Source organism: Nocardiopsis sp. NPDC101807, from assembly GCF_044766605.1.
GTDB lineage: Bacteria > Actinomycetota > Actinomycetes > Streptosporangiales > Streptosporangiaceae > Nocardiopsis > Nocardiopsis tropica.
In genome coordinates, this window is sequence record NZ_JBIWMK010000004.1 from 152,052 (window position 1) to 199,745 (window position 47,694).

The 47,694-nt window shown below is 73.6% G+C and carries 39 protein-coding genes; 19 read left to right on the top strand and 20 right to left on the bottom strand.

The genetic code is table 11. From position 1 onward, the window contains the following. Positions 1-574 precede the first annotated feature (574 nt). The 3 genes from ACIRPH_RS13630 (at position 575) to ACIRPH_RS13640 (ending at position 4,216) form a co-directional block, all read left to right on the top strand. Complete coding sequence (locus ACIRPH_RS13630; RefSeq protein ID WP_402913640.1) at positions 575-1,735, top strand: S8 family peptidase; 1,161 nt, start codon at positions 575-577, stop codon at positions 1,733-1,735. 239 nt (positions 1,736-1,974) lie between these two features. Continuing rightward, positions 1,975-2,883: a sulfotransferase gene (locus tag ACIRPH_RS13635; protein ID WP_402914770.1), complete on the top strand. Its 909-nt coding sequence runs from the start codon at positions 1,975-1,977 to the stop codon at positions 2,881-2,883. Between the two features lie 202 nt (positions 2,884-3,085). Further along, positions 3,086-4,216, top strand: coding sequence for a glycoside hydrolase family 26 protein (locus ACIRPH_RS13640; RefSeq protein WP_402913643.1), 1,131 nt, complete (start codon positions 3,086-3,088; stop codon positions 4,214-4,216). A 90-nt stretch (positions 4,217-4,306) separates the two neighbouring features. Here ACIRPH_RS13640 and ACIRPH_RS13645 read toward each other — a convergent pair whose 3' ends face one another. The 9 genes from ACIRPH_RS13645 to ACIRPH_RS13685 all read right to left on the bottom strand — a co-directional run bounded on the left by ACIRPH_RS13645 (position 4,307) and on the right by ACIRPH_RS13685 (position 15,268). Then, complete coding sequence (locus ACIRPH_RS13645; protein WP_402913646.1) at positions 4,307-4,891, bottom strand: GNAT family N-acetyltransferase; 585 nt, start codon at positions 4,889-4,891, stop codon at positions 4,307-4,309. Positions 4,892-4,945: 54 nt separating this feature from the next. Further along, on the bottom strand, positions 4,946-6,448 hold the full coding sequence (locus ACIRPH_RS13650; protein ID WP_402913648.1) for a glycosyltransferase: 1,503 nt from the start codon (positions 6,446-6,448) through the stop codon (positions 4,946-4,948). Beyond that, on the bottom strand, positions 6,445-6,903 hold the full coding sequence (locus tag ACIRPH_RS13655; RefSeq protein WP_402913651.1) for a UDP-N-acetylglucosamine--LPS N-acetylglucosamine transferase: 459 nt from the start codon (positions 6,901-6,903) through the stop codon (positions 6,445-6,447). The genes ACIRPH_RS13650 and ACIRPH_RS13655 overlap by 4 nt, the downstream gene beginning before the upstream one ends. A gap of 245 nt (positions 6,904-7,148) precedes the next feature. Beyond that, positions 7,149-8,768, bottom strand: a complete 1,620-nt coding sequence (locus ACIRPH_RS13660; protein ID WP_402913653.1) for a lipopolysaccharide biosynthesis protein — start codon at positions 8,766-8,768, stop codon at positions 7,149-7,151. Beyond that, positions 8,738-9,619, bottom strand: a complete 882-nt coding sequence (locus ACIRPH_RS13665) for a sulfotransferase family protein (protein WP_402913656.1) — start codon at positions 9,617-9,619, stop codon at positions 8,738-8,740. Before ACIRPH_RS13665 ends, ACIRPH_RS13660 begins: the two co-directional genes overlap by 31 nt. A gap of 179 nt (positions 9,620-9,798) precedes the next feature. Next, positions 9,799-11,022, bottom strand: coding sequence for a phosphotransferase (locus ACIRPH_RS13670; RefSeq protein ID WP_402913658.1), 1,224 nt, complete (start codon positions 11,020-11,022; stop codon positions 9,799-9,801). Further along, complete coding sequence (locus ACIRPH_RS13675; RefSeq protein WP_402913661.1) at positions 11,019-12,470, bottom strand: ligase; 1,452 nt, start codon at positions 12,468-12,470, stop codon at positions 11,019-11,021. Before ACIRPH_RS13675 ends, ACIRPH_RS13670 begins: the two co-directional genes overlap by 4 nt. Next, positions 12,470-14,569 carry a lipopolysaccharide biosynthesis protein gene (locus tag ACIRPH_RS13680; protein ID WP_402913663.1) on the bottom strand — a complete coding sequence of 700 codons (2,100 nt, stop codon included), beginning with the start codon at positions 14,567-14,569 and terminating at the stop codon, positions 12,470-12,472. The genes ACIRPH_RS13675 and ACIRPH_RS13680 overlap by 1 nt, the downstream gene beginning before the upstream one ends. A gap of 306 nt (positions 14,570-14,875) precedes the next feature. After that, complete coding sequence (locus ACIRPH_RS13685) at positions 14,876-15,268, bottom strand: DUF4190 domain-containing protein (RefSeq protein ID WP_402913666.1); 393 nt, start codon at positions 15,266-15,268, stop codon at positions 14,876-14,878. A 386-nt stretch (positions 15,269-15,654) separates the two neighbouring features. Between ACIRPH_RS13685 and purN the strand changes: the two genes are divergently transcribed. Genes purN through ACIRPH_RS13700 form a run of 3 tightly spaced genes read left to right on the top strand, consistent with a single transcriptional unit; the run spans position 15,655 to position 18,757 of the window. Further along, positions 15,655-16,302: a phosphoribosylglycinamide formyltransferase gene (purN, locus tag ACIRPH_RS13690; RefSeq protein WP_402913669.1), complete on the top strand. Its 648-nt coding sequence runs from the start codon at positions 15,655-15,657 to the stop codon at positions 16,300-16,302. Continuing rightward, the gene (gene purH / locus ACIRPH_RS13695) at positions 16,299-17,867 is read left to right on the top strand and encodes a bifunctional phosphoribosylaminoimidazolecarboxamide formyltransferase/IMP cyclohydrolase (RefSeq protein ID WP_402913671.1); all 1,569 of its coding nucleotides are present in this window, start codon (positions 16,299-16,301) and stop codon (positions 17,865-17,867) included. Before purN ends, purH begins: the two co-directional genes overlap by 4 nt. 29 nt (positions 17,868-17,896) lie before the next feature. Continuing rightward, on the top strand, positions 17,897-18,757 hold the full coding sequence (locus tag ACIRPH_RS13700) for a bifunctional methylenetetrahydrofolate dehydrogenase/methenyltetrahydrofolate cyclohydrolase (protein ID WP_402913674.1): 861 nt from the start codon (positions 17,897-17,899) through the stop codon (positions 18,755-18,757). Between the two features lie 101 nt (positions 18,758-18,858). Here ACIRPH_RS13700 and ACIRPH_RS13705 read toward each other — a convergent pair whose 3' ends face one another. Next, the gene (locus ACIRPH_RS13705) at positions 18,859-19,596 is read right to left on the bottom strand and encodes an SDR family oxidoreductase (protein ID WP_402913677.1); all 738 of its coding nucleotides are present in this window, start codon (positions 19,594-19,596) and stop codon (positions 18,859-18,861) included. Between the two features lie 105 nt (positions 19,597-19,701). Between ACIRPH_RS13705 and ACIRPH_RS13710 the strand changes: the two genes are divergently transcribed. Beyond that, positions 19,702-20,115, top strand: a complete 414-nt coding sequence (locus ACIRPH_RS13710; protein WP_402913680.1) for a MerR family transcriptional regulator — start codon at positions 19,702-19,704, stop codon at positions 20,113-20,115. A gap of 108 nt (positions 20,116-20,223) precedes the next feature. On the opposite strand, the gene ACIRPH_RS13715 is transcribed toward ACIRPH_RS13710, so the two are convergent. Next, positions 20,224-20,829 (bottom strand): FHA domain-containing protein, encoded by a 606-nt coding sequence (locus ACIRPH_RS13715; protein WP_267948138.1) that lies wholly within the window; start codon positions 20,827-20,829, stop codon positions 20,224-20,226. 576 nt (positions 20,830-21,405) lie between these two features. On the opposite strand from ACIRPH_RS13715, the gene ACIRPH_RS13720 reads away from it, so the two are divergent. Both ACIRPH_RS13720 and ACIRPH_RS13725 read left to right on the top strand, forming a co-directional pair. Beyond that, positions 21,406-21,888 (top strand): DUF3017 domain-containing protein, encoded by a 483-nt coding sequence (locus ACIRPH_RS13720; protein WP_402913683.1) that lies wholly within the window; start codon positions 21,406-21,408, stop codon positions 21,886-21,888. Between the two features lie 181 nt (positions 21,889-22,069). Next, on the top strand, positions 22,070-23,287 hold the full coding sequence (locus tag ACIRPH_RS13725; RefSeq protein WP_267948140.1) for an NADP-dependent isocitrate dehydrogenase: 1,218 nt from the start codon (positions 22,070-22,072) through the stop codon (positions 23,285-23,287). Between the two features lie 589 nt (positions 23,288-23,876). Here ACIRPH_RS13725 and ACIRPH_RS13730 read toward each other — a convergent pair. Together ACIRPH_RS13730 and ACIRPH_RS13735 are read right to left on the bottom strand one after the other, a co-directional pair. Further along, complete coding sequence (locus ACIRPH_RS13730) at positions 23,877-25,148, bottom strand: LCP family protein (protein ID WP_402913685.1); 1,272 nt, start codon at positions 25,146-25,148, stop codon at positions 23,877-23,879. A 136-nt stretch (positions 25,149-25,284) separates the two neighbouring features. Further along, on the bottom strand, positions 25,285-26,406 hold the full coding sequence (locus ACIRPH_RS13735; protein WP_402913688.1) for a galactokinase family protein: 1,122 nt from the start codon (positions 26,404-26,406) through the stop codon (positions 25,285-25,287). 142 nt (positions 26,407-26,548) lie between these two features. Between ACIRPH_RS13735 and ACIRPH_RS13740 the strand changes: the two genes are divergently transcribed. The 5 genes from ACIRPH_RS13740 (at position 26,549) to ACIRPH_RS13760 (ending at position 32,293) form a co-directional block, all read left to right on the top strand. Continuing rightward, on the top strand, positions 26,549-27,661 hold the full coding sequence (locus ACIRPH_RS13740; protein WP_402913691.1) for a YihY/virulence factor BrkB family protein: 1,113 nt from the start codon (positions 26,549-26,551) through the stop codon (positions 27,659-27,661). 159 nt (positions 27,662-27,820) lie between these two features. Then, the gene (locus tag ACIRPH_RS13745; RefSeq protein WP_402913693.1) at positions 27,821-28,978 is read left to right on the top strand and encodes a glutamate--cysteine ligase; all 1,158 of its coding nucleotides are present in this window, start codon (positions 27,821-27,823) and stop codon (positions 28,976-28,978) included. A 40-nt stretch (positions 28,979-29,018) separates the two neighbouring features. Continuing rightward, positions 29,019-30,257, top strand: a complete 1,239-nt coding sequence (locus ACIRPH_RS13750) for a M20 family metallopeptidase (protein ID WP_402913696.1) — start codon at positions 29,019-29,021, stop codon at positions 30,255-30,257. Between the two features lie 306 nt (positions 30,258-30,563). Then, positions 30,564-31,661, top strand: a complete 1,098-nt coding sequence (locus ACIRPH_RS13755; RefSeq protein ID WP_402913699.1) for an adenosine deaminase — start codon at positions 30,564-30,566, stop codon at positions 31,659-31,661. Further along, on the top strand, positions 31,661-32,293 hold the full coding sequence (locus tag ACIRPH_RS13760; protein WP_402913702.1) for a PH domain-containing protein: 633 nt from the start codon (positions 31,661-31,663) through the stop codon (positions 32,291-32,293). The genes ACIRPH_RS13755 and ACIRPH_RS13760 overlap by 1 nt, the downstream gene beginning before the upstream one ends. Positions 32,294-32,814: 521 nt before the next feature. Here the strand turns inward: ACIRPH_RS13760 and ACIRPH_RS13765 are convergent. Both ACIRPH_RS13765 and ACIRPH_RS13770 read right to left on the bottom strand, forming a co-directional pair. Beyond that, on the bottom strand, positions 32,815-33,639 hold the full coding sequence (locus tag ACIRPH_RS13765; protein ID WP_402913704.1) for a purine-nucleoside phosphorylase: 825 nt from the start codon (positions 33,637-33,639) through the stop codon (positions 32,815-32,817). Positions 33,640-33,711: 72 nt separating this feature from the next. Continuing rightward, the gene (locus tag ACIRPH_RS13770; RefSeq protein ID WP_402913707.1) at positions 33,712-34,200 is read right to left on the bottom strand and encodes a gamma-glutamylcyclotransferase family protein; all 489 of its coding nucleotides are present in this window, start codon (positions 34,198-34,200) and stop codon (positions 33,712-33,714) included. 165 nt (positions 34,201-34,365) lie between these two features. On the opposite strand from ACIRPH_RS13770, the gene ACIRPH_RS13775 reads away from it, so the two are divergent. The 3 genes from ACIRPH_RS13775 (at position 34,366) to ACIRPH_RS13785 (ending at position 36,847) form a co-directional block, all read left to right on the top strand. Further along, on the top strand, positions 34,366-35,742 hold the full coding sequence (locus ACIRPH_RS13775; RefSeq protein WP_402913710.1) for an NAD(P)H-quinone dehydrogenase: 1,377 nt from the start codon (positions 34,366-34,368) through the stop codon (positions 35,740-35,742). A gap of 102 nt (positions 35,743-35,844) precedes the next feature. Beyond that, on the top strand, positions 35,845-36,186 hold the full coding sequence (locus tag ACIRPH_RS13780; protein ID WP_402913713.1) for a zf-TFIIB domain-containing protein: 342 nt from the start codon (positions 35,845-35,847) through the stop codon (positions 36,184-36,186). A 16-nt stretch (positions 36,187-36,202) separates the two neighbouring features. Next, the gene (locus ACIRPH_RS13785) at positions 36,203-36,847 is read left to right on the top strand and encodes an AAA family ATPase (RefSeq protein ID WP_402913715.1); all 645 of its coding nucleotides are present in this window, start codon (positions 36,203-36,205) and stop codon (positions 36,845-36,847) included. A gap of 77 nt (positions 36,848-36,924) precedes the next feature. Here the strand turns inward: ACIRPH_RS13785 and ACIRPH_RS13790 are convergent, their stop codons facing one another. Both ACIRPH_RS13790 and ACIRPH_RS13795 read right to left on the bottom strand, forming a co-directional pair. Next, entirely contained in the window at positions 36,925-38,181 is a 1,257-nt protein-coding gene (locus ACIRPH_RS13790; protein ID WP_402914773.1) for a chemotaxis protein CheA, read from the bottom strand. A gap of 189 nt (positions 38,182-38,370) precedes the next feature. After that, positions 38,371-39,819, bottom strand: a complete 1,449-nt coding sequence (locus ACIRPH_RS13795) for a dicarboxylate/amino acid:cation symporter (protein WP_402913717.1) — start codon at positions 39,817-39,819, stop codon at positions 38,371-38,373. Between the two features lie 476 nt (positions 39,820-40,295). On the opposite strand from ACIRPH_RS13795, the gene ACIRPH_RS13800 reads away from it, so the two are divergent. Beyond that, positions 40,296-40,934 carry a Uma2 family endonuclease gene (locus ACIRPH_RS13800; protein WP_402913720.1) on the top strand — a complete coding sequence of 213 codons (639 nt, stop codon included), beginning with the start codon at positions 40,296-40,298 and terminating at the stop codon, positions 40,932-40,934. Between the two features lie 47 nt (positions 40,935-40,981). Here the strand turns inward: ACIRPH_RS13800 and ACIRPH_RS13805 are convergent, their stop codons facing one another. The 3 genes from ACIRPH_RS13805 to ACIRPH_RS13815 all read right to left on the bottom strand — a co-directional run bounded on the left by ACIRPH_RS13805 (position 40,982) and on the right by ACIRPH_RS13815 (position 44,670). Then, positions 40,982-42,748 (bottom strand): acetyl/propionyl/methylcrotonyl-CoA carboxylase subunit alpha, encoded by a 1,767-nt coding sequence (locus ACIRPH_RS13805; protein ID WP_402913723.1) that lies wholly within the window; start codon positions 42,746-42,748, stop codon positions 40,982-40,984. Between the two features lie 87 nt (positions 42,749-42,835). Next, the gene (locus ACIRPH_RS13810; protein ID WP_402913726.1) at positions 42,836-43,063 is read right to left on the bottom strand and encodes an acyl-CoA carboxylase subunit epsilon; all 228 of its coding nucleotides are present in this window, start codon (positions 43,061-43,063) and stop codon (positions 42,836-42,838) included. Continuing rightward, on the bottom strand, positions 43,060-44,670 hold the full coding sequence (locus tag ACIRPH_RS13815; protein WP_402913728.1) for an acyl-CoA carboxylase subunit beta: 1,611 nt from the start codon (positions 44,668-44,670) through the stop codon (positions 43,060-43,062). Before ACIRPH_RS13815 ends, ACIRPH_RS13810 begins: the two co-directional genes overlap by 4 nt. A 338-nt stretch (positions 44,671-45,008) precedes the next feature. On the opposite strand from ACIRPH_RS13815, the gene ACIRPH_RS13820 reads away from it, so the two are divergent. Further along, positions 45,009-47,570 (top strand): phosphoenolpyruvate carboxylase, encoded by a 2,562-nt coding sequence (locus tag ACIRPH_RS13820; RefSeq protein ID WP_402914776.1) that lies wholly within the window; start codon positions 45,009-45,011, stop codon positions 47,568-47,570. Positions 47,571-47,694 lie beyond the last annotated feature (124 nt).

A 47,694-nucleotide genomic window follows, 5' to 3' on the forward strand; every position in this document is an offset into this window, starting at 1 on the left:
CACCCCCCTCCGCCGCCCCCCCCCCCCCCGCCGGCGCGGGGGGGGGGGGGGCCCCCCGGGGGCCCGGGGGGGGGGGGGCCCCCGGGGGGGCCCCCCCCCGCCCGCGTTCCCGGGGCCCCTCCGACGGGTGTGGTCAGGACCGGTCCGGACCGGTGGAGGGGGAGGGTCGGGCGCCTCCTCCCCGGGGGCGGCGTAAGTGCGCCGCGCCGGAGTTTTCCGAGACGAAGGCGGAGTCATTCGGATTCTTACGAAATGGTTTCCGATCGTAAAACCCTGTTTCAGTGCCGGTGGTACCGGGTGTCGCGAGCGGCGGAGTGAAAGGCGTTTCCCCACTACAGGGCTGTGTCCACTCGGATGCGCTGAGCCATGTGGGCAGGTCCGTGCGGTGTCGATCGCCCCGTGCGGCGGGGCCGGCGTGTTCGTTGGACGTAAAAAAACTTCGCTCTAACCCTGGCATAAAGGAGAGAAGGTTACTAAGGTATCGAATCGCAGGAAGGGTGCAATCGAGTGAACACACTCGGTTATGCCTCACTGTGCACCTCCCACTCCCAAACCCCCAACAAGGAGAATAAGAGTGCAGAAGCACACCACTCGGCGCGTGGCGATCAGCGTCGCCGCCGCCGGTGCCCTCTCCCTCCCCCTCGCTCTCTCCGGCGCCGCCGCCGCGAGCGCCGACGAGCTCGCGCCCCTCTACACCAGCGACGCCGCTGCCGGCGGTGACTACTTCGTCGTCCTGGAGGACTCGCTCAGCGCCTCCTCCGTCAGCGCGTCGTCCCTCGGCATCTCCTCCGACCAGGTGAACCACACCTACGAGGAGGTCCTCAACGGGTACTCCGCCAGCCTGAGCGCCGCCGAGGTCCAGGAGCTGCGGGCGCAGGACGGTGTCGCCTACGTCGAGGAGGTCGGCGTCGCGCGCACCACCGTCACCTGGGGCCAGGACCGCATCGACCAGGAGGACCTCCCCCTGGACGGCTCGTACAGCACCACCGGTGACGGCTCCGGGGTCTCCGCCTACATCATCGACACCGGCATCGACGCCTCGCACCCGGACTTCGGCGGCCGCGCCTCGTCCGCGTTCGACGCGTACGGCGGCGACGGCGGCGACGGCAACGGCCACGGCACCCACGTCGCGGGCACCATCGGCTCCGACACCTACGGCGTCGCCCCCGGCGCCGACCTGTTCGGCGTCAAGGTCCTCGACGACAACGGCTCGGGCTCCTACGACGACGTCGTCGCGGGCGTCGACTGGGTCGCCGAGAACGCCGGCCCGAACTCGGTCGCGAACCTGTCCCTGGGCGGCCCGGTCTCCCCGACCCTGGACGAGGCCGTCAACAACCTCGCCGCAGCCGGTGTGTTCGTCGCCGTGGCGGCGGGCAACGAGGGCCAGGACGCCGGCAACGTCTCCCCGGGCGGCGCCGACGGCGTGGCCACGGTGGCGGCGTCCGACGCGACCGACACCTCGGCCTACTTCACCAACTTCGGTGAGGACGTGGACATCTACGCCCCGGGCGTGGACGTCGAGTCGACCGTCCCCGGTGGCGGCACCGACTCCTACAACGGCACCTCGATGGCCAGCCCGCACGTGGCCGGCGCCGCCGCGCTCTACAAGAGCAGCGTCGGCGACGACGACCAGGCGACCATCCAGGACTGGCTCGTCGCCAACGCCAGTGCCGACAAGCTGAGCGGCGTGCCCTCCGGCACCGTCAACCTGCTGCTCAACGTCACCGGCCTGTAGCCGGAGCGGCTGTGGAGACCCCGCGCGTCCACAGCTCACTCCATGACGCCTGAGTGAGAACACGAACGGCCCCGGTCGGGGCGTGACCTCCCCGACCGGGGCCGTTCGCCGTCTCCGGGAAACGCCTTCCCGCCGGGGCCCGCCCCCCGGCGGGTTGTCGCGTTGCGAGACCGCATCCTGACCGGGAGTAATAGTCTGGGGGTGTGGATGACGGTTATCGGTTGGTGTTCGTCGGCGGCATGGGCCGGTCCGGGTCGACCCTCATCGAGCTGCTGCTCGGAGAGCTGCCCGGGTTCTGCTCGGTGGGCGAGATCGTGCACCTGTGGCGTCGGGGGCTGGTGGAGAACGAGAGGTGCGGCTGCGGCCGGCCGTTCTCCGAGTGCGGGTTCTGGGCCGAGGTGGGCGAGGAGGCGTTCGGCGGTTGGGGCCGCCTGGACGCCGGACAGGTGCTGCGGCTCAAGGACGGGGTCGACCGGACCCGGTTCCTGCCGGCCCTGCTGGACGGTGCGCGCGGCGGCCGCCTCGCCGCCCGCTGCGAGCGCTACACGGAGCTCTACCACCGCCTCTACGCGGCCGTGTCCCGGGTCAGCGGCGCACGCGTGATCGTGGACGCCAGCAAGCACGCCTCCCTGGCCGCGTGCCTGCGCCTGCGCTACGGCTCCCGGATGCGGCTGCTGCACGTGGTGCGCGACCCCCGCGCCGTCGCCCATTCCTGGGGCAAGAGGACGGTCCGCCCGGACGCGACCGAGGCCAGCAGCGAACCGGAGATGGCGAGGTACTCCGCCGGACGCGCGGCGGTCCAGTGGATGGCCCAGAACGCCGCGTTCGACGCCCTCGCCCGGCTCGGCACCCCCACCCTGAGGATCCGCTACGAGGACTTCGTCGCCGAACCGGGCGCGGAGTTCGCCCGCATCGCCGCGTTCTCGGGCTACGCGGGCGAGACCGGGGGCGCTGGCGGTCCGCTGGCGGCCGAGGGGAGCGGCGGCCGGCTCTCGGGGGGCCACGCGGTGTCGGGGAACCCCATGCGGTTCACCGCGGGCCGGATCGGCGTGCGCGCCGACCACGGGTGGCGGGAGTCCCTGGCGCCCTGGCGGCGCCACCTGGTGACCGCGGTGACGGCCCCGTCCCGCGGGCGCTACGGATACTGAGGCCCGCATGGCGGAACGGGTTTCCGGCTCCCGGCGCGTCCGCGGCCTCCTCCGTCCGCGTCCCGTGCCCCGCCCCGCGGCGGGGTCCGTTTTCCGAGGACGTGTCGCGTTGGACCCGGTGAGGGTGTTGCGTGCCGAAATTGTAACGTATAGTAGTCAAGAGAATACTCTGAGTTGTGATTTTCTGGCTGGGGGGCTCGAAGTGGACAGGGGACCGGTACGGGCGATGGCGGCCGCGGGGGCACTCGCCCTCGCCATGACACTCATCGGCGCCGCGAGCGCGCCGCCCGGGGAGGCCGCGGGCCCCGACCGCCGGTCCGTCCCGCCCGACACGCCGTCCAAGGACACGGCGACGTTCCTCGGACTGCCCGCGGCGACGGAGTACCGCTGCACGGTGTCGGAGATCCTGGAGCCCTCCTGCGGGGTCTGGTGGGGGGCCAGCCCCCACGAGAACCAGGTGGAGCAGCTGGAGCAGGCCGCCGACCGCGACATGGACATCGTGTACACCTGGCGCGGCATCGACCAGGCGGACGTCCCCGGGCGGCGGGAGCGGAGCATGGCCGCCGAGGGCAAGTTCGTGCACACCAACATCGAGGCCCGCCGCTTCACCCGCCCGGGGCACCCGGCCGTCTCCTACGCGTCGATCGTCGACGGCGAGTTCGACGAGCAGCTGCGGTCCCAGGCGCGCGGCATCGCCGCCCTGGACGTGCCCTACTTCGTCACCTTCGACCACGAGGCCGACGCCAACAGGCGCTACAACAAGCGCGGCACGCCCGAGGAGTTCGTGGCCTCCTGGAGGCACATCGTGGACCTCTACCGGGCCGAGGGCGCGGACAACGCCATCTGGGTGTGGAACGTGACCGGGTGGGAGGCCAACCTCGACCGCCTCCCCGGGCTCTGGCCCGGCAACGACTACGTCGACTGGCTCAGCTGGGAGGCGTACAACATGTCCACCTGCGACGCCCAGCCGAACTGGACAGAGCCCCACTCGTTCGAGGAGGCCCTGCGCCCCGCCTACGACTGGATCCAGAGCGAGGGGCCCGCGCACGGCATCGACCCGGACAAGCCGGTGATGATCGGCGAGATGGGCACCACCGACATCGGGCCGCGCGAGACCCTGGAGTGGTACTCCGAGATCCCCGACGTCCTGCGCCGCTACGAGCGGGTGCGCGCGGTCAAGATGTGGGACGAGGAGCTGACCCCGGGGTGCGACTTCCGCATCGGGGCCAACGAGTACGCCCGGCGGGGGTTCCAGCTGGCCGGACAGGACCCGTACGTGCGCCTGCCCGAGCGGGTGCGGCGCCTCGCGGAGGACGCCGCCCGGCGCGACTGAGGCCGGAGGCCCCGGGCGCCCCGCGGGGCGCCCGGGACACGCGGCGCGGGAGGCGGTGCGGGCGCGGGCGGCCCGACGCGGGGAGGCGCTTCAGCCCCCGACGGGTCGCGCCATGGACCAGGTCCTCGGACCGCCGTCCGGCAGGTCGTACTCCGCGGTCACGGCGAACCCCAGGGACTCGTAGAGGCCGACGTTGCGGTACGCGGAGGTCTCCAGGAAGGCGGGGACCCCGGCCGCGTCGGCCTCGCGCAGCCCGGCGGCGACGACCGAGCGACCCAGACCCCGCCCCTGCGAGTCCGGGTGGACGCCGACCGTGCCCAGGAACCACACGGGTTCCGCGGGGCGGTGGCGGCCCATCGCCTCCTCGGCCGAGGCGTAGGCCGCGGCCCGGTCGCCCGCGAGCTCCACGAACGCGGGCAGCAGGCGCTCCATGACGGCCTCGGCGCCGCCGGAGTCCGGGGTCGTCCAGACCGCGACGGCGTCCAGGCCGTCGCGGACCCAGACCCGGCCGTGCGGGAGGCCGATCTCGGCGAGGAAGAGCCGCTGGAACTCCCTCAGCCGGGCCGCGTGGCCGTCGGCGGAGATGGTGTGGCGTGTGAAGGGGTAGTCCGCGAAGGCCGCGGTGAGCGTGTCCGCCGCCCGCTCCACGTCCCCGACCACAGCTTCCCTGACCATGTGCTCCCCCGTCCCGACCGTGTCCCGGACGGGCCCGGGACACGGCATACGAGGCTACACACCCTTCCCGCGGAGGTGGAGCGCGCGCGTGATCCACCCGGGCGGCACGCCGCACACCACCAGCAGCGCCAGGTAGGCGCGCCCCTCGGCGGCCCGGTGCCGGAGGGTGGCGCCGATCCATCCGAGCGCGGCCCCGCGCCGGCCCGCCGACGCCTCCGCGAACGCGATCTGCCCGGCGACGCGGGCGTAGCCGCGCGGCACCAGCCGGAACTCGGGGTAGCGCTCCAGCAGCCAGCGCAGCGCCTTGGAGATGGTCTGCCAGCGGCCGGCGAAGTGGGAGCGGCGGTGCCACAGGACCCGGACGCCGGGCTCGGGGATGTTGCGGATGGGCGCGCGCCTGGCCAGCCGCAGCAGCAGCTCGTAGTCCTCGCCGTAGCTGCCCGGGATCTCCTCGCTGACCGTCCCGCACCCGTCGAGCATGGCGCCGCGGCGGATCAGGAACGTGGACGGGTGCAGCTCCGTCAGCCGCGACGCGAGCAGGTCGCCGAAGGTGACGCTGGTGCGGTCCAGGCTCCGCTCCGCCTCGACCCGGTCGTAGACGACCCTGATGCCGCAGCACACCATCTCGGTCCCGGGTTCGGCGCGCATGACCTCCACCTGGGCCCGGAGCTTGCCCGGCATCCAGGTGTCGTCGTCGTCGCAGAAGGCGACCAGCTCGGTGTCGGCCGCGAGCACGCCGGTGTTGCGGGCCCCGGCCAGGCCCGGGGTGAGGGTGTTGGTGACCACGCGCACGGGGCGCTCGCCGCCCGCGCGGGCCAGGGCGGGGTCGGGCTGGTCGTTGTCGAAGACCACGATCGTGGTGATGCGGCCCGGGTACTCCTGCTCCTCGACCGCGCGCAGGGTGCGGCGCAGCAGCTCGGGGCGGTCCCGGGTGGGCACCACCACGGTCACCTCGGGCCAGGCGCCGGCGGGCGGCACGGCGGGCGCGGGGGCGCCGGGGCCGGTGCAGGCGTCCGTCAGCAGGTCGATCAGCTCCCCCGCGCGCAGCGCCGCCCGCTCCGGGCCCCCGTCGTCGGAGGGACGCACGCGGAACGCCTCCGGTGAGGCGAGGGCCTCGTCGATGAGCGCGGACAGCTGCTGGGGGCTGGAGCAGGCGCGGACGCGGCCCGCCTGCTCCAGGCGGCGGACGAAGAGGAGCTGGTGGTCGTCCACGTGCTCGTCCAGCTCGGGGTCGCGGGCGACGACGACGGGCAGGTGCCCGGCCCGGCGCGCCTGGACGATGGTCCCCGGACCGCCGTGGGTGATGACCACCTGAGCCTCGCGCATGCGGGCGCCGAGCTCGTCGCCGGGGAGGAACGGCGTGCCCGCGGCGACCTCCGGCGCGGCGCTGTGACCGTGCTGGACCAGGATGCTCAGGTCCCGGTGGCGGCGGGCGTAGTCGTCGGCCCACCGGACCAGGCGGTCGAAGGCGTGGTGGTCGGTGCCGATGCTGACGACCACGTCGGGGTGGTCGCCGGCCTCGGGCCTCTGGGTCGGGCGGGTGGTCTGTTCTGTCACAGGAGCGGTCCTACCGTGATGGCGGTCGGCATGAAGGTCCGCTGCTCCTCCCACTGGGTGAGGAACAGGCGTGTGAAGGGCCGGCACAGGCGCGCGGTGAGGGTCGGCGTGTCGATGCGGTCGTAGACCTCGATGTAGACGGTCGGGATCCGCAGCAGCCAGGCCAGGGCGAAGAACGGCAGGGCCACCCCGGCGCCGGTCGTGACGACGGCGGAGGGGCGCCGCTCGCGCAGGACCCTGAGGGCCAGCCGCGTGTTGCGCAGCAGGTTGCCGACGTCGCGCGTGGTGGGGTGGAAGGCCCAGTGCACCCGCTCGCCGTCGAGGGCGGCTTCGGCGTCAGGGGTCCGGAAGGTCACCCACGTGCGCTCGCGCCCCTGCCACCAGGGGCGCAGCGAGCACAGCTGGGCGAGGTGACCGCCGTTGGAGGCCACCAGGAGAACCGGGGATGCAGACATGTTGTCATCATTCCATAACTGAGAGTAGTCATACGGGTGGTCGGCGCCCCGTGCCGCGCGGGTCGCGGCGGCGTCCGGCGACGCCCGGGCACGGGGGCGCCCCTCCTGCGCGGGATCCGGGAAGGGGCAGGTCCGGTGCGGGGTGCGGGCGCCGCGTCCGCGTCGCCCGCGGCCCGTGGCCGGCGCGGGCGGACGTCCCGGTGGGGGACGCCCGCACCGCCCGCGACCGGGGTCGGCGGCGCGGTTCACCCGCGCGGGCGCAGGCCGAGAAGCCCCCTCAGCGACCACACCGTCGCCGCGTGTCCCAGGGCGCCCGCGACCAGGGCCGCTGCCGCCGCCGCGGCTCCGCCGCCGGCCACCGCTCCCGCCAGCAGGGGCAGGGCGCCGAACCACACGGCGGCGCTGAGCGCCGCGGCCGCCACCGGCCGGCTGAACGGGTGCAGCACCACCTGGGACCGCAGCTGCCACAGCGGGAGCGCCTTGCGGACCAGGACCGCCGCGACCAGGGCCACGGCCGCCCCCGTGGCCCCCGCCCACGGCACGAGTGCCGCGCACACCGCCACGTTCGCGGCCAGCGACAGCACGTTGTTCAGGAGGTTCAGCCCGGTGCGTCCCGTCATCGTCAGGATCAGGTCGCCCATGCCCAGCACGGAGCCCAGCAGCTGCCCCGCGCACACCACGACCAGCGCCGCCGCCCCTTCCGCGTAGCCCGGCCCGAAGAGCCGCATCACCTCCGGGGCGAACACCAGCACCGACAGGTACAGCGGCCCTGTCACGCACAGCAGCCACGAGGTCCCCGCCCGGTACAGGGACCTGATCCCCTCGTGGTCCCCCGTCGCCACCTGCTCGGCGAACCTCGGCTGGGCGGCGAACAGCACCGCCTGCGTGCCGAACTGGCCGACCACCATGACCCGGGTGGCGGCCGTGAACACCGCCGCGCCGGCCAGGCCGCTCAGGAGGGCGACCAGCACCACGCCGCCGCGCTGCACCCCCATCTGGGCGAGCCCGCCCAGCGCGCGGGGGAGCGCGAACGCCCAGAACTCCCGGGCGGCGACCGGCCCTGCCCCGGCGGCGTCAGGGGCCCCGGCATCCCCTGCCGACCCGGAGCTCCCGGAAGCCGGGGTCTCCTGGTCCGCGTCCGTCCCCGGACCGTGCCCCGGGCCCGCCCCGGCCCGCGCTCGCCGCAGGATCCGCCCGAGCCAGAACCACGCCAGCGCCGCGGCGGGCAGGTACGGCCCCGCCCAGGCCAGGGCCAGCAGCCCGGCCGATCCCGTGACCGCGATCCCTGCCACCAGCCCCAGCTGTGCCAGCGGGCGCCCCACACGGTCCACCAGCACGGTGCCGGCCATGTCGTGGTGCGCGCGCGTCGCCGCCAGCGCGGAGTCGGTGAGCACCGCGAACGGCAGGAACACCGCCAGCAGGCGGAGGTAGGCCGCGGCCTCCCCGCTCCCCAGGGCGCCGGCCATCGGCTCGGCGAACACCAGCAGCGCTCCCGCCAGGACGCACGCGGCGCCGACGGCGGGCCCCATGGCCAGCCGCAGCAGGCGGGGCACGCCACCGGGCCGGCCGAACACGCGCATCCTGGCGATGAAGTAGACGAGCCCGTCCGGCGCGCCCAGGTTCGCCACGACCGCCGCGATCAGGAACACCGACGTCGCCGAGAACAGCAGGCCCGCCGTCTCCTGCGAGAACGCCCTGGTGATGGCCACGATCAGGAGGAGGTTCAGCCCGGCCCCGACCACGGCCCCCGCCATGTTGACGACCCCGCCGCGCAGGACGGGGCGCAGGCCCGCGCCCGGCCCGGCCGCCCCGTCCCGCCGGTCCGCGGTGTCGGTCACGCGCGCCACGAGGGCGTGCGTCCCCACCAGGCCGCCAGGCGGGCGTCGCTCTCGGCGAACCGCTCCGTCAGCTCCGCCCGCAGTCCCTCCGGCATCCCCGCGCGCTCGCGCGCGTTGTGCCGGCCCGGGGCCTCCCCCGGGCCGGGGGGCAGCCCCAGGAACCGCTCGATCCCGGCCAGCGCGCGCGCCGTCCCGTCGAAGAGGTCGGCGTGGTCCACCACGTGGATCCGGTCGCGCCCCAGGTGCCGCTCCATCCTGAGCAGCTGGTCCGCGTAGTGCCCGCGCGCCACGTACCCGTGGTGCTGGTGGGCGTGCGAGTGGTACCCCGGATCCCCGGCGAGGCGCTCCTCCTCGCCGGAGAGCCGCTTGGACTCCAGCTCGACGGCGAGGGCGAAGGGCTCGGTCTCGAACCCGCGCGCCGACTCGTGCGCGTGCGCCGAGTACGCCCGCTCCACCGGGTCGCGCAGGATCACGACCACCCGCACGTCGGGCAGGGTGCGGGCGATGCGCTCGGCGGCCAGGGGGTGGAACAGGTAGTACGGGCTGGACTCGCACACCCTCACCCCGGGCCGCCCCCGGCGCGCCCGCAGGGTCGCGCGCAGGGGGAAGTGGGACCGGTACCAGTCCGGCCCGCGGCCGTACCCGGTGTCGAAGTAGTGGACGCCCTTGCGCAGGGTCGGCCCGGTCACGGCCGGGTGCCGGCCCAGGGCCTTGAACAGCGACGTGGTGCCCGCGCGCTGTGCGCCGCAGATCAGGAAGTCGGGAACGGCGCGGGCGGAGCTGGTCATCCCGCCCAGGCCGTCGGCCAGGGGCAGGAGGGCCCGCCGGGCTGGAGCCGCCAGGCGGTGGAGCAGTGCGGGGGAGGTGTTCCGCGGCATCGGGTGGTCCCTCTCTGGTCTGCGGACGTGGTGTCCGCCGGAGCCCGGCGGGCGGTTCCGGCGGCAGGGGCCGCGGGCGTGCGCCGGTGCGGGCGCCGGCGGCCGTCGAGGCCCTGTGTCGGTGGCGTGTCGGCGGCGCGGTCCCCTCACCGCGCCGCCACGGGAACGCCGGTCCCGGGTCAGGCGGGACGGGCGGCCTCGTGGGCCGCTCTCTCCTGGAGCCCCTCCAGCGCGGGGAGCAGCCAGTCGTCCACGGCCGCGAGGCGGCCGCCGCTCTCGGCCTGCCGGTCGTGCAGGTAGCGCGTGGCCAGGTCGATCAGGTACAGCGCCATGACGGTGGACACGGTGTGCGGTTGCAGCCCGGTCCCGGACATGAGCGGGTCGCGCAGCAGCCGGGAGCCGCTGTCCAGCCACCGGTGCACGCCGGGGTGGACCCCGGCCTGCACGCACTCGTTGAGGTCGTAGTGCAGGGCGTCGAAGCCCGCCGGGGCGTCCAGGCAGAGCCGCTCCCAGTCCCACACGAACGCGCGCCGCGCCGTGCTGGCGATGTTCCACCGGGTGAGGTCGCCGTGCCAGGCCCCGAACGGCACGTGGACGTCCGGCAGCCGCCGCAGGGCGGCGCGCAGGGGCGCGGCCTCGGGTCGGGCGCCGAGCGCCACGATCCGCTCCTCCAGCGAGTGCCGGTAGGGGCTGGCGGAGAGCCTCAGCTCCCGCACGTCCGCCACCGCGGTGATCTGCGTGACGCAGCGCAGCAGCTGGCGGCGGGTGGGCCGGTCCGTCTGCTCCCCGACCGGCAGGGCCTCCTGCACCAGCAGCGGGTGGCCGTTCCACTCGCCCTCGTACAGCAGGCGCGGCACGGTCACGTCCCGCAGGGGGGACCCGGCGAGGTGCCGCAGGGCGCGCGTCTCGGCGCGCACCAGGCGCGAGGTCAGGTCGTTGACGGCGACCTTCGCGTAGCCGATGGTCCGGCCGCCCGGCGTGAGCAGGAGCAGGACGGGTTTGCGGTTGGCCCTGGGCGGACCGACGTGGATCGCGATGGACAGGTCGCGGTCGAGGGCGGCGGTGAGCGCGTGCTCGATCCCGGGACCCGCGCCCACGTACAGGCGGTCGCGGAGGAGGAGCGGTGCCATCCCGGTGGCGAACGCCCCCGTCAGCAGCAGCGTGCGCGCCCTCTCCACCAGCGAGTGCCCCTGGGCGAAGGACGTGATGCCGCGGGTGGCGGCCGAGCGGTTGTACGCGGGCAGGATGACCCGGGGGTTGTGGGCGCTGGGCACCGGCAGGTACTGGTTGCCGCGGTCGCGGCGGACCCGGCGCCGCATGCCCCTGTCCCCGGGCCCGAGCAGCCCCCCGCACGGCCACAGCACCGCGGCGAGGTCGGTCAGATAGGTCGTCTCGCTGTTCAACGCAGACCTCCGCGTGTGCGCGCGGCCCCGCGCCGCCGGGGTCCGGTCCCGCCGTCCCGCCACAGCAGGGCGACGGCGACCATGGTGACCGCCAGCGGGGACATCAGCGCGACGTAGAAGAACATGTACCAGAACAGCAGCAGCACGGTCAGCAGTGCGCCCTGTCCCACCGGCGAGGCCGTCGCCCTGTAGCGCCACGCGACCCGCGCGAAGAACCCGGTGAAGAGGGCGGCGCCCACCCAGCCGGTCGTGATGAGGGTCATCCAGAGCTGCCCGGCGTTGCCGATGACGTGCTGGCCGCAGCCGGGGCACTCCGACGTGGGGCCGACCGCGATCGAGTCGGAGCTGCCCTGCGACTCCCTCGTGGTGCCCCACCCCATGACGGGCGACAGGTCGGCCGCCTCCACGGCCGCGGCGTTGGTGGCGGCCCGGCCGTCGTCGCTGTGCGGGGCGTCGGCACGCGCCCTCACCACGTCCGCGAGCGGCGACGCCGCCAGGACCAGCAGGGCGGCGACGGCGGCGGCCGCGCAGGCCCCCACGAGCACCGCCCGGCCCCGGCGCAGCGCGACCGCGGCACCGTAGGCGAGGGAGAGCGCCAGGCCCACCCACAGCGCCCGGTTGAGCGAGTACACGGCGGGGACCACCGCCAGGGCGGCGGCGGCCGACGCGCCCCAGCGGATCCAGCCGGCCCCCTGGACCACCCAGCCCACCACCAGCCACACCAGCAGCAGGGAGAGCATGTACCCCCAGATGTTGGTGTACTCCCATGGGGCCTTGGGACGGGCCGAGTCGTAGCCGAAGATGTCCATGACCTGCGCGGACGCTGGGTGGACGAGGGTCTGCATGTACGCGTCGGAGGCCAGTCCCGGCGGCAGCAGGTACTCCAGCGGCGCGGTGAACTCGAACCGGGGCGCCGCCATTCCCAGGTAGCCGCCGGCGATCGTGGCCAGGCAGAGCACCGACAGCGCCGACACGACGGCCCGCGCGGGCAGCTCCCGTTCGGTCAGGTTGCCGACGTAGAGCAGCAGCACGGTCAGCACGAGGTAGTTGACCAGCCTCAGGAGGGCGCCGCCGTAGCCTCCGCTGCCCGGGACCGCGCCGGGCATGTCCAGCGGGACGAGGAGCAGGCCGAGCAGCGACCACACCAGGAACAGGGCCCAGAGCCAGAACCCCGGCGGGACCCGCAGGCCCGCCGTCCGGTGGCGGCGGACGAGCTCGGCGGCCATCGGCACCGCGAAGAGCCAGTACGCGAACTGCCCCATCCCCAGCGCCCACCAGAGCGGGTACCCGGCCAGCAGCCAGACCACGGGTCGCCCGGCGGCGCCGGGGGCGCCCGTGCCCGGCAGCACGCCGGACACGGACGCCCGTGCGGGACCCGGCGCCGTCCAGGGGCCCAGGGGAACGGTCGCGTACGGCCGGGGGCCGCGGGCGGACGAGCCTCTGGCCATCAGCGCCGGGCTCCGGAGACGGACGTGTCGACGGACGCGGGACCGCCGTCCCCCGTGCCCTCCGCGTTCACCGCGTCCCCTGTGTTCCCCGTGTCCCCCGCGTTCACCGGGCCCTCTGCGTCCCCCGCTTCCCCCGGGTTCCCGGCGGACCCGCCGGGGGCCCCGGCCGCCGGGGAAGCCGGGACGGTCTCCGCCGTCTCGGCGGTGTACGCGGACTCCCAGTCCTCCGCGGTGTAGGAGCTCTCCCAGGTCTGCGTGGTGTACGGGGCCTCCCAGTCCTCCGCGGTGTAGGCGAACCTGACGGCCGCCGCCGTCTCGGCGGTGTCCGCGGGGACCACGACGTCCGGTTCGGCGTCCTCGGCACCCGCGGGGACCTCGCTCTCCGGCCCGGTGTCCCCGGTGTCCGGGTTCCCGGGCCCGGGGTCCGCCTCCTCCGGTTCGGAGGAGGCGGGGGCCGGCCCGTCCTCCGAGGGCGCGGGCCCCTCCGCGGCGACGGGAGCGGGCCCGGCCTGCGGCTGGGCCGGCAGCACGGCCGCGCCCGGGACGGGCACCCCGAACCGCTCCGCGAGGGTGAGCAGGCCGACCAGGTCCGCGCGCCGGGTCCGGCCCAGCTCGACCACCGGCAGGAGCAGGTCGGCCGCCCCGGCCAGGGCGTGCGCGTCGGCGCGCTCGCCCACCGCCGCGACGGACACGACCACGTAGTCGGCGTTCGTGCGCAGCAGCCGCACCAGCTCCGTCATGGCCGTCCCCTGCACCGGCGCGGTCAGTCCCGGGCTCCCGTGGCGCAGGACGCGCAGGCGGGGCACCGCGTCGGGGCGCACCTCCAGCCCCCCGGGGTCCTCCCCCTCCAGCAGGGCCTCGGCCAGGCCGGGCCCCTCCGGCAGGCCGAGCAGTTCGCCGACGGTGTCCGTCCTCGGGTCCGCGCAGACCAGCAGCGTCTCCGAACCGGTGCGTGCCAGGGCCGCGGCCAGGTTGACGGCCGTCGCCGCGCCCGCCCGGCCGGGTGTGCCCGCGGCGACGAGGATGACGCGGCCGGGCCCGTCGACGGCGGTCCCCGCCTGCTCGGGGACCCCGTCCGGCCCGGCCGCGGGGACGGCGAGGCGGGCACGCACCAGGTGCGCGAACTCGTTGACCCGCTGGCCCCCGCCCTCCTCGCCCAGCAGGCCGGGGGAGCGGTCGGACGGGGACCGGGACGAACGGGCGGACAGGTCGAGCAGGACCGGCAGCCGGCCGACGCGGACGGTCTCCTCGGTGTCGCGCAGAAGGGGGTCGAGGCGGTCCCGGGCCACGGCCGCGAGCAGGCCCGCGACGAGCCCGAGGGCCGCGCCGCCGACCAGCCACAGGGCGGGGACGGGGCTGCTCGCGCTCTCCGGCAGCCCGGCCGGGGTGATCACGGCGCCGGGGCTGACCGTCTCCCGGAGGGCGCTGAGCGGGCTGATCCCGTTGCCGAGGTCGGTGATCTCCTGGCGCAGCGCGTCGGCCCGGGCCGTGGCCTGGGGGGAGACGGCACCGTCCCCGGCGGCCTCGGCGAGCGCCTCGTAGCGGTTCTCCTGCTCCGCCCGCAGCGCCTCCAGGCGGCTGTCGATCAGGTCGTCGACCCGGTCCCGGCGCAGGGCGAGGTAGGCGTCGGCATAGGCCTCCGCGCCCGCACGGGCCGCCTCGGGGCTCCCCGCCGAGTAGTGGATCTCCAGGACGTTGCTGTTGGGGGGCACGCTGACCTCGACGCGCTCGCGCAGTTCGGCCGTGGTCGGCGCCGGCCCGGATCCGGTCCCGGCCAGGGTCCGCGCGACGACGGCCGACACCTGGTCCGACACCAGGACCTGCGCCTCGGTGTCGAGGTTGACGTCCCCGGCGAGGCGCCCGGACTGCTCTCCGGTGAACCGCTCCAGCCCGGTGGGCCGGACCTGCACCGCCGTGGCGGACGTGTAGACGGAGGGCAGGGCGAGGACCCCGGCGGTGGCGAGGAGCAGCCCGCCGACCACCCCGGCGCAGACCGGCCGCCAGCGGCGGCGCAGCAGCGCCGTGTACTCCCTGAGTTCCGGTCCGGACGATCCGGGGACGTCGCTGTCCATCGAGTCCTCTCGCGCAGGCGTGGTCAACACTTTTAGTGAACGATTGCATACTAAGTGTAGTCCCTTTGGGGGTGGCAGACACTGGGGAAAACAGTCGATTCACCGTGGCGGCGGCCGGAGGGGCCCGGCCCGCCTGCGGGAGGGGCCTGCGGGTGTCCGAGGGGGCGGCCGGACTGCCGCCGCCGCCCCCTCACACAGGGTCATCGGGGGGAACCCCGTACCGCGACGGGGGAGGGGGCGCGCCGCGGCGGGGGCCGTCCGGCGGCCCGGCGCACGGGTGACGCGCGGGGCCGGCGCCGGGAGCGCGGAGGGAGGGGCGGTCGGGAGGGCCCGTCAGGCCGCGACCACCGTGGGCGGCAGGCCCGTGGACGACTCCCACGCCTCGTCGCACACCTTCTGGCTCGTCACCGTGTGCGCGCGGGCCGAGCAGTCGCGGAACTCCGTCACCTGGTCGCGGTACACCACGAAGACCGAGGTGAGGGCCAACGACACCACGATGCCGAGCACTCCCACGAGCACGCTCAGCAGAGCGCCCGGGGCCTGGGTGCGGTTCCGCCTCGCCGTCCTCCGCGCCCGGAAACCCTGCACGACGCCGAACACGGACAGCACGGCCCCGTAGGGAGGGAGCAGCAGGCCGGCCGCCCCGAAGAACAGACCCCACAGGCCGCCTCGTTCGACTCTGGGAGGCTGCCCCTCGGTTCGCGGTTCCGGGCTGTTGTCGGTCAAGGTTCTCTCCTTACGGACGCCCCGCCGGGGCGTGGTGGGCCGCTCACGCCTGGGCGGAGCGTGCCGGGTCTCGGTGCGGTCCCGGGGCTGGTCCGGGAGCCGTGGCGGCCCCCGTCACAGTGGCGCCAACGCCGACTCCCCGTGGGTAGACGCTACCCGGCCCGATAGGGTGGGAACGCGGACGGGCCGAGCGGGCCCGGCCGTCACCCGCGACCGCCCTTGGAGGCTGCTCCTCGGGGTGCGGGTGGGGCGCCCCCACACGACGCGGGGCCCGGCCCCGGGTTCCGTGCGGGGCGTACGCGACATCCGGATGCTGCGCCGTCCCCCGGCGCCCCCGGAGCCGGGAGACCGCTCCCGCACCGTTCTCTACACACTGGGAGAAGCATTTGTCCGCGCGAGTTGTGGTCCTCATATCGGGCACGGGCAGCAACATGGCCGCCCTGCTGGAGGCGGCCGAGGACCCCGGCTACGGGGCGACCGTCGTCGCCGTCGGCGCCGACCGCAGAGGCACCCGCGGCATCGAGCTCGCCGAGAGGGCCGGGGTGCCGACCTTCGTCGCCCACTTCCGCGACTACGGCGACCGCGCCCTGTGGAACGCCGCCATGGCCGAGCACATCAGCGGGTACGAGCCCGACCTGGTCGTCTCCGCCGGGTTCATGAGGATCCTCGGGCCCGCCGTCGTCGGCAGCCACCCCGCGGTCAACATCCACCCGGCGCTCCTCCCCTCCTTCCCCGGCGCGCACGCGGTGCGTGACGCGCTCGCCCACGGTGTCCGCGTCACCGGCACCACCATCCACTTCCTCGACGAGGGCGTCGACTCCGGGCCGATCATCGACCAGGTCGCGGTCCCCGTCCAGGACGACGACGACGAGTCCAGCCTCCACGAGCGCATCAAGGCCGTGGAGCGGCGGATGCTGGTCGACACGGTCGGCCGGCTCGCCCGCGAGGGCTGGACCATCGACGGCAGGCACGTGCGGTTCGGCCGCACCGAGCAGAGCGTCGCCGACGCGACCGACACGAAGGAGAACCGGTGAGCCAGCAGGCCATCAGGCGTGCGTTGATCAGCGTGTACGACAAGACCGGGCTGGAGGAGCTGGGCTTCGGCCTGACCGAGGCCGGGGTGGAGATCGTCTCCACCGGCTCCACGGCCGCGCGGCTGCGCGACGCCGACATCCCCGTCACGTCCGTGGAGGACGTCACCGGTTTCCCCGAGATCATGGAGGGCCGGGTCAAGACCCTCCACCCCTCCGTGCACGCGGGCCTCCTCGCGGACCAGAACAACCCCGAGCACGTCGCCAGGATCAGGGAACTGGGCATCGCCCCCTTCGACCTGGTCGTGGTCAACCTCTACCCCTTCCGGGACACCGTCGCCTCGGGCGCCTCCGACGCCGAGTGCATCGAGAAGATCGACATCGGCGGCCCCGCCATGGTGCGCGCCTCCGCCAAGAACCACGCGAGCGTCGCGGTCGTGGTCGACCCGGCCGCCTACGACTCCGTCCTGGAGGCGGTCCGCGACGGCGGGTTCACCCTGGAGCAGCGCAAGCGCCTGGCCGGGCTCGCCTTCCGGCACACCGCCTCCTACGACGCGGCGGTCGCGGGGTGGTTCTCCGGCGCCTACGCCCCCGACGAGGAGGCCGCCGGGACCGGCTGGCCGGGCTTCATCGGCATCGGCTACCAGCGCCGGGACGTGCTCAGGTACGGCGAGAACCCGCACCAGCGGGCGGCCCTCTACACGGTCGAGGGGGAGCCCGCCACCGGGCTGGCCGGCGCCGAGCAGCTGCACGGCAAGGCCATGTCGTACAACAACTACGTGGACGCCGACGCCGCGCTGCGCGCCGCCCACGACTTCGACGAGCCGTGCGTGGCGATCATCAAGCACGCCAACCCCTGCGGGATCGCGGTCGGCTCCGACAACGCCGAGGCCCACCTCAAGGCCCACGCCGGCGACCCCGTGTCGGCGTACGGCGGCGTCATCGCCACGAACCGCCCCGTCGGCGCGAAGCTCGCCGGGCAGATCGCCGAGATCTTCACCGAGGTCGTCGTCGCCCCGGCCTTCGAGCCCGAGGCCGTCCAGGTCCTCACCCGCAAGAAGAACATCCGGCTGCTCGTCGCCGACGGGGACGGGTTCCGGTCCGGGGTCGAGAACCGCCAGATCAGCGGCGGCCTGCTGGTGCAGTCCCGGGACGTGATCGACGCCTCCGGCGACGACCCCTCCTCGTGGACGCTGGCCGCCGGTGAGGCCGCCGACGAGGCGACCCTCGCCGACCTGGTGTTCGCCTGGAGGGCGGTGCGCTCGGTCAAGTCCAACGCCATCCTGCTCGCCTCCGACGGTGCGACCGTCGGCGTCGGCATGGGCCAGGTCAACCGGGTGGACTCCGCCGGGCTGGCCGTCACCCGCGCGGGCGACCGGGCGAGCGGCTCGGTGGGCGCGAGCGACGCGTTCTTCCCGTTCGCGGACGGTCTCCAGATCCTCCTCGACGCCGGTGTCAGGGCGGTGGTCCAGCCCGGCGGCTCCGTCCGCGACGAGGAGGTCGTCGCCGCGGCGAAGGCCGCCGGGGTGACCATGTACCTCACCGGCACCCGCCACTTCTTCCACTGATTCCGCTTCACAGCAGCGAGGGGTAACGCATGAGCGCGATCGTTCTGGACGGCAAGGCCGTCGCGAAGTCCATTCGCGAGGAGCTCGCCGAGAGGGTGGCGAAGCTGCAGGCCAAGGGCATCACCCCCGGACTGGGGACGGTGCTCGTCGGCGACGACCCGGGCAGCCACTCGTACGTGCGCGGCAAGCACCGCGACTGCGCGCAGGTGGGCATCGCGAGCATCCGGCGCGACCTGCCGGGGACCGCCACGCAGGAGGAGGTGGAGCAGGCCGTCCACGAGCTCAACGCCGACCCGGCCTGCACCGGCTACATCGTGCAGCTCCCCCTGCCCGGGGGCCTGGACGAGAACCGGGTCCTCGGCCTGATCGACCCGGTCAAGGACGCCGACGGCCTCCAGCCCGTCAACCTGGGCAAGCTGGTCCTGATGGAGGAGGCCCCGCTGCCGTGCACCCCGCGCGGCATCGTGGAGCTCCTCCGCCGCTACGAGGTCCCGCTCCGGGGCGCCGAGGTGGTCGTGGTCGGACGCGGGGTCACGGTGGGCCGCCCCCTCGGGCTCCTGCTCACCCGCCGCTCCGAGAACGCCACCGTCACCCTGTGCCACACCGGCACCCGTGACCTGGCCGAGCACACGAGGAACGCGGACATCGTCGTGGCGGGCGCGGGCGTGCCCGGGCTGATCACCGGCGACATGGTCAAGCCGGGCGCCGCCGTCCTGGACGTCGGCGTCTCCCGCACCGAGGCCGGGCTGGTCGGCGACGTCGCGCCGGACGTCGCGGACGTCGCCGGGTACCTGTCCCCGAACCCCGGCGGTGTCGGCCCGATGACCCGGGCGATGCTGCTGGTGAACGTGGTGGAGGCCGCCGAGCGCCGGGCCGCCGCCGCGGTCTGACCGGGGAGTGCGCACGGGGGCGGCCGCGGGGGACCCGGGGCCGCCCCTTCCGCGTCCGCGGGGGACCGGGGCCGCCCTCCCGCGGACGCGGGCCCGCGTCCCTACGGGTTCCGCGGGCGGGACGGCGTCCACGACGAGGGGAGCGTCCCGGGGTAGAGGACGCCCGGGTCGGAGCCCAGCGCGGACTTGAGGCCCGCGCTCGCCTCGTCGGCGAGGACCTCCAGCGCGTCGGCCTCGATCCCGTTGAGCGCCGCGCGGACGACGTCGGCCGGGTCGCTCTTCTCGACGTCCCAACCGGCCATCATGTCGGTGTCGACGCTGCCCACGTGCAGCCCGGTCACCAGGGTGCGCTGGCCCGCGAGTTCGAGCCGGACACCGTTGGTGAGGCTCCATGCCGCCGCCTTGGACGCCGCGTACGCGTTGGCGCCCTCGTGGGAGGTCCAGGACAGGGCGGAGAGCATGTTGAGTACGGCTCCGCCCCCGTTGGCCGCGAGGACCGGGGCGAACGCGCGGATCACGGCGAGCGGGCCGTGGAAGTTGGTCTCCATCTCCAGGCGGACCAGGTCGGGGTCGCCGGTCAGGAGGTCCTGGTACGTCGCCACCCCCGCGTTGTTGACCAGCAGGGTCACGTCCCGGGCCCTGACGGCGGCCTCGGCGACGGACGCCGGGTCCGTGATGTCGAGCCCCAGCGGCTCCGCGCCGGGCAGGTCGACGAGCTCGGGCCTGCGCGCGGTCGCGTAGACCCGGGCCGCGCCCCGTTCCAGCAGTTGCCGGGCGAAGTGGCGGCCCATGCCGCGGTTGGCGCCGGTGACGAGGGCGACCGAGCCGGTGATCTCCATGGTGGTGTGCCTTCCGAGGTGGTTCCGGGCCGCGCGGTGGCGGCCTGACCCGGGTTACGCTAAAACCTGACGTTGACGTCAGAGGCAAGCTCGAAGGCGGGGAGTGTGTCCCAGGTCATGGAAGAGGGCGGCATGCGCATCGGCGAGCTCGCGTCCAGATCGGGCGTGAGCGTGCGCGCGCTGCGCTACTACGAGGAGCAGGGCCTGCTCGACGCGTGGCGCAGCCCCAGCGGCCAGCGGAGGTACCCCGACAGGGCGGTCGCGCGCGTCCGGCACATCCAGGAGCTGTACGCGCTGGGCCTGCCGAGCCGGACCGTCGTCGGCCTGCTGCCCCACGTGGAGACGGGGGAGGCCACGCCCGGGCTGGTCGGCCTGCTGCGCGGGGAGCGCGACCGCCTCGACGGGCGGATCGCCTCGATGGCGGACACGAGGGACAGGCTCGACGCCGCGATCGCCGAGGTCGCCCGTGCCGAGGAGAGCGGACGCCCGTGCCCGCGCCCGGACCGCGAGGACGTCTGAGCCCCCGGCCGGCCGGAGCGGCGCGGTGCCCCGCGCACCGACCGCCGGCGTTCGCACGCACGCCCGCCGGCGCCCGCGTCCCGCTACCGGGGCGGCGGGCGGTCCGGTTCAGCTCGCCCGGCGGGCCGAACCGCTCACGGGCATCGGTCTGACCAGGCCCAGGGCCACGACCTCGTTGGCCAGCCGGGTCCTGCGGTTCTGGCCCTCGGGGATGCGGAACTTCTGGTAGAGGCGCAGCAGGTGCTGTTTGACGGCCGCCTCGGTCACGACCAGGGCCTCGGCGATGTCGCGTGCGGTGGCCGGGGCGACGAAGGCCTCCTCGGAGAGGGCGGGCCGGCACAGTGCGGTGAGCACGTCCAGTTCCCGGCGGGTGAGCTCCGGGGCCGCGCCCCTGCGGAGCTCGAGGTCGGGGCTGATCTGCTCGCGGGGCAGGCCGCCGATCCGGCAGCGCGCGGTGCCGAAGCTCACCACGTCGCCCTCGTCGAGGACGCGGCGGGCGATGGGGCGGCCGTTGACGCGGGTGCCGTTGCGCGACAGCCCCAGGTCGACCACGTAGACGTAGGGTCCGCGGCGGACCAGTTCGGCGTGCAGCTGCGAGACGCTCGGATCGTTCAACCGGATGTCGGCGCCCTCACCGCGGCCGACCGTGGTGACCTCGCCGGTGAGCTGACGGATGTCCCCGGTCTCTTCGACCCGGAGGTAGGGACCGTCCACGGTGACTCCTCCCGGGCTGGGGTGACGCTGCCGGTGGGGGTGCGGGCGACGGTGGGGGAGGGGTGGCTGCCGAGGGACGGGGGTTCGGTCGACGTGTCGAGTGGGCTTCATGGGGGTGGTCCTCGCTCACCGGTGCACTCATCTCCAGCTGGGTTACCCGGCAGCCACGCGTTCTACGCGCTTACTCCGGAGTTAGACGGATAAGACGCGGAATTACGGTGCTGTGGCCGTACCGGACGCGGGAAACGGACAGGAGAAGCGTGCGCGCAGGGCCGGGCCGTTTCAGTGAGCCCTGAGGAGACCGCGACGCGAATCACTACAATGGGCGGAGTCTTCTCCGGACGGACCGGAGTGTTTCGGGCACAGTGCCGCCGGAGCCACCAGGAACGCGTGCCGTTCCCGGCGCGGCTCGGTTTCGGACACCCCCTCCTCGGCGGGTGGCCGGTCTGTGCCAGTTCCGGGGAGGACCGTGAACGGAGCCGCGCGGCGGCCAGGCAACCTCGGAAGCGAACGGGTCGGGACGCGGTGGACAGGGTGGGGCCGAAGGGCCGGACAGGACACGTGGGGCGGACGGACGTGGCGGACACGGGCGGTTCCCGGGACGACGACCCCCGGGGAGCCGGACCCGAGGGGGCGCGGGACTCCGCGGAGGGCCCCGAGGGGGGCGCGGCCGACGCGGCGGGCGCGCCGCCGGCCGGGGTCCCCCGGGAGCCCGGCGGCGCCCCCGCCCCCGCGGCGGACGCCGAGGCGCCTCCCGCCGCCGGGGACGGGGAACAGGCCGTCCCGGCGGTGCCGTACTGGCTCTCCCAGATCCCGTACCTGCTCGTCATGTCGGCCCTGGCGGCCGGGATCGTGGTCGTGGCCGCGGCCTACTTCAAGCGCGGGCCGGCGATCATCGCGGGCGCGCTGCTGCTGGCGGCGGCGTTCCGGCTGTTCCTGCCCAAGGACTGGATCGGCATGCTCGCGGTCCGCCGCCGCTGGATCGATCTGCTCACCCTCGTCGGCCTCGCGGTCCTGCTGATCGTGCTGGCGTGGGTGGCGCCGCAACTCTCCTCCTAGGCGTCTAATAAGCTTGACGTCGAGATACCGCGACACTGACAAGCCACCGCCTCCCCGGCAGGCACGGACACCGGGCGGGATCAGGGGATCGCCGCGCGCGCGGGGCGGTTCCGGCCACGGGCCGGAAGCCTTCCCCGCCGCACGAGGCGGTAGCGAAGACTGAAGGGACAGCCACACAGCCATGGCCAAGATCAAGGTCGAAAACCCCGTAGTCGAGCTCGACGGCGACGAGATGACCCGGATCATCTGGTCCTTCATCAAGGACCGGCTGATCCTGCCCTACCTCGACGTCGACCTGAAGTACTACGACCTGGGCATCGAGGAGCGCGACCGCACCGACGACCAGATCACCGTCGACGCCGCCAACGCCATCAAGGAGTACGGCGTCGGCGTCAAGTGCGCCACCATCACCCCGGACGAGGCCCGGGTCGAGGAGTTCGGCCTGAAGAAGATGTGGCGGTCGCCCAACGGCACCATCCGCAACATCCTCGGCGGCGTCGTCTTCCGCGAGCCCATCATCTGCGAGAACGTGCCGCGCCTGGTGCCCGGGTGGACCAAGCCGATCATCATCGGCCGCCACGCCCACGGCGACCAGTACAAGGCCACCGACTTCAAGGTGCCCGGCCCCGGCACGGTCACCATGACCTACACCCCGGCCGACGGCAGCCAGCCGGTCGAGTTCGACATCGCCAACTTCCCCGAGGGCGGCGGCGTCGCGATGGGGATGTACAACTTCCGCAAGTCGATCGAGGACTTCGCGCGCGCCAGCCTGAACTACGGCCTGGACCGCGACTACCCGGTCTACATGTCCACCAAGAACACGATCCTCAAGTCGTACGACGGCATGTTCAAGGACGTGTTCCAGGAGATCTTCGACTCCGAGTTCAAGGAGCGGTTCGACGCGGCGGGCCTCACCTACGAGCACCGCCTCATCGACGACATGGTCGCCTCCGCGCTCAAGTGGGAGGGCGGCTACGTCTGGGCCACCAAGAACTACGACGGCGACGTCCAGTCGGACACCGTCGCGCAGGGCTTCGGCTCGCTCGGCCTGATGACCTCGGTCCTGCGGACCGCCGACGGCCGCACCGTCGAGGCCGAGGCCGCCCACGGCACGGTGACCCGCCACTACCGCCAGCACCAGCAGGGCAAGCCCACCTCGACCAACCCGATCGCCTCCATCTTCGCGTGGACCCGCGGTCTGGAGCACCGGGGCAAGCTGGACAACTCCCCGAAGGTCCTGGAGTTCGCCAACACCCTCGAGGACGTCGTCATCAAGACGGTCGAGGGCGGCCAGATGACCAAGGACCTCGCGCTGCTGGTCGGCTCCGACCAGGAGTGGCTGACCACCGAGCAGTTCCTCGCCGCCCTGGACGAGAACCTGGCCAAGCGCCTGGCCTAGTCCGGGGCCCGCGCTTCCGGAACCCGTGTCCGGGAGGCCGCGGTCCGGAGGCGTTCACGGGCCGCCATGAGCCGGCGGTCCGCGGACGGCTCCGGATGAGACCTTGGCCACGCCCGGGCGTCCCCACCGCGGGGGCGCCCGGGCGTCGCCGCGTCCGGGGCCCGTGTCCGGGTCCGAGCCGTCGGGAAAGCGTTGTTCGCGGGGGTTTGCGGAGGGGAACCGGCGGAAGTTTCCCGGTGTGTTTCCCGTGTTCGGCGTACACGCGGGTCCTCCTGGTGGGAGGATGGCGGTGCCGGATCAGCGGGGTGGCGTGGCGGTGCGACGTAGGACACGTGAACTGGATTCGCCCCTTACGCGAACTTTGACCTATTGTGGAGACACGCCGGTGAGAACCGGCAGGCCAGAGCGGGTGAGAGCCCGCTCGGCACCACGAACCGACGTGCCGGCCGTGCGCCCGCTGGGGGGTAGGCGCGCACAGTACGGAACGTCACGAAGAAGGGCCCGCTGCTTCGGCAGCGGGCCCTTCGCCTTTCCCCGGACGGCCCGCCGGGAGCGGTGCGCCGTCGGCCCCGCTCCCGGCGGGCGGCCGTCAGTCCTCGAACGCGCTCTCGGGGATCGGCTCGCCCTCGCGCATGGCGGAGAACATCTCCTCCGAGCGGACCTCGTCCCAGACCACCACCGAGCCCACCTGGTCGAGGGTGGGGGTGCTGCCCACCGGGATCGCCGTGGTCTGGGTGCCGCCCCGCATCGCCAGCAGCATGGTGCCCAGGTGCCGCAGGCGGTCGCCCTCGTCCACCATGAACGTGTCCGTGCCCGCCGTCACCAGCGGGAGCGACTGGAACGGGTTGAACAGCGTCGACGGGGCGCTCGCCTCCGCGACCAGCGCGGAGAAGAACTCCCGCTGGCGGGCGATCCGGTCCAGGTCGGCGCGGGGGGTGGCGCGGGTGCGCACGTAGCCCAGCGCGGTGCCGCCGTCCATCGTCTGGCAGCCCGCCTCGATGTCCAGCCCGGCCTTGGGGTCGGCCATGGCGTCCTCGGGGCACAGCTCCACGCCGCCGACGGCGTCCACGATGTCGACGAAGCCGCCCATGCCGATCTCGGCGTAGTGGTCGATCCGCACGCCGGAGGCGCGCTCGAAGGACTCCACGAGGGGGGCCGGGCCGCCGCAGACCTCCTCGCCGGCCTCGTCCGTGCCGCAGACGGTGTCGGCGAAGGCGGTGTTGATCTTGTTATCGGCGTAGCCGGGGATGGCCATCGGCACGTAGGAGTCGCGGGGGACGCTGACGATGGTCGGCTCGCCGTCGTCGGGGATGTACAGGACCATGATCGTGTCGGTGCGGCGGCCCTCGGCGCTGCCGGTGGCCAGCTCCCGCATCTGCTCCTCGTCCATCCCCTCGCGGCTGTCCGAGCCCACGATCATGAACGTGGTGCCGGGCTGGCGGTCCGGGCGGCCCTCGTAGTCGGTCAGGGCCTCCACCCGGGCCAGCCGGGAGTCCGCCCAGAAGTAGAGCGCGGCGGGGGGCACCACGAGGACCACGAGCAGGACCACGAGGACGGTCACGACGGTGTTCCGGAGCCGCCGCTGCCGCGTCTCGCGCGCCCGCCGCTTGGTCCCGGTGCCGTCGTACTCGCGGCCGGCGTGGTGGGTGCGGCGCCTGGGCCGCTCGGGGCGGAGCGGGGGGACCTCGTCGGCGGAGGGGAGCCGCCGGGTCCCGCCGACCGCCCTCTGCTCGGACTCGCGCGACCGGTAGAGCTTCTCGAACTCGTCCGCGCCGCCCGGGGTGCCGCCGCGCCTGAACACGCCCTGCCGGTCGTGCTCGCCGGTCGAGCCGGCGTCACCCCGGTTACGTCGGTCAGCCATCGAATCGCCTATCTGCTCCGCGCTGTGGAGCGCTCCGTCGCCGCTTCCACCCTGTCTGATCGCAGAAAGGGTAGCCGGGTTCACACGGATGTCCCTGAACCGGGACCAGGGCACCCCTAGGGGACGGAACCGGCCCTCACCGCAACCGGTGCGCCCCGGCCGAGGGGAGGGAGGCGCGCACGCGCGGAGGCACCCAGCCGCTCGCGGTGAATTCCCTGGCCAGAGCGGTGGCGACGCGTTCCGTCCGCTCCTCGGCCACCAGGGCGAGGGCGGTCCCGGCCCACCCCGACATCCGTACGCCGCGGGCCCCGGCCCTGGCCGCGGTCTCGGCGGCCAGGTCCACCTGGGGCGTCGGGAGCCCGAAACGGCGCAGTGACAGGTGCGAGGCGGACAGGATCGGCCCCGTCTCCCCGAACCTCCCCGCGCGCAGCAGCCCGACGGCCGCGTTGAGGCGGTGCACCTCCGTGACGGCGTACTCCACCCGGTCGCGCAGGGCGGGCTCGGGCAGGCTGCGCAGCGCCCCGGGCAGGTCCTGGACCGAGCGGAGCGGACCCAGCGTCCGCTGGGCCCGCTCCAGCTCCGCGGAGCGGACGGCCCGGAGGTCGCGCCTGGGCAGGGCCCCGGTGTCCACCACGACCAGGCGCATCCCCTCGCCGGCGAGGTCGAAGGGCAGGACCGTCGTGCGCATGCTCTTGAGGTTGACGCGCACCGCGCACCCGGGCCGCGCCGCCAGGGCCACCCGCTGGTCGACGGTGGCGCCCTCCGGGGGAGGGCCGCCCCCGAGGTCGGCGAGGGCGAGCGACACCGCCGCGCCCACGGCGCCCGCGTACCCCAGGGAGGCGTGCTCGGGCAGGTCCGCGCCGAGGAGCACCCGTAGGCCCGTGGCGGCGTCCAGCACGCCCGCCCGGCGCGCGGCGGCCACCGCGTCGGCCACGGCCCGGGCGGCGGTCTCCCTCGCCCGCAGGGGGCCGCTGAGCGTCGCGGCGCGCACCCCCGGACCCGGCGCCGGGCCGACCGCCGCCGTCACCCCCCAGGGCAGCGCGGTGTAGAGGCCGACTCCGCCGGAGGCGGCCGTGTGCTCGCCCATGACGGCCAGCCGCCCGGGCGCGTGCCAGACGCCCGCGGGCGCCTCGCCGAACCGCGCGCGGAAGCCCTCCGCCAGGGCGTCGGCGTCCGCCGCCTCCGCGGGCCACGCCCCCCGGGGCCCCGCCGACCGCACACCCAGCACCGCGCGCAACCGCGCCCCCGCGCCCCCCACCGCTGTCCCCTCTCCCCGTCGGCCTGCTGCCCCCAGTCTGCCCAAGGCGGTGGAGTGCCCGGGGCGGCGCGGAGGCTTCACGGACCCGGCGCGGCGCCGCTAGGGTTGCGGTCCACCGGCGGACGGGTGTGGGGGAGGGACCTTGGCCTCAGGGCGGGACCGGGCCGCGGACGCGGCGCGGCACTACCGGAACCTCGCGATGGACGCCTACTGGGAACTGCGGCGCCGGAGGCCGGCGGCGGACCACCTCGTGCGCGCCTACGAGCGCTACGCCGACCGCAACGGGAACCAGCTGGCCGGGGCGGTCACCTATTTCGCCTTCCTGTCGTTCTTCCCCTTGCTGGCGCTGGCCTTCGCCGCGGTCGGCTTCCTGGCGTCGATGCAGGTCGAGGTGGGCGACTACCTCCAGGCGGCCCTGGACGAGGTGCTGCCCGGCCTCTCCGACCAGCTGCCCGTCGAGCAGATCGCGAACGCGCGCGTGGGAGCGAGCGTCATCGGCACGCTGGGCCTGCTGTACGCGGGCCTGAACTCGGTCTCGGCGCTCCGCGAGGCACTGCACGCGATCTGGCTGAAGAACCTCAAGGAGGGACCGAACGTCCTGCTGCGCAAGGCGGGCGACATCCTGGTCATGCTGGGCCTGGGCGCGGCGCTGCTGTTCGCGGTGGCGTTCACGAGCGTCGCGCAGGCCGCGACCCAGTGGCTGCTGGCGCTGGTGGGCCTGGACGGCTCCCTCCTGGCCTCCCTGACGCTGCGCGTCCTGGCCCTCGCCATCGCCGTGGCGGTCAACATGGGGATCTTCATGCTGGCCTTCTCGCTCCTGTCGGGCAGCGGGCGGCCGACACGGATGATGTGGCGGGGGGCGCTGATGGGCGCCGTCGGGTTCGAGATCCTCAAGGCCGCCGCCGCGCTGCTGCTGTCGGGGACGCTCAGCAACCCCGTCTACGCCTCCTTCGCCGTGCTGGTGGGGCTCCTGGTGTGGATCAACCTGGTGATGCGCCTGGTCATGTTCAGCGCCGCGTGGACCGCGACGTGGCTGCCGATGCCTCCCCCCTACACGGGGTCCCTGCCCATGCCCGAGGAGAACGGGATGGACTGGACGCGGCCCGCGCCGGTCCTGCGGGTCCCGGAGAGGGAACTGGCCGCCCGCCGGCGGGCCCAGCGGGCCGTCGCCGGGGCGTTGTCCCTGATCGGCGCGGCGGGCGCCGCCGGAACCGCCGCGTGGGCCCTGCGCAACCGTCGCGGGGGCGGCGCCTGAGGCGAGCGGACCTCCCGGGAATTCGCGTTATTGCGAGACTCTTGTCCCGTATGCGTGTGGTGTGCGGAGGGTAGTCCTCCCCTGTCCCGGTTGACCGGTTCGCCGGGGCGCGAACGTGCGTCGGCCAGGAAGGCCGGCGAACCCCCCCTCGGAGGGCAGATGGGCATCGCATTCACGTCATCCGAACGCGCGACGCTCGGGGTGGAGTGGGAACTCCAGCTCGTGGACCGGCGCAGCCGGCACCTGCGGCAGGAGGCCCCGAAACTCCTCTCCGAGCTCCCCGAGCTCAGTTCCGACACGGCCTCGCCCCCGCTGCGGCACGAACTCATGCAGTCGCAGGTGGAGGTCGTGACCGGCATCTGCGAGACGGTCGAGGAGGCCAAGAGCGACCTCGGCCGCAACATCGACCGGATGCGGGAGGTCCTCACTCCCTGGGGGACCACGCTGACCTGCTCGGGGACCCACCCCATCGACGACTGGCGGGACCAGGAGCTCAGCCCCGGGAAAAGGTACGGCGAACTCGTCGAGCAGATGCAGTGGCTGGCCCGGCGCATTCTCACCTGCGGCGTCCACGTCCACGTGGGTGTGCGCAGCCAGGAGAAGGCCATACCCATCGTGAATGCACTTGCGAAGTATCTACCTCATTTTCTTGCTTTGAGTGCTTCTAGCCCATTTTGGGGGGGTCACGATACCGGGCTGGCCTCCGCGCGGTCCGTGGTCTTCGGAGCGCTCCCCACTTCCGGGCCGCCTCCGAACCTGCCGCACTGGGCGGCTTTCGAGGAATACCTCGAAACGCTTCTCAGGGCGGGTACCATCGCCTCTATCAAGGAAGTGTGGTGGGACATCCGTCCGCACCCGGATTTCGGCACCATCGAGATCCGGATGTTCGACGGGATTCCCACCCTGCGCGAGGTGGGAATGGCCGCCGCGCTCTCTCAGAGCCTGGTGGAGTTGTTCGATCGCCAGCTCGACCGCGGGTACGGCCTGCCCAGCCCGCCGTCCTGGCTCGTGAAGGACAACAAGTGGCGTGCCACCCGCTACGGACTCGACGCTCGTGTCATCACGGACGCCCACGGAACCACCGTTCCGATCCGTGACGACCTGTATGAGCTGGTCCGCGAGCTGAAGCCGGTCGCGACCCGCCTGGGTTGCGCCGAGGACCTGGACCTGGTCTCCGAGACCCTGGACAAGGGCGCCTCCTACGAACGGCAGCGCGCGGTCATCGCCGGGGGCGGTTCCCTCGACGACGTCGTGGACATGCTCGCCGCCGAGCTGCACGGCGGTCCCACTTACGCGGAGGTCGGTGTCGGGGGCTGAGCCGGTGCACGCAAGACGTGAATGAAGAGGGGACCCTCGGATGCAGGGACGTGACCTGCCGGAACAGTTGACCGCTTTTCTGGCGCGCCGTGAGCGGGACTTCACGGGCTTCCGCCGGGACCTGCACATGCACCCCGAACTCGCCTTCGCCGAGCACCGCACCACCGGTCGGATCGCCGAACGGCTGCGTGATGTCGGTCTCACTCCCCGGGAGCTGCCCCACGGCACAGGGCTCGTCTGCGACATCGGCTCGGGCCCCGGGCCGCTCGTGGCCCTGCGGGCCGACATCGACGCCCTGCCCATCGCCGACGAGAAGGACGTCCCCTACCGCTCCACCGTCCCCGGCGCGGCCCACGCCTGCGGGCACGACGTGCACACGACGGTCCTGCTGGCGACGGGGGTCTTCCTCGCCCAGCAGGACCGCGCGGGCGCGCTGCCCGGGCGGGTCAGGCTGGTCTTCCAGCCCGCCGAGGAGCTCCCCGGCGGCGCGGTCGAGGTGGTCAACGCCGGGGCGATGGAGGGCGTCGACCGGATCTTCGCCCTGCACTGCGATCCGCGCCTGGTGGTCGGCCGGGTCGGCCTGCGCACCGGCGGAATCACCGCCGCCTGCGACCAGCTCATGGTGCGGCTCTCGGGCCCGGGCGGGCACACGGCGCGCCCCCACCTCACGTCCGACCTGGTCTACGCCATGGGCAAGGTCGTCACCGAGCTGCCCGCCGCGCTGTCCCGGCGCATCGACCCGCGGGCCGGGTTCAGCCTCGTGTGGGGCCGCATCAGCGCCGGTTCGGCGCCCAACGTCATCCCCGACGACGCCGTCGCGGAGGGCACCGTGCGCTGCCTGGACGACGAGGCGTGGCACTCGGCCCCCGACATCATCAAGGGCCTGGTGGAGTCCGTGGCCTCCGCCTACGGGGCCGAGGCCGAGGTGACCTACGGGCGGGGGGTGCCCCCCACCATCAACGAGGCGACCAGCGTGGACATCATGCGCGAGGCGGTCGGCCTGGCCTTGGGCCCGGACGCCGCGGCGTCCACGCCGCAGAGCCTGGGGGGCGAGGACTTCGCCTGGTACCTGGAGAACGTCCCCGGGGCCCTCGCCCGCCTGGGCACCCACTCCCCGGACTGGGACGGGCCGATGCTGGACCTGCACCGGGGCACCTTCGACGTGGACGAGCGAGCGATCGGCGTGGGCACCCGCTTCATGGTCACCACCGCGCTGACCGCCCTCGGGCACGCCGCCGAGCCCCGGGTCCGGGCGGACAGCCAGGAGGCGCTCGCCTGAGGGACCCGGCCGCCCGGTGCGTGCCCTCCGGGGCCTTGGGGCCTCTTCGGCCCCGGCGCCGAGGGGGCGCCTGGGGGCGCGGCAGCCCGCAGCGGGTCCGGAACCCCGCGGTCGTCCGGCCGCGTCCGGCCCGGGGCTCCGCTCCGGCCTCGGGCGCACATCGCGTGGACCTCTCGCGGGGCCGCCACCCCCGGGGCCTCCGCGCCGGGCCGGGCGTCCGCCCTGCCCCGGCCCGGTGTCCGCCGGATCCGCCGCGGGTCCCCCGGGGTGGCGAGGGCCGTCCCGTGCTGGTGGCATCCTGAATCCATGAACCAGCCACTCACAGTTGAGCAGATCCGGCGGGCGCCGAAGGTGCTCCTCCACGACCACCTCGACGGAGGGTTGCGCCCGGCCACCGTCGTGGAGCTGGCCCGGGAGGCCGGCTACACCGACCTGCCCACCTACGACCCGGCGGAACTGGGCCGGTGGTTCCGCGACGCCTCCGACTCCGGTTCGCTGGAGCGCTACCTGGAGACGTTCGCGCACACCACCGCGGTCATGCAGACCCGGGAGGCCCTCGTGCGCGTCGCCGCCGAGGCCGCGGAGGACCTGGCCGCGGACGGCGTCGTCTACGCCGAGCAGCGCTATGCCCCCGAACAGCACCTGGAGGGCGGCCTCACCCTGGAGGAGGTCGTGGAGGCCGTCCAGGAGGGCCTGGACCTGGGGGAGAAGCGCGCGGCCGAGGCCGGCCGCAGCATCCGCACCGGCCAGCTGGTGACCGCCATGCGGCACGCCGCCCGCTCGTCGGAGATCGCCGAGCTCGCGGTCCGCTACCGCGACGCGGGCGTCTCCGGCTTCGACATCGCGGGCGCCGAGGCGGGCAACCCGCCCACCCGGCACCTCGACGCCTTCGAGTACCTGCGCCGCGAGAACTTCCACTTCACCATCCACGCGGGCGAGGCGTTCGGACTCCCCTCCATCTGGGAGGCGCTCCAGTGGTGCGGGTGCGACCGCCTCGGACACGGCGTCCGCATCATCGACGACATCGACGCCGGCGGGAACGGCGCCCCGCGGCTGGGCCGCCTCGCCCAGTACGTGCGCGACAAGCGCGTGCCGCTGGAGATGTGCCCCAGCTCGAACGTGCAGACGGGGGCCGCCGAGTCCATCGCCTCGCACCCGATCGGGCTCCTGCACGACCTGCGCTTCCGGGTCACCGTCAACACCGACAACCGCCTCCAGAGCGGCACGTCCCTCTCCGAGGAGTTCGCGAAGCTCTCGGAGTCCTTCGGGTACGGCTGGGACGACATCCAGTGGTTCACGGTCAACGCCATGAAGTCGGCGTTCCTGCCGTTCGACGAACGCCTGGCGCTGATCAACGGCATCATCAAGCCGGGGTTCGCGCAGCTCAAGTGGGCGGCGACCTGATGGACCGCCCCAAGCCGACCAGCCACTACTCCACCTTCTCCCGGGTGGCGGCGATCGTGTGGATCGTCATCGCGGTCCTGCTCCTGCTGGACGTGCTCTGGCGCGGGGAGGGGCGCTCGTCCTGGATCGCCGGAGCCCTGCTGGCCGCGAGCATCGCCGCGGTCCACCTGGTGTGGCTGCGCCCGCGGGTGGTCTCCACGGAGCGCGGGCTGAGGGTCGTCAATCCGCTGCGGGAGACCTTCGTGCCGTGGCCCGCCGTGGTGTGGGTGGACGTCACCGACGTCCTGAGGGTGCACACGCCGGGGCGGATCGTCCGCTCCTGGCCGCTCCGCGAGACCAAGCGGCAGCGGGTCCGGGACAACATGCGCCGGGACGCGGGCTTCCTGGACCCGGGAGGGGACGACGAGGACCCCGCGTCGATGCGGCCGGTCGACCTGGCCGCGCGGCAGCTGCGCCAGGACGCAGAGCGGCACAAGGCCCGGCCGCTCAGCGGCCCCATCCGGGACGTGGACGAGGCGGGGCCGGCCGCGCTCGGGGCGGAGGACGAGCCGCAGACGATGGTGCCCGTCGAGGTGATCGTGGTCCTCGTGGCGACCGCGGTGCTGCTCGCGGCGGTGTTCCTGCTCGCCTGAGGCGCTCCCGACCGCGCCGGACCCGGCTCCCCGCCCGAGGGGAGCCGGGTCCGGCGCGTTCCGCCCGGGGGGTTGACGCGCACCCGCCCGTTCTGGTTAGGTAAGGCATGCCTAAGGGAGAGGGTTCCGGGCGGGCGGGCTTCGCGCGGATGGCCACCAGCCCGGAACCCCGGTCCGAGGGCGACGCGCGGTTCAACTGAATATCGGGAAGTACAGAAGGGTGTCGGAGTCGCGAGTCCAACGGGATCTGCGGGGATTCCGCGCGACGGAGGACACCGGGGCAAGCACTGCCTCCGGCCGGGCCACGGCCGGTACCGTCCACCCCAAGGCCTCGGGGTGTACGCTCGCCACGCCGGTACCGGGCGGGCCCGGTCGGAGGCGCCCCACCACTTCACGATGCTTCGGACGACCCGCGCGGTCGGGGTCCGCGGGGACCCCGCGACACGGGGTCCGGGCACGGCGTCCCACGCGCGACGGGGCCCGGCACACACGTGCCGGGCCCCTGCGCCGTCCAGGGGCCCTCAGGAACGGGCGAGGACCCCGTTCAGGAGTCCGCCCAGCCTGCGCGCCCGCTGGGTGACGACCTCCAGCGCGCGGTCGGACTCGAAGGGGTCGAGCACGGCGCCCACCGCGTCGTTGCTGACGATCGCCAGCCCCAGCACCTCCGCGCCGGACTCCACGGCGGCGATGGCCTCCAGGGCGATCGACCGCCCCACCACGTCCGCGCCGGACCGGCGCAGCGCGTGCAGCTCGGACGGCGTCTGCAGCTGGGGGCCGAGCACGGCCGCGTACACGCCCTCGGCGAGGGAGCCGTCCACCTCGTGGACGATCCGGCGCAGCCGGGGGCTGTACGCCTCCGAGAGGTCGACGAAGGAGGGCCCGGTCAGCGGGGAGAGCGACGTCAGGTTGATGTGGTCCCGGACCACGACCGGCTGCCCGGGGGCGAAGTCCGTGCGCAGCGACCCGGCCGACCCCGTGAGGAGTGCCGTCCCGGCGCCCGCGGCGATCCCGGTGCGCACGGCGTGGACGGTCTCCATCGGGTCGTAGCCCTCGTAGAGGTGGACGCGCCCCATGAACACGACGACCCGCTTGTCGCCCACCCACATGCTGCGGACCCTGGAGGAGTGCCCCTCCGCCCCGGGCGCGTGGAAGCCGGGCAGCTCGGTCGCGTCGAACTCGATGTCGGGGGAGCCCAGCGTCTCCGCGGCCCCCGCCCAACCGGACCCGAGCACCACCATCGCGTCGAAGCTGTCGGCCCCGGTCCGGGCGAGCAGGTCGTGGGCCGCGGTGGCGGCCAGCTCCTTCGCTTCCCCTGTGGTCGTCGCCCGCTGCTCTGATTCGCTCACACGACGGATGCTACCCCCGGGTAGTGGCCCGGCGACGGAACGCAACGCGCGTCCGGCGGGCGGACACGGGGCTCACAGCTCGGTGGGCAGGCACTCGCGGGCCAGCAGGTCGGAGACGTAGGACCCGGGCGCCCCGGCCTTCTCGGCCGCGGCGGCCAGCTGGCCCAGCTGGATCGCCGAGGGCAGGCCGCCCTCGTAGGCGTCGAGCACGTAGGCCCAGGCCGTCACCGCCCCCATGTCGGCCGTCCGGGCGCGGACGGTGACCTTGCGGTACGCGCAGGCGGCGCCCGCGCCGGGGCCGAACCCGTCCCTCCGGTCGGCGCCCTCCCACGAGTCCAAGTGGGGTTCGTCCCATTCCATGAGGTCGTACAGCGCGACGAAGACCCGCTGCCCGGGGTCCTCCGCCAGTGTGGCCAGGGCGCCGGAGTCGGCGGGCAGGCCCTCGCCGAAGGTCAGCCGCCAACCCTCCAACCAGCCCGTGGTCAACAGCGGTGAGCGCGGTGCCCGGCGGGCCATCTGCGCGGGGTCGAGATTGGTTCCGTACGCGGCGTAGATGGACACGGGCAACATCGTAGACCCGCTGACCGGGGGTGCCCGAGGATTTCGCCAGTTGACATGGCCGACAATAGGAGGAAGCGATGAGAACTGGCGGTGCCCCACCATGCCCGAATATCGCCCGGACCGGGAACGCGCGTGGGGGGTCCGACGTAGAGGGAGTGAGGCAGAGTGACGAAGGTCGTGATCATCGGTGGCGGGCCCGGGGGCTACGAGGCGGCACTGGTCGCAGCGCAGCTCGGTGCGGACGTGACGGTGGTGGAGCGCGACGGCATCGGCGGCTCCTGCGTCCTCACCGACTGCGTGCCCTCCAAGAGCCTCATCGCCACCTCCACCCGGACCACGTACGTGCGTGAGTCCCAGAGCCTGGGCATCCACATCCCGGGCACCGCCACCGCGCCGGTCCGCGTGGACATCGACGAGGTGAACAGCCGGATCAAACGCCTGGCCCAGGCCCAGTCCGAGGACACCCGGGCCCGCCTCCACAAGGAGGGCATCGAGGTCGTCACCGGCGAGGCCCGGCTGGTCGACCCCCACATCGTCGCCGTCGGGGACGAGCGCATGCGCGCCGACGTCGTCCTCATCGCCACGGGGGCGCACCCCCGTGAGCTCCCCACCGCCGAGCCCGACGGGGAGCGCATCCTCACCTGGCGCCACCTCTACGACCTGGAGGAGCTCCCGGAGAAGCTGATCGTGGTCGGCTCCGGCGTGACCGGCGCGGAGTTCGCGAGCGCCTACCAGTCGCTCGGCTCGGACGTCACCCTCGTCTCCTCGCGCGAGCGCGTCATGCCGACCCAGGACGCCGACGCCGCCGAGGTGCTGGAGGAGGTCTTCATGCGCCGCGGCATGACCGTCCTCAGCCAGACCCGGGCCGAGTCGGTCGTGCGCACCGAGAAGGGCGTCCTCGTCACCCTCTCGGACGGCCGCACCGTCGAGGGCAGCCACTGCCTGATGACCGTCGGCATGATCCCCAACACCGAGGACCTCGGGCTGGAGGAGGCCGGGGTCCGCCTGGGCCAGGGCGGGTTCGTCGAGGTCGACCGGGTCTCCCGCACCACGGTCCCCGGCGTGTACGCCGCCGGCGACTGCACCGGCGTGAACATGCTGGCCTCCGTCGCCGCCATGCAGGGACGCATCGCCATGTGGCACGCCCTCGGCGAGGCCGTGTCCCCCCTGAAGCTGTCCACCGTCGCCTCCACGGTGTTCACCCACCCCGAGCTCGCCGCGGTGGGCGCGAGCGAGGACGACGTGCGCAGCGGGCGGATCGACGGCCGGTCGGTCACCCTTCCGCTCAACACCAACCCGCGCGCCAAGATGAACGAGGTCACCGACGGCTTCGTGAAGCTGATCTGCCGCCAGCACACCGGCATCGTGCTGGGCGGCGTCATCGTCGGGCCGCGCGCCAGCGAACTCATCCTGGGCGTGTCCATCGCGGTGCAGCAGCGCCTGACGGTGGACGACATCGCGCACACCTTCTCGGTGTACCCGTCGCTGTCGGGCAGCGTGACCGAGGCCGCCCGCTCGCTGATGCTGGCCTCGCCGGAGTAGGGACGCCGGACCGCGCCCCCGCCGGGGCCGCCGCGCGAAGAAGTTCGCGGTGGACCCCGGTTTCCTTAACCCTTTTTGACACGAATCGAGTAATGTCTTGACGTGATCTGTCCCAAGTGCCAAAGCACCATGCGAACGTTCGATCGTCAAGGCGTCCACATCGACAGGTGTGACGGCTGCCAGGGCATCTTCCTGGACCGGGGAGAGCTGGAGCGCATCGCCGACGGCGAGCAGCGCCACTACGGCGTCGCCCCGCCGCCCGACCCCCACTCCCCGCGCCACGCCCCGCCCCCGCCCCACGCGCGGCCGCACCGCGGAGCCGGCTACCCCGACTCCCCCGGAGGCTACCGAGGGGGGTACCAGGACTCCCCGCGCGGCTACCGGGACTCGCCCCGTCCCTACCGCGGCCGCCGCAAGGGCTTCCTGGAACAACTCTTCGACTAGTACAGCCGAACCATCCATGCACCCGCTGATCTGTACGCACTGCGGGGAATGGGACGAGACCCCCGACACCGGCGCGGGGGTCTCCGTGCTGCGCTGCGCCTCCTGCGGGCGCACCCGCCCCTTCCTCCGCGCGCCCCTCTACGTCGTCTCCGGCCCGAGCGGCACCGGCAAGTCCACCATCGCCGGACTGCTCCTCGAACGCCTCAGGGACCGCTTCGTCGTGCTCGAACAGGACCTGCTGTGGGTCAGCGGGCTCCGCGACCCCGCCGGCCACCACCGCCGCTTCCGCTCCACCTGGCTGCGCACCGCCGCGATGGTGCAGCAGAGCGGGCGCCCCGTGGTGCTCTGCGGGACCGTCGTGCCCCCGGAGTTCGAGCCCCTGCCGGAGCGCGCCCTGTTCACGGACGTCCACTACCTGGCGCTGTCCTGCGAGCCCGCCGCCCTGGCCGAGCGCCTGCGCGCCCGCCCCGCCTGGCGGGAGTGGGACGAGGAGCGGATCGCCGACAACGCCGAGTTCGCGGCCTGGGTGGCCGCCGAGGCCGCCCGCCTCGACCCGCCGATGACCCTGGTCGACACCACGCACACCGCCCCCGCCGACACCGCGGACGCCGTGTGCCGGTGGATCGAGGGGCTCGACGCCGCGGAGGCCGCCGCGGGCTGAGCCCGTAGGACGGAGGAGGGCCCCGGGCGAACGCCCGGGGCCCTCCTCGTCTCACGCGCGGTGCGGCGCGGACCGGGTCAGAAGTCGAAGCCCCCGAAGTCACCCATGTCGCCGCCACCGCCGAAGTCGCCCATGTCGCCCCCGCCCATGTCGCCCTCGGCCGCGACGTCCCCGCCGCCCATGCCCATTCCCATGCCCATGCCCATCATCGACCCCATCATGGAGCCCATCATCATGCCGGTGAACATGCCCATCATCATGTCGGTGCCGAAGTAGCCGCTGGCGTAGGGGGAGTAGGCCGGACCGGCGTCGTAGTACGGCCGGCGCTCGCCGTTGACCTCGACCAGGCGCACGTCGGGCTGGCCGCCGACGCGTACCGCCTCGGCGCAGGCCGCGCACGCGGTGACCTCGCGGGGCGCGCCGCCGGGCGGGGCCCAGGTGACGTCCTCGACGGAGGGTCCGTGCTGCGGGTTGAAGAAGCAGGGGCCGCGCCGCGAGGGGACCGGCTCGCCGTTCATGCGCGCCCGGGTGGAGGCCATGTAGTAGCGGCCGTCCTCCAGGGCGCTGGTGACCATCCGGACCTGCTCGGGCTCCTGGATGGTGTCGAGCAGCGTCTTGGCCTGGTCGTAGGCGTCCATGGCCTGCGAGTAGTCCTCGCGGGTGGCGTCGTCGACCTTGGCCACGTCGATCTCCAGCCGGGAGACGTCCTCGCCCAGCCGGACGACGTCCTCGGTCGCCATCTGCTTGATCTCCTGGAGCTGCTTGGCCTTCTCGGCGGCGCGCTTCTTGCGGCTGTTGCGGACGAAGAGGGCGCCCGCCGCCACGACCAGGACGAGGACGCCGAGCAGGACCAGCCCGGAGGTGGCGCCGGCGGCCTCGGAGTCCTCCAGCTGCTGGGCCGCGTCGGGGACGGCGGCCAGGGTGTCGACCTGGTTGCCCTGGCCCTCCTGGACGGCGATCTCCCGGATGCCCGCGGTGTCCTCGATGTTCGGGGAGAGGACCACGAAGTCCTGGCTGCCGGCGAACACGGCGTAGACGCCGTCGCCGACGTCCTCCATGACCGGGTTCATGAGGGCGTCGAGGCCGGTCTGGGAGGCGACCGCGTCCGAGGGGAGGATCACGTAGTAGACGGGGATCTCCGAGTCGGCGGAGGCCGTCTCCAGGGCGCCCTCCTCGGCGGAGGGGATCGCGTCGATGCTCGGGTCGATGAAGACGCCGTCGCCCTCGAGCTCCTCGACGACGGCCTGGGTCTCTGGTAGCTCCGGCCGCGCGTCGGCCGAGGCGGGCACCACCGAGGTGCTCACCACCGCCGCCGTGAAACCGGCGGTCAGCACTGCGGGTGTTACCAAGCGGCGCAACATGTCGTTCCTCTCGCCTTACCTCACTGACTCGGACGAACGACGGTCCCCGACAGTTCCCGCTGTGCCCGTTCTCACCTGAGCCGTTTGCACCAGACTACGCGCGCCCCGGAACGCGACGGGGCCCGCCGGGAACCGGCGGGCCCCGTCGGCCGGGGGCGGGCGTCAGCCCTTGGCGGGGGCGCCGCTCGCGGCGACCTCCCTGCCTGCCTCCGTGTCCGCGCCGTCCGCGGCGGCGGCGTCGGATCCGGCCTCGGGCTCGTCCAGCGGCACGAAGCCGGAGGCGTCGGGGCTGGTGTTGTAGCGGTCCAGGTCCAGGATGCCCTCGCGCTTGGCGACGACGGTCGGGACCAGCGCCTGGCCCGCGACGTTGACCGCGGTGCGGCCCATGTCCAGGATCGGGTCGACGGCCAGCAGCAGGCCGACGCCCTCCAGGGGCAGGCCCAGCGTGGACAGGGTCAGGGTCAGCATGACGGTCGCGCCGGTGGTGCCGGCGGTCGCGGCGGAGCCGATGACCGAGACGAACACGATCAGCAGGTAGTCGGTGACGCCGAGGTCGATCCCGAAGAACTGGGCGATGAAGATCGCCGAGATCGCCGGGTAGATCGCGGCGCAGCCGTCCATCTTGGTGGTGGCGCCGAACGGGACGGCGAACGCCGAGTAGTAGCGCGGCACGCCCAGGTTCTGCTCGGTGACCCGCTGCGTGACGGGCATGGTGCCCATGGAGGAGCGGGACACGAAGCCGAGCTGGATGGCGGGCCAGGCGCCGCTGAAGTACTTCGCCGGGGACAGGCCGTTGAGCCGGGCGATCACCGGGTAGACGACGAACAGCACCAGGGCGAGGCCGATGTAGATGGTCAGCGTGAACTTGCCGAGGGCGCCGATGGTGGTCCAGCCGTAGCTGTACACGGCGTTGCCCAGCAGGCCCACGGTGCCGATCGGGGCCAGGCGGATGACCCACCACAGGGCCTTGAGCACGACCTCCAGCGCGGAGGCGGTGAAGGCGATGAAGGGCTCGGCGGCCTTGCCGACCTTGACCGCGGCGATGCCCAGGACGATGGCGATGACGATCAGCTGGAGGACGTTGAAGCCCAGCGAGGTGCTGACGGACCCGTCGTCCGCGACCGAGGTGTCCGCCGCCAGGCCGAGGAAGTTGGCCGGGACGATGCTCTCGATGAACGCCAGCCAGGAGCCGGTGCCGGACGGGTCGCCCGCGCTGGAGGCGTCGACCGCGCTGTTGAGGCCCGGCCGGATGGTCAGCCCGAGGCCGATGGCGATGGCCACGGCGACCAGGGCGGTGGCGCCGAACCACAGCAGGGTCTTCCAGGCCAGGCGCGCGGCGTTGGTGACGTTGCGCAGGTTGGCGATGGAGGAGATGACGGCCAGGACGATCAGCGGCGGCACGATCGTCCGGAGCAGCGTGACGAAGGTCGAGCCGATGGTCTCGAGGGTCACGGCGAGCCAGTTGGGGTCGCCCGCCTCGCCGACCGGGCCGATCTGGAAGGCGACGACGCCGAGGACGACGCCGAGGACGAGGCCGAGGAGGACCTGGGCGGCGAACGGGAATCGGAAGCGTCTGCGCTTCGTGGGCGCTTCGGTGCTCTGTGCGGACACGGGATGTGACTCCAGGTGGTGAAGGCAGCCGGAGGAGCGCACGACGACGCGGTCGGCGCGGTGGGACGCGGCCCCGGCTCGGGGAATGGCGGGATCACCAGGGGGAAGGTGACGGATGGTGGGTACGGGTGTGCGGCGCGCTGCCCGGACGGGCGCGCGTGGACCTAGCTACACGCCTGACAGCCGCGGCGGCACAGGTCGATGTGCCACCTTCGTGTCAGTCCCCAGATGTTCGTCACGATCAAGGACAATAGCCTCGATCCCTTACTTATTCCATACATGTGTGTCGACGTCTTGCTGTCCCAGGGGCCACACTGTCGACACCGTGGGCTTTTTCGATCCTCCGCTCCGCCCGGATGGGGCGAGGATCACGTGGATCGCCGGATCCGGGAAGGATCCGTGGAAACCACCGTGACGGAGTGACAGTGATGGCTACCGTGGGCGACGAGAACGATCCGACGCACGGAGACGGCGACATGTCTGTTCCCACCGCGGTCGAAATCCTGGTCTCCGAGTTCGGTGAGGTGACGATCCCGATGCCACCCCGGCGGGGCTTCACCGCCGACGACCTCGACCGCATCCCGGATCTTCCGCCGCACACCGAACTCATCGACGGAAGCCTGGTACTGGTGAGCCCCCAGAAGCGCTTTCGCATGTTCGTGCTCAAACTGCTCGAACAGCAGTTGGACGCCCAGGTCCCCGAAGACATGGTGACGTACCGGGAGATGACGGTCAGGCTCGCCGAGCGGCAGAGGCCCGAACCGGATCTCATGCTCGTCCGTGAAGGCGACGGGCAGGGGGTGCACGACACCTGGATCGAACCGCAGCTCGTCGCGTTGGCGGTCGAGGTGACCTCTCCGGAGTCCGAGGTGCGTGACCGCGAGCGTAAGCCACAGCTCTACGCGGAGGCGGGGATCCCCTACTTCTGGCTCGTCGAGGAGGAAGCGCACATGGAAGTGGTGGTGTACGCCTACGAACTCGATCCGGTCAACAAGAAGTACGGGAATCTGACCGTGTACCGGGAGCGGCTCAAGACCAGCGCGCCGTGCGACCTGGACATCGACCTGACCCGCGTCTCACGTGCCGGGAGGGGGCCGGCGGGGCGTGACACATGAGGGAGGCGCCGGCCGGCGCCTCCCCGCGTGCTTCCGTCGGCCGTGGGCTAGGCGTCCTTGATCTCGCAGACCACCGCGCCGTTGCCCACGCTCTCCCCGGCCGAGACCTTGAGGCCGCTGACGGTCCCGGCCCGGTGGGCGGCCAGGGGCTGCTCCATCTTCATCGCCTCGATGACGACCACGGTCTCGCCCTCGGCCACGACCTGCCCCTCCTGGGCCACGACCTTGACCACGGTGCCCTGCATCGGCGAGACCAGGGAGTCCCCGCTCGCGGCCGCCGCGCCCGTCCCGCCCCTGCGCGAGGAGCGCTTGCGCCGGCCCGCGTCCGCGGCCGGGGCCTGGGCCGTCGCGCCCAGCCCCGCGGGGAGCACCACCTCGATCCGCCTGCCGCCCACCTCCACCGTGACGCTCTCGCGCCCGGAGGGCTCGGCCTGGCCGGGCTCACCGGACCACGGCGCGATCGTGTTGTCGAACTCGGTCTCGATCCACCGCGTGTACACGCCGAACGGCTGTTCGGGGTCGGCCGGGGCGAACGCCTCGTCGGCCACGACCGCCTGGTGGAACGGGATCACCGTGGGCATCCCGCCCACCTCGAACTCGGCCAGCGCCCGGCGCGAGCGGGCCAGCGCCTCGGCGCGGGTGCGCCCGGACACCACCAGCTTGGCGACCATGGAGTCGAAGGCCTGGGGGACGGTGAACCCGGCCTCGCAGCCGGTGTCCACCCGCACCCCCGGGCCGCCGGGCAGCTTCAGCTCGGTGATGGTGCCCGGGGCGGGCATGAAGCCCCGCCCGGGGTCCTCGGCGTTGATGCGGAACTCGAAGGAGTGCCCGCGGACCTCGGGGTCGCCGAAGCCCAGCTCCTCGCCGTCGGCGATCCGGAACATCTCCCTGACCAGGTCGATGCCGGTGACCTCCTCGGTCACCGGGTGCTCCACCTGCAGGCGGGTGTTGACCTCCAGGAAGGAGATGGTGCCGTCCACCCCGACCAGGAACTCGCACGTGCCCGCGCCCACGTACCCGGCCTCGGCCAGGATGGCCTTGGAGGCGGCGTAGAGCTGCCGGGTCTGCTCGGCGCTCAGGAACGGGGCGGGGGCCTCCTCCACCAGCTTCTGGTGGCGGCGCTGCAGCGAGCAGTCGCGGGTGGACACCACCACGACGTTGCCGTGGGCGTCGGCCAGGCACTGGGTCTCCACGTGCCGGGGCCGGTCCAGGTAGCGCTCCACGAAGCACTCCCCGCGCCCGAACGCGGTGACGGCCTCGCGCACCGCGGACTCGTAGGCGTCGGTCACCTCCTCCAGGGTGTGGGCGACCTTGAGGCCGCGCCCGCCGCCGCCGAAGGCGGCCTTGATCGCGATGGGCAGCCCGTGCTCGGCGGCGAAGGCCACGACCTCCTCGGCCGACTCCACCGGGTCGGGGGTGCCCGCGACCAGGGGCGCGCCGACCTTCTGCGCGATGTGGCGGGCCTGCACCTTGTCGCCCAGGGCGGTGATGGCCGAGGGCGGCGGGCCGATCCAGGTCAGGCCGGCGTCGATGACCGCCTGGGCGAAGTCGGCGTTCTCGGCCAGGAACCCGTAGCCGGGGTGGACGGCGTCGGCGCCCGAGGCGGCGGCCACGGCCAGGAGCTTGGCGATGTCCAGGTAGGAGTCGGCCGGGGTCGACCCGCCCAGGGAGTGGGCCTCGTCGGCGAGCTTGACGTGGAGGGCGTCCAGGTCGGGCTCGGCGTAGACGGCGACGCTGGCCAGGCCGGCGTCGGAGCAGGCGCGGGCGATGCGCACGGCGATCTCGCCGCGGTTGGCGATCAGTACTTTACGCACGGTGGGAAGTCCTTCTGCTGTGGCGTGGGGCGGAGGCGCACCGGCCGCTCCCTGCGACGTCTGGGTGGTGGTGGAGCACGGGGGCCGTCACCTCGTGCTCAGGCGCCAGGCCCCGGGCCCGGGGCGCAGCGGGGCGCGCAGGTTCCGGGAGCGGTCACTCCACCCCGAGGGGCGCCGGTCCGCCCCGGGCGCGTCGGAGGCCGCGCGGGCGGCGTTCGCGCGCGCGGCGAGGACGGCGGTGAGGACCGCGACCTCCTCGGCGGTCGGCTCGCCCCGGACGACGACCAGGTGCGGCGGGTTCTTCGGCGCGCTCACAGCGGGATGTTCCCGTGCTTCTTGGGGGGCAGCTGCTTGCGCTTGTTCCGCAGGGCCCTGAGGGCCTTGGAGATCTGGCCCCGGGTCTCGGACGGCATGATGACGCCGTCCACGTATCCCCGCTCGGCGGCGGAGTAGGGGTTGAGCAGGGTGTCCTCGTACTCGCCGACGAGCCGGGCGCGCTCGGCCTCGACGTCGTCGGCGGCGGCGAGGGTGCGCCTGTGCAGGATGTTCACCGCGCCCTGGGCGCCCATGACCGCGATCTGCGCGGTGGGCCAGGCCAGGTTGACGTCCGCGCCCAGGTGCTTGGACCCCATGACGTCGTAGGCGCCGCCGAAGGCCTTGCGGGTGATCACGGTGATCAGCGGCACGGTGGCCTCGGCGTAGGCGTACAGCAGCTTGGCGCCGCGCCGGATGATGCCGTCCCACTCCTGGTCGGTGCCGGGCAGGAAGCCGGGCACGTCCACGAAGGTCAGGACGGGGACGTTGAAGGCGTCGCAGGTGCGCACGAAGCGCGCGGCCTTCTCGGAGGCGTCGATGTCCAGGCAGCCCGCGAAGCTCATGGGCTGGTTGGCGACGATACCGACGGAGCGGCCGTCCACGCGGCCGAAGCCCACCACCATGTTGGTGGCGAACCGGGCGTGGACCTCCAGGAACTCGCCGTCGTCCAGGACGGCCTCGACGACGGTCCGCATGTCGTACGGCTGGTTGGCCGAGTCCGGGATGAAGGCGTCCAGGGCCAGGTCGGTGTCGGTGACCTCGTCGCCCTGCTCGTCCTCGGGCGCCAGGACCGGCGCCTCCTCCAGGTTGTTGTCGGGCAGGTGCGAGAGCAGGGTGCGGACGTAGTCGATGGCGTCCTGCTCGTCGGCGCCCATGTAGTGGGCCACACCCGACTTGGTGCTGTGGGAGCGGGCCCCGCCCAGGTCCTCCATGGAGACGTCCTCGCCGGTGACGGTCTTGATGACGTCGGGGCCGGTGATGAACATCTGCGAGGTCTCGTCCACCATCACCACGAAGTCGGTGAGGGCGGGGGAGTAGACGTGTCCGCCCGCGGCGGCCCCCATGATGAGGGAGATCTGCGGGATGACGCCCGAGGCGTGGGTGTTGCGCTTGAAGATCTCCGCGTACAGGCCCAGCGCGACGACGCCCTCCTGGATGCGCGCGCCGCCGCCCTCGTTGATGCCCACGACGGGGCAGCCGTTGGTGAGGGCGTGGTCGAGGACCTTGACGATCTTCTCGCCGTAGACCTCTCCGAGGGAGCCGCCGAAGACGGTGACGTCCTGGCTGAAGACGGCGACGGGGCGCCCGTCGACGGTTCCGTGGCCGGTGACGACACCGTCGCCGTAGGGGCGGTTGCCCTCCAGCCCGAAGCTCGTGGAGCGGTGTCGGGCCAGGGCGTCGAACTCTACGAACGACCCCGGGTCGAGGAGCGCGTCGATGCGCTCGCGGGCCGTCATCTTGCCTTTGGCGTGCTGTTTCTCAACGGCTCGAGCGGAGCCCGCGTGGACGGCTTCGTACCGGCGTCGTTGCAGGTCGGCGAGCTTGCCCGCGGTGGTGTGGATGTCGATCTCGTCCGCGGGCGGCGGTTCAGGGGCTTCGGTGGCCATAACTACGCAGGTTAACCGCGTCCTCGCGGGACCGGGGCACGCGGTCCTGGTTACTCGCCAGTAGGTGCGGTTCGGCACGGCCTCGCCCGACCCCCTCCGGAAGGGGTCGGGCGGGCCCGTCGGGACGCGGAAACGACGTGAGTAAATGTGCGCTCCATTCCCTTGCGCAACAATGCTTAACGCCCGGGCAAAGTGCGTCGGAAATGCGCCCCCGCGCGCCTGGCGTCCGGTCCGATCTCTGTAGTGTCGGGCCCATGACAGCGGTAAGCGCAGAACGCGACAGTGCCCGGCAGGAAGTTCCCGAGCAGCTCAGGAATGACGTCAAACTCCTCGGCGAGATGCTCGGAACGGTCCTCGCCGAAAGCGGGGGCGAGGAACTGCTCGCCGATGTCGAGAAGCTCCGACACGCCGTGATCGGCGCCCGTGACGGTTCCGTCACAGGCGAGGAGATCACCGCGATCGTCGCCGCCTGGCCCCTCGAACGCGCCAAGCAGGTGGCCAGGGCCTTCACGGTGTACTTCCACCTGGCCAACCTCGCGGAGGAGCACCAGCGGATGCGGGCCCTGCGCGAGCGCGACGACGCCGCCAACCCTCCCCGCGAGTCCCTGGCCGCCGCCGTGCGCGCCATCCGGGAGGCCGACGGCGGGGAGGAGCGCCTCAACGAGCTCGTGGCCGGCATGGAGTTCCACCCCGTGCTCACGGCCCACCCCACGGAGGCCCGGCGCCGCGCCGTCTCCACCTCCATCCAGCGGATCAGCGAGGACCTCGACGCCTGGCACGCCTCCCACCAGGGGAGCAGCGCCGCCGCCGAGGCGCACCGGCGCCTGCTGGAGGAGATCGACCTCCTCTGGCGCACCTCCCAGCTGCGCTACACCAGGCTCGACCCGCTCGACGAGGTGCGCACCGCCCTCGCGGCGTTCGACGAGACCATCTTCTCCGTCATCCCGCAGGTCTACCGGAGCCTGGACGCCGCCATCGACCCCGACGGCACCGGTGTCCGGCCCCCGCGCGCCACGCCCTTCGTCCGCTACGGCAGCTGGATCGGCGGCGACCGGGACGGCAACCCGTACGTCACCCACGACGTGACCCGCGAGGCCGTGCTCATCCAGTCCGAGCACGTGCTGCGCGGGCTGGAGGGCGCCGCGGACAGGGTCGCCCGCACCCTCACCGCCTACTCCAACCTCACCCCGGCCAGCCCGGCGCTGCTCGACGCCCTGTCCGCGGCCCGCGCCGGCCACCCCGCCCTGATGGCCGGGATCGGCGAGCGCTCGCCCAACGAGCCGCACCGCCAGCTCCTGCTGCTGGCCGCGGCACGGCTGCGCGCCACCCGCGAACGCGACGCCGACCTCGCCTACCCCGACGCCGACGCCTTCCTCGACGACCTGCGCACGGTGCAGGACTCGCTGGTCGACGCGGGCGCCGTCCGCCAGGCCTACGGCGAGCTCCAGCACCTCGTCTGGCAGGCGGAGACCTTCGGCTTCCACCTCGCCGAGCTGGAGATCCGCCAGCACAGCGAGGTCCACGCCGCCGCCCTGGAGGAGCTCCGGGCGGGGAAGGCCCCCTCGGAGCGCACCGAGGAGGTCCTGGCGACCATCCGGGTCATCGCCTGGATCCAGGAGCGCTTCGGCGTGGAGGCGTGCCGCCGCTACATCGTCAGCTTCACCCGCACCGCGGAGGACGTCGCCGCCGTGTACGAGCTGGCCTCCCACGCCCTGCCTCCCGAGCGGATGCCCGTCCTCGACGTCATCCCCCTGTTCGAGACCGGCGCCGACCTGGACGCCTCGCCCGACGTGCTCGACGGCATGCTGGAGGTGCCCCAGATCCGGCGGAGGCTCGACCGGACCGGCCGCCGCGTCGAGGTCATGCTCGGCTACAGCGACTCCGCCAAGGACGTCGGTCCGGTCAGCGCCACCCTGCGGCTGTACGACGCCCAGGCCCGGCTGGCCGCGTGGGCGGAGCGGCACGACGTGCGGCTCACCCTCTTCCACGGCCGCGGCGGGTCGCTCGGCCGCGGCGGCGGGCCCGCCAGCCGCGCCCTGCTCGCCCAGGCGCCCGGGTCGGTCGGCGGCCGGTTCAAGGTCACCGAGCAGGGCGAGGTCATCTTCGCCCGGTACGGGCAGCCCGCCATCGCCCGCCGCCACATCGAGCAGGTCGGCCACGCGGTGCTCATGGCCTCCACCGACGCCGTGCAGGAGCGGGAGCGCTCCGCCGAGGCCAGGTTCCGCGGGGTCGCCGACGCCATCGCCGGGGCGGCCCAGGAGACCTACCTGGAGCTGATCAACACCGAGGACTTCGCGCTGTGGTTCTCCCGGGTCAGCCCCCTGGAGGAGCTCGGGGAGCTGCGGCTGGGCTCGCGCCCCGCGCGCCGCGGGGCGGCGCGCGGCCTCGGCGACCTGCGCGCGATCCCGTGGGTGTTCGCCTGGACCCAGACCCGGGTCAACCTGCCCGGCTGGTACGGGCTCGGGACGGGGCTGGCCGCCGTCGAGGACGTGTCCGCCCTCCAGGCCGCGTACCGCGAGTGGCCGATGTTCGCGTCCCTGCTCGACAACGCGGAGATGAGCCTGGCCAAGACCGACCGCACCATCGCCGAGCGCTACCTGGCGCTGGGCGGCCGACCGGAGCTGACGGCGCGGGTGCTGGACGAGTACGACCTCACCCGCGAGCTCGTCCTGCGGGTGACCGGCCACAGCCGCCTGCTGGAGAACCGGGCGGTGCTCTCCCGGGCCGTCGACCTGCGCAACCCGTACGTGGACGCGCTGTCCCACCTCCAGCTCCGCGCCCTGGAGACGCTGCGGGGCGAGGAGGCGGACTCGCTCTCCGAGCAGGACCAGCAGCACCTGGAGCGGCTGCTCCTGCTCTCCGTGAACGGCGTCGCCGCCGGACTCCAGAACACCGGCTGACCGCCACGGCCCCGCGACCGCGGCGGGGGGCCCCCCCCCCCCGGGGGGGGGGGGGGGGCCCCGGGGGGCCGGGGGGGGGGGGGGGGGGGGGGGGGGGGGGGGGCGGGGTCAGACGAGCTGGGCG

Coding starts and splice junctions, on each gene's coding strand:
- ACIRPH_RS13635 (WP_402914770.1), top strand. CDS start 1,975: ATGGGCCGGTCCGGGTCGACCCTCATCGAGCTGCTGCTCGGAGAGCTG.
- ACIRPH_RS13645 (WP_402913646.1), bottom strand. CDS start 4,891: ATGGTCAGGGAAGCTGTGGTCGGGGACGTGGAGCGGGCGGCGGACACG.
- ACIRPH_RS13655 (WP_402913651.1), bottom strand. CDS start 6,903: ATGTCTGCATCCCCGGTTCTCCTGGTGGCCTCCAACGGCGGTCACCTC.
- ACIRPH_RS13665 (WP_402913656.1), bottom strand. CDS start 9,619: ATGCCGCGGAACACCTCCCCCGCACTGCTCCACCGCCTGGCGGCTCCA.
- ACIRPH_RS13675 (WP_402913661.1), bottom strand. CDS start 12,470: ATGGCCAGAGGCTCGTCCGCCCGCGGCCCCCGGCCGTACGCGACCGTT.
- ACIRPH_RS13700 (WP_402913674.1), top strand. CDS start 17,897: ATGAGCGCGATCGTTCTGGACGGCAAGGCCGTCGCGAAGTCCATTCGC.
- ACIRPH_RS13705 (WP_402913677.1), bottom strand. CDS start 19,596: ATGGAGATCACCGGCTCGGTCGCCCTCGTCACCGGCGCCAACCGCGGC.
- ACIRPH_RS13725 (WP_267948140.1), top strand. CDS start 22,070: ATGGCCAAGATCAAGGTCGAAAACCCCGTAGTCGAGCTCGACGGCGAC.
- ACIRPH_RS13730 (WP_402913685.1), bottom strand. CDS start 25,148: ATGGCTGACCGACGTAACCGGGGTGACGCCGGCTCGACCGGCGAGCAC.
- ACIRPH_RS13745 (WP_402913693.1), top strand. CDS start 27,821: ATGGGCATCGCATTCACGTCATCCGAACGCGCGACGCTCGGGGTGGAG.
- ACIRPH_RS13750 (WP_402913696.1), top strand. CDS start 29,019: ATGCAGGGACGTGACCTGCCGGAACAGTTGACCGCTTTTCTGGCGCGC.
- ACIRPH_RS13755 (WP_402913699.1), top strand. CDS start 30,564: ATGAACCAGCCACTCACAGTTGAGCAGATCCGGCGGGCGCCGAAGGTG.
- ACIRPH_RS13760 (WP_402913702.1), top strand. CDS start 31,661: ATGGACCGCCCCAAGCCGACCAGCCACTACTCCACCTTCTCCCGGGTG.
- ACIRPH_RS13785 (WP_402913715.1), top strand. CDS start 36,203: ATGCACCCGCTGATCTGTACGCACTGCGGGGAATGGGACGAGACCCCC.
- ACIRPH_RS13800 (WP_402913720.1), top strand. CDS start 40,296: ATGTCTGTTCCCACCGCGGTCGAAATCCTGGTCTCCGAGTTCGGTGAG.
- ACIRPH_RS13815 (WP_402913728.1), bottom strand. CDS start 44,670: ATGGCCACCGAAGCCCCTGAACCGCCGCCCGCGGACGAGATCGACATC.
- ACIRPH_RS13820 (WP_402914776.1), top strand. CDS start 45,009: ATGCTCGGAACGGTCCTCGCCGAAAGCGGGGGCGAGGAACTGCTCGCC.